The following is a 57671-nucleotide window of genomic DNA, read 5'->3' as shown; positions in this document are numbered from 1 at the left end:
CGGGCAAGGCACCGATCCGTAGCATGAGTGAGTAACAGGCCACCGACACTGCCAGTCCGCCCAGAAGCACTCCGGCTCCGGTGCCGGAGTTGTACGCCGCCATTGCTTCCGGCCTCCCGGCCATCACCACCAGCACGATCCAAGGAGCCGCCACGGCGAGCCTTGCTCCGTTCACGGTCCACGACTGCCTGGCTTCAAGCTCACCCCGGGTCCGGCTGCTTTCGCGCAAGAAAGCAGCAAGGGTGCCCAGCATATGGCCCAGATCCGAGCCACCGACTTCCCGTGTCATCCGCAGTGCTTCGACAATCCTGTCCGCAACCGGATCCGCAAGCCGCTCCTTGAGCTTGTCCAACGCAGGTTCAAAGTGTCCGCCCGACCTGTAATCTGCGGCGAAATCAACAAACAGGTGCCGTAGTTCTTCGGGCCCCTTGTAGCCGAGTTGAACCAAGGCGTCGGGCAAGGACAGACCTGCCCGGATGCCGGAACGCAGGTGGTCTACGACGTCGGGCCAAACCTGCCGCAGGCTGGATCGCCGCCTCTTGGCCCGTCTCCGAACCACCGCAACGGGTAGCCATGCGCCAAAACATCCGAAGCATGCAGCAACAGCGGGCGAGCCGGTCCCTGCGAAGAACAGGAGCATGACCACCAAGCCCAACCCTGCGCAGCTGATGATGAGGCCTGCTCCCGAAACCTTCTCAATCCCCGCAGACAGCAGCAGGAGTTCCAATCGACCCGGCCCCTTGGGGGCGGCTACTCCGGTTCCGGGGACGGACCACGCCGACCACCACATCAGGAAGACTCCCACCCCGCATGACAGCCCCAGCAACGCCGCCATCAGTTCAGTTCCAGCAGTTCGGCAACATCGAAGCCTGCTCTCGCGAACTTTTCCGGCGCGGGCATGGAGGTCCCCCTGGGGCGCAACCGTCCCTCGCTCATCTGGAAAACCGGCGAAGATTCAATCACGCCGTTCTCAACCCGCCGGCCCAGAGACAAAATCTCGGTCACTTGCCTGCGTCCCGTAGTGTGGCGGCTGCAATGAACCACAAGGTCAATGCAGGAAGCGACCGTAGGAACAACGAACGCGCTGGAGATGTTCGATCCCGCAAGGAGTGGCAAGGTACAGATTTTCGTCACGGCATCGTGCGCCGAATTGGCATGGACGGTGCACATTCCGGGAAGGCCGGAATTCAGGGCTATCAACATGTCCAGGCTTTCGGCCTCCCTGACTTCGCCCACCACCAGGCGTTCGGGACGCATCCGCAGGGCCTCCTTGACCAACTTCCGCATGGGAATTTCCCCCTCCCCTTCCAAGTTCGCTTGCCGGCACTGGAGGGCGACGACATCCCGAAGGGGGAGTTGCAGTTCAAAGATCTCCTCCACCGTGATCACCCGCTCACGGGGACCGATGCCGGAGGCCAGGCAATTGAGCATCGTCGTCTTTCCCGCCTGGGTGGCCCCTGAGACGAGGATGTTGAGTCCGCTCGCTACAGCTGCTCCGAGGAACTTGGCCGCTTGGGAATTAAGGCTGCCCAGTTCCACGAGGTGTTCGAGCCTGCGCGCCTTCGCAATGAATTTCCGGATATTCACTGCCCAGTGCTTCCTGGTGACGTCGGGGATGACCACGTGCAGCCGCGAGCCGTCGGGAAGGGCGGCATCAACAAAAGGCGAGGACACGTCCAGCCTGCGCCCGGAGGTTTTGAGCATCCGCTCCACAAGATCGCGGACCTGCTGCCCGGTCAGGCTTACATCAGTGAGTTCGGATTCCCCGTTGCGTGCAACGAAGACCTCGTGTGGAGCGTTGATCCAGATCTCCTCGACGCCGGGGTCGTCCAGCAGTGGTTGGAGCGGCCCGAATCCTGCCACGGCATCGAAAATGTGGCGGCGTGCCACGTCCACAGGACCCATATGGGGCAACGGGGCCAGAAGCGATCTTTGGCCATAGTCATTGATGGCCGCATCAACGAGCAGCCGCACTTCTCCGGCTTCCTCGAAGGGATCCAGCCCCTGCCGCCGGACGAGCTCGCGGACCTCACCTTCAATAATGCGCAGCGCATCCATGGAACCCCCATCAACCAGGAACGTATAAACGAGAGGCGTATCTCGAGATATTTACGCTAGGGCAGCGGTGGACCGGCTCAAAAGGGGCGTGGTGGAGCTTGTGGATAAGTGGGTGCGGCCGTCCCATGTGCAGCATCAGTCCCACTAGTCACTCCAGTTTCCCGAGTGTTAGGGTAATGCCCGATAGGAGCTGGCCTTTGGTCCCTTATGCAGGCGCCCGCCCCGGAGCCTGTTGGCAAAGCCACTACTTGCCGCGGAACCGCGGTACAGGCCGGAAAAATGGATATGACGAGTAACTCAGTACGCTCTTTTCCACGCAGGTCTCTGGCCAGGACCGGGATAGGCCTCGCTCTGGCCATCGTGGCCGGGACCTTCCTCGTGGGCCCCGTGGAGGCAGTTGAGCCAGGCCCCCGGCCTGCTCCCCCCTCGCAGACCACGGAGTCGGCCGCAGTCAATCGGGAGTATCCGCCCATCGGACCAGGCAGCCCTGAGCAAGCCGCGCCTCGACCGGGAGCAAGCATCGGCGGAGAACCGGCGGCTGCCACCGCCGTCGAACCTTCTGCCGCTGAAGCCCCGGACTCTGCCGCCAGCGGCAAGCGGGACGCGAGGACGCAGGCAGTAAACCCGGGCCAGCCCGGCGGCCCGGTGGACCCTGAAGCCATGAAAGCGGCCATGCGGGCAGCCATTCCCGCCGGAGGCGCGGAGATGGGCCAGCGATCGCCCCGCGTGGCAGCGGCAAAGGAACAGGGCAGCACGTCAACCCCCTCGGGGTCACGGGGAGTCGGCAGCATCGTCCCCATGGCTCCGGATCCCGGACATTGGCGTCCAACGATCGGAGTGCAAGGCCAGGACGTCAGCGCCCACCAAGGCAACGTCAACTGGCAGAGCCAATGGAACATGGGTTCCCGCTGGGCTTACGTCAAAGCTTCAGAAGGCAACTACTACCTCAACGAGAATTACGCACAGCAATACAACGGCTCCCGCAACGTCGGCATGGTCCGGGGCGCCTACCACTTCGCGATCCCCAACTGGTCCTCCGGCGCTGACCAGGCCAGGTACTTCGTGGCGAACGGTGGCGGGTGGACCGCCGACGGTTACACGCTTCCGCCGGTACTGGACATCGAGTACAACCCCTACGCAGGCCGGACCATCAACGGCTTTTACTTCGGCAACACCTGCTATGACATGTCCAAGGCCCAACTCGGACAGTGGGCAGCGGATTTCGGCAACACGGTGAAGGCACTGACAGGACGTTTTCCGGTCATCTACAGCACCACGGACTGGTGGAATACGTGCGTTGGCAATTCCACCTTCGGCAGCTACCCGCTGTGGATTGCCTCCTACTGGTCCAACCCCACCAACTCGCCCGGTTCCATGCCGCTGAGCTGGGGCAATTACACGATGTGGCAATACAGCAGCACCGGGCCTTTCGAGGGCGACTCCAACATCTTCAACGGCAGCTACGATCAACTGCGGACTTTCGCCCGAGGTGTCTCCTACCCGTCCAACCCCGCCATCAAGTCCGGCGCGGACATCCTGACCACAAACGCCTCAGGAAGGCTTGACGCATTCAGGGCAAGCGGTACGGGCAGGATCACCGGCCCGTACACCATTGGGTCGGGATGGTCGGATGCAACAGCCGTATACGTCGTGGACTGGGACCAGGATGGCGTCCAGGACATCTTGTCCCAATGGTCCGACGGGACGTTGAAGGTCTTCCGCGGAGCCCCGGGCGGCGGCTTCTATGGAGCAGTCCAGGTGGGCTCAGGCTGGGAGGAAATGTCACTCACGGTGGGCTGGTGGAACCTGAAGGACCCCTATCCCGGAGTCATCGGCCAAGACTATCTGGGCAACCTCTACCGCTACCCGAACACCCGGGGCGGCGCGCTTGGCAACGGAACGCTGATCGGCACAGGCTTCAGGGGGCACCAACTCAACCAGCTTGATTTCGACGGCGACGGCAGCCAGGACATGGTCACCCGTACTGCCGATGGCGCCCTCCGGCTATACCGATCCAACGGAGTCGGCGGCTTCCTCAATGAAACGGCAAGGGTCGTCGGAAGCGGCTGGTCCGGGATGAGTGCCGTCAGCTCCGCCACCAACTTCAGCGGTGCGGGTTCCCAGGGCCTGCATGCACGTGCCGGCAATGGAGACCTCTATTACTACCCCGTGTCGTCCGGAACGTGGGGCACCCGCAGTCTCATCGGCCTGGGCTGGAACGATGCGAGCCTCATCAGCGGGGCTGCATTGGACGTTGAGACAACTCAGGGCCTCGACGAAGAAGACGTGCTGGCCGTAAGGCCGGACGCCAACCTCTACCGGTTCCAAGGAACCGGCTCCACGGCGCTGTCGCCCCAAGACCTCATAGGGACGGGATGGAGCGGCCTCAAAGCCGGCTTCGTCACCGACTGGAACAAGGACGGGGCATTGGACATCGTGGCGCAGTGGTCCGACGGTCGTTTGACCGTCTATCCGGGACGAAACGGCAGCGGTTTCGGTGACCCGATCTCCCTCGGCAGCAACTGGAAGAACTGGACGTTGACCGTCGGTAGTTGGAAGAAGGCCGATCCCTACCCGGGCATCGTCGGCTACGACGCGACCGGTCGCCTCCACTACTTCAGGAACCCGGGCGGGAAGACTGTGTCCACGGGCGTTTCCATCGGCATCGGCTGGTCAGGCCTGGATATCGCACAGCTGGATTTCGACAAGGACTCCAACGCGGATCTCCTGGCCAAGACCCCCAGCGGGGACCTTAAGCTGTACCGGAGCAACGGCGCCGGTGCCTTCGTTACCGAAGCTCCGCGAGTCGTGGGGACGGGCTGGGACATCATCTCCAGCTACAGCGGGGTCCGCAGCTTTGCCGGCGCCGGTTCAACCGGAATCATCGCCCGCACCACCGACGGCGAACTGCGGTACTACCCCGTCGGAGCCAAAGGTTCCTGGGGAACACCCAGCAGAATCGGCACCGGCTGGAATGGCCTGACGATCTTCTCCGCTGCGGCCAGGTAACACCGCCGCTGCGTGCAGGCCCGTCCCGGGATTAGCTCCAGGGACGGGCCTTTCGCCTTTTAAAGCGGGTCCATCCAAGGGCCCGGTATTAATCTCCTTTCAACCGCCAAATTTCCGGTATTGCGTGGTCTAATAAAGGTGGTCTCACGTTTTGGCTGTTCAGTGCATTCGGGAAACGGGCTTTGTTTGGGGGCAAACGAAGATCATCCCGCAGCGCGCAATCAAGGAGTGATTTTTATGGCGTTTAGGATAGGAACTGCCAGCGCTGACATAACGCCGTCCCTGAGCACCAATCCGTACATGGCGGGATACGGGACAACGGACGGCGGACGGGAAGCCACCAGCAGCTCCCCTTTCGAACCCCTGTACGCACGGGCCATCCTCATCTGGGAAGACACGCACCCGCACATCATCATCAGCCTGGATGTCCTGGCGCTGCCGCGGGCCATGCACCAGCGGATCAGGACCAGGATCCTTGCATTGGCCGACTGGTCCAGCAGCGACATCCTGATCCAGGCCACGCATACCCACAACGGTCCCGCACTGATTGATACCCTGCACCCCTACATGGCTTACGGGTTGTCGGACCTTGGCTTGGTGCGTTCTTACAGCGACGACCTTGAGGACACTATCGTGGACCTCGCGCAGGAAGCCCTGGACGCCGACGAAACGCCAGTGACCTTCGACTACAAGGTCTCCACGCAGAATTTCTCCGCCAACCGCGTGGGCCTCCCCTACACTGAAACGGCAGTGCCGGTCCTCGTCGCCCGGCGTGGGAACGGCACCCCGGCCGCAGTCATTTTCAGCTATGGCTGCCACCCGATCAGCGCCGGCCTGCGTACCCTTTTCGACGGAGATTTTGCAGCGGGAGCCTGCAACTACATCGAGAACCGCAACCCCAACTGCTTCGCCATGTTTATCCAGGGGCCGGCCGGGGACCAGGATCCCGGCGGTGTCCGCAGCTGGGAACTGCGGGACCAGCACGGCGACGCTTTGGGCGCTACCGTCAACTCCGCGATGCAATCGGCAGGCCGGGCCCTCAGCGGTCCCATGGTGACCAGATATCAGGAGGTCCAGCTGCCGCTGGACATCACCGCGACGGCGGGAAACCTGGCAGCAGTCCGGGCCGCCTACGTGGCACGCTTGGGAAATCCGAACGGACAGCCCCAGTGGTATCAGCGCCACGCGCAGGTGATGATCGGCCGCATCGACAGCAACAGCTACAAGACGGCGGTCCCGTCCCCGTTCCAAGTGTGGAAGTTCAACGGTAGCCCGCAGCTGAAGATCGCCATGATCGGCGGCGAACTGGTCAGCGGCTACGCGGCCTATTTCCGAAGCCGGAACGGCGGTACCAACGGAATCATCGTGGGCGGCTATGCCAACGAGTCCTGCTGCTACATCCCCAGCAATGAATTCTTTCCGCCCTTTATGCCCTTGGGCAGCTACGAGGGAGGGTGGGAACCGGACTTTCCTGGAATTGCCGGCGGCTCCATGACCGTTTACGGTCATCTGGCCCATTTCAAGGCAGGAGCCAACGGGGTGGAAACCACCCTCATCAATGCAATGAATTCATTACTGGCCTGAATTCCGGGCAGCCTAAAAGGGCGCGAACCTCGAAAGGGGTCCGCGCCCTTTTTGCGCTGACTGGAATTACCTCTATTTAGCTCCGGCAGCTTTTAGCCACTTGGTAAAGACGGCAGCCTGCGGCGCCAAAGGAGCCAAGGCCAGGGCACCTTTCACTACCGGGACGCCGTAGGCGGACAGTGCCGCATTGAGGGTGCGTGGGTCAGTTCGGGTGCACGCCCGGATGATCCGGAGGCACAACTCTGACTGTTGTCCGGCGGGAGCCCCAGCCGCCACGGCGACGTTGACTGCCGCGGTTTCCTCCGCCGTCAGGACATGGGCCCCAGCACCGACGTAAGCCACCACGCAATCAGTGATGCGCAGGTAACGGGTAGACGCCCACACCTCTTCCAAACTGGAGAACTTGCCGATCAGGCTTCCGTCAGCGGCCGTGCACGTGAACTGGTACCTCACCAGCGGTTCCGGTCTCTCCTTGGCAACTTTGTCATCACCTGCCACGACAGGTGCCATGTCAAGGGCGGAGGTTTGGGACGAATCAATTTTGGTTCCTGAGCAACCGGCCAAAGCAATCGTTGCAACGCCGAGCTGAAGAACACTGCGCCTGCGCATGTCCACCGAGGGATCCCCACTTCATTCGGATGCTCCCCAGCTCCGCATGCATTGGTTATTCGCCCCACGCCGTTTCCGGCTGCGTCTCCCTACATCTTCCCCCAAATTCCGCATTTGTCACTAGTAAAGTTTTGGCCGTCCTCCACCCGCACCCCTTGCGCCGCGTCTGTGGAGCCTCCACTGGCTGCCAATGCGCCGGCGTCTGTCCTCACCGACCACTCGCATTCCCCCGAAGAAGGACCGGGCTTGACCACTTGGTAGGTGCCGGATTGCAGGCCCTCCCCAACACGATGGCTGCCGTCCCCCACACGAGTGCCCTCTGCCCACGCGGCGATGATTTTGCCCTGCGGCGCGTCGGGGCAAAAGTCGGCAGCAGCCTTCAGCGATTCCCTGGAAGCTCCGGCAAAACCGTCGGGTCCGGCTTCGTCGCTGACCCTGGTGCAGAGACCCAGGACCCGCAGCATCACGTTCACTTCGTCCTCTGCGGCGACGTCCCGGGAGGCCATCTGGATTGCTTCGGCTTCACGCTCCGTAGGTTGGAACGGCTTCGGCCCCTGATAAGTGACTTCGCAGGAATCCATACGGGTGTAGTTCGTTGCTGCCCAGACTTCGGCAAGGCTCGACAGTTGAACCTCCGGCGAGGAATCGAGGCTGGTGCAGCGGTACGCGTACCGACCCGGATCATCCTCCCCCGGCCCGGCGTCGCTTCCGTCGCCGTCGGTGGGCGGTACGGACGACGGCGACGATGCGGGCGGCGTCGTCGTCTCCCCTTGGGTGAATCCCGACGGCGTGGGGCTCTCCGATGGCTGCGGCGACGGGACCACACAGCCTGTCAGCAGCAAAAGGGATAGAGCAGTTAGTGGCATGAGCCGGCGCATTGTGACCTCCACCTCCATCGTGCGTGGCGGTACATCGAGGGGTCAAGACGCGGCCGTGACGGGGCTTACCGAAGTCCACAGAAAATGCGGTAGTGACAAATGTGAAAATTGAGTCGAAGATGTACTAAGACGCAGCCGGAAACGGCGTGGGGCGAATAACCAATGCATGCGGAGCTGGGGAGCATCCGAATGAAGTGGGGATCCCTCGGTGGACACGCGCAATCGCAGTGTTCTTCAGCTTGGTTTGGCATGTCTTGCACTCGCCGGTCGCTCAAGAACCTCTCATAAGACCCTCCCGCGCCCTGATCGGGCCAACGCCGGCGACGGACGCCGCCGTCGCAAGCTCACAGCCCTGGTGGCCGCGGCCAGCCTAGCCACGGCGAGCCTCGCCGGCTTGGCGGGGGCGGGACCCGCGGCAGCCGACCAGGCGCGCCAGACCCTGGCAGTAGGCCTCACCAAGGCAGCCGGATCCATCGTCGATCCGGATGGCCGGATCTGGGTCTCCGATGCCAGGGCCGGTTTTTGCCGTGTCACGGAGACTGCCGGCGCTGTTACGGGCGGATTGGAAACCAACACCTGCCTTGGGGGCACCCTGGCCGGAAGTGATGACGGAGCGAAGCTTCCGGGAGCCCCTGCGATGGTGGACCCGACGCCGGGGAATCCGGGCAGCGGTGACGAGATCGCTTTCATTCCTGATGCCGCCGTCGGAAGTTCCGAAGTGGTGCGTGCTTCGTGGAACTCCGGAAGCAGTGTCTTCGAGTACGACAGCCGCCTGACCATTTTCGATGGCGACCTTCGCCCGAATGCTGCCAGCGACGGCCCTGACGGGAATATCTACCTGTCGTTCGCCAACGCCAGGATGATCCTCAAAATCGTGGATCCCACGGCGCTGCATCCGAGTATCGAAAACATAGCCTCCGTTAACTCAAGTGCCTTGGGACTGGCCGCAACGCACCGCAACAGCGCCGGTAACGTCGTGGTCTATGTCGCTGAAACCTCGGGGCTGACGGTCTTCACCGCACCCGATGACGGGGATCTCACCAACTATGTCCCCTCGCCGCTGTACAACGTCGGCAAGCCGACGGCCATCTACTACGACTGGGAGTCACCCCTCGTCCTTTACACCGGTACGGGCGGCGGCACCACAACAGCTGATGCGGGCAAAGACACGATCTCCCGGATCGACCTGAGCACAGACACGGTGGACAACCAGTGGGCTTTGGGCTTCAGCAAGATCGGCGGGCTTCACATTCGTGACGGGAAGCTGCTGGTGATGGAAGACCCCGGCCAGCTGGAGACGGCCAAGCCGACGCAGAAAGGCAGGCTCTTGAGCCTTGGCGGTGTTGTTCCGTCCATCGTCAGCGGTCCGACCGCCGCAAACGGCGGCCAGGCACCGAACCCGGCCTTCACCAACGACTCCACGCCTACCTTCACTGTGGCCTCGACGCCGCCGGGAGGAGCACTGGAATGCAGCCTCCAGTTGAGCACTGCCACCCCGGTCTGGCAGGTTTGCACCAACGGAACGTTTACGCCCTCCACCGCCTTGGCGGCAGGTGCCTACACGTTCTCCGTCCGGGCCGCTCCGTCGGGAACGCCGGTCTCCAGGTCATTCACCATCGACCTGACGGCACCTGCAGCCCCGGTCATTACGTCCCCCGCTGCAGGAGCAACGGTCAATGGATCGCCGGTCCTCGGGGTCACCTCGGAGGCGGACTCAGTCATGGCCTGTTCCATCGATTCCACAACCACGTTCACGCCCTGCGCCAACGCGCAGACGTTGACCCTCTCCACCGCCGGCCAGCACATCATCAGGGTCCGGGCGACGGACAGGGCCGGCAACGTCAGCGCTGATGCCGCTGTGACGGTCACAGCGGACCTGACGGCACCCCAGGTCAGCATCACCTCACCGGCAGAGGGAGCAACGGTGGGCCTCTCGCCGTCGTTCGTCTTTGCCTCCACATCAAGCGACGTGGCAGGCTTCAGGTGCAAGCTGGGATCGAACGCCTTCACGGAGTGCACCTCGCCCAAGACGTACACGGATGTTCCGAGTGGTCCGGCGACGTTCACGGTCGAAGCCCGTGACCAGGCAGGGAACACCTCCACGGCAACCCGAACGGTGACGGTCTTCGCGCCGGATACTGCGGCGCCGGTTGTCACGGTGGACCCCCCGGCAGGAACGTACGGTCCCAACAGGACCATCACCCTGTCGGTCAACGAAGCCGCGAGCATCTACGTCACCACGGACGGAAGCACGCCAACAGCCTCCAGTCCCGTGTACTCAGGACCAATCCCCCTGACCACCATGACCCTGAAGTACTTTGCGCGGGACACGGCAGGCAACTCGTCAGCAGTGGCTACGCAGGCCTACGTCCTGGACAACACTGCTCCGTCGTTGACCATCACCCCGGCTGACGGAGCTTACGCCTCGGGCCAGCTGGTCACCATGACGGCCAGCGAGTCCGGCAGCACCATCTACTACACAACGGATGGGTCCAACCCAGGCACGGCGGCGGGTGGAAGCACCAAGGCCTACGCTGCTCCGTTCGCGATCACCGGGAACACAACGGTCAAAGCCTTGGCAGTGGACGCCTTCGGCAACTCGTCAGCGGTGGCCACCCGGACCTACACGGTCCTCGATACGACGCCTCCCGTGGTGACCGTCAACCCACCTGCCGGAAGCTACCCGGCGAACCAGCAGATCACGTTGACGGCCAACGAAGCAGGATCGAGCATCTACTTCACCACGAACGGCACCAACCCCACGGCAACGGCCGCCAACAAGTACTCCAGCCCCATTACGCTAACGTCGTCGATGACACTGAAGTACTTTGCAGTTGATCCAGCGAACAACAGTTCCGCGATCGTCACCCAGGCCTACACAGTGACCGTGCCTCCCTCCAATACATGGAAGGACTACAACGGCGACGCCAAGAACGACGTCGTGGCACGCGACAATGGCGGCACGCTGTGGCTCTACCCCGGAAACGGCTCCGGCGGTTGGCTCACACAGCGTTCGATCGGGACCGGTTGGAACTCGCTCACATCGATTGTGCCCACCAAGGACTTCAACGGCGACGGCCGAAGCGACATCCTGGCGCGGGATTCCAACGGCGTTCTGTGGCTCTACCCCGGCAACGGCAGCGGCGGTCTGCAGCCACGCGTCCAAGCCGGGACGGCGTGGAACGGAATGACCATGATCATCGCACCCGGTGATTTCAGCGGCGATGGGAAGGCCGACCTGCTGGCGAGGGACTCGTCGGGCATTCTGAGGCTCTACAGGGGGAACGGCACCGGTGGTTTCGGTACCGTCTCGCAGGTGGGCACGGGATGGAACGTCATGTCAGCCATCCTGAGCACGGGTGACTTCAACGGGGACGGCAAAACCGACGTCCTCGCAAGGGATACGTCCGGACTGCTGTGGCTCTACCCGGGCAACGGCACCGGAGGCTGGCTTAGCCGTGTACAAGTGGGAAGCGGTTGGAATTCCATGACGGCGATCCTCGGCCCTGGCGACTTCAACGGGGACGGCAAGAACGACGTCCTGGCCCGTGATTCCGGCGGCAGCCTCTTCCTCTACCCCGGAAACGGAACCTCCGGCTGGCTCTCAAGGAGCCAGGTCGGTTGGGGCTGGGGAGGATTTACTTCCCTTCCATGACGCCCTGGCAGGCAGTCCCCGCCGAACCGTAACCCGGCGGGGACTACCCGGCGGATAGGAAAGGCCCGGACACACACTGTGTCCGGGTCTTTCGCTGTCATGGAGCCTGTTACGGCGTCAGGCACGTTCCTTCATGGGATGCATCGTTGGCCTGTCGGGACTTGCCTGAATGTCCAGTTGCAAGGAAACGAGCAACATCTGGACACCCAGCACAAAAGGCACCACAGCAAGCATCACCGACCCCGCCGTCGGAGAACCGACGCTGGCCGCGAGCACCCAGGCACCGACACCAAGGCCCATGACGATCAGCGCCAGGCCCGCGATGAGAAGCAAGGCAACGGCTGAGAAGGACCACACCATGTACTTCCACCAGACACGGCGCCAGAAGCCGCCGAACAACATGGCAAGAAGTTCGGGAATGACCTTCCGCAGCTTGATGCTGGAAACTTCATTTCCATACACAGCCGGGATGGGAACGTCGACGATCGGGACATCAAGGATGTTGAGGTGGATCAGGAGGTCGTTCTCAAAGCTGTAGCGGGCCGCCACTTTATTCATCGGAAGCCGGCGGAGGACCTCGGTCCGGATAGCCGTGTAACCGTTCTGGGGGTCGAAGATGTGCCAGTACCCCGAAGCCAACTTGGTCATGAAGGACAACACGATGTTGCCGAAGATCCGGTAACCGGGCATTCCGGCAAAGGACTCGCCGGAGAAGAAGCGGTTGGCCTTGGCGAACCCGTAGCCGTCAACCACCGGGTCCAGCAGCTGGGGCAGGTACTCCGGATCCATCTGCGCGTCGCCGGCCATGACCACATTGATGTCCGAGCCCAATTCCATTGCGGCTTTGTGGGCCGTCAGGACAGCCCCGCCGACACCCTGGTTCACTTCATGGCGGATGAGCGTCACGCGTCCGTCATCGGCGCGCCGGGCAGCTCCCGAAGTGTCGTCGGGGCTGCAGTCATCGACAATGACGATGTGATCGACGAAATCCGGCATGGTCTTGATGACCTGCCCGATGTGGTTCTCTTCTTTGTAGGCCGGTACGACCGCGGCTATTCGAACGCCTCGATACATCGCTTATCCTTCGCTGCTCTTTGGTGTGAGGTTCTGTGGTGGTGCGTCGGTTTCGGACACTCCACCGGACTTGTGGCCGGCATCCGGCACAGGCTTCTTGTGCGGAAAGATCCAGTGCTTGTAGATGAAGTAGTTCCAGCCCATGGTCACGGCGGTCGCCACTACTTTACCGATGACGTAGCCGGCTCCCAGGAACTGGAAAAGCTCAACGATTCCCATGACGGCCAGGGTGTTGAAAACCAAGAGGACCGAGTACCGGAGCACCCCGCCCAAGGCCGTCCCGCCCCCGCCGAAGGCGAAATGGCGCTGCAAGAAGTAATTGAAGAAGAAACTTCCCCAGAAACCTGCGCCCGTGGCGAGCCACAGCGGCCAACCGAAGACCTGGAAGCACAGAGCCAGCAGCCCTAGGTCAACCAGGAAGCTGAGCCCGCCGATCAGCAGGAACCGGAACAGGCTGGAGGTGAAGAACTTGGTGATGAAAGCCTTCATTGTCAGCAGATCCTTCCAAGCGGGGCGATGCCGTCAGGGTTCCGGTTCTCAAGGATTCCCGGAACGCCATCGACTTGGACGCGATCCTTGGCGGCCGCATCGAAGGCTTCTTTGCCACCGGGCAGTTGGGCCCAGTCGATCTTGTACAGGGCTGCATTGCCCTCGCGGGCAACAAGCTGCAGGTAGGGAATGGAGTCCGGCTGGGTCAAACCCTCTTTCGGCTCATCCCACGCGCGGATCCGGCCATCGGCAATGTAGACCCATTCGATGCCGAGTTCAGCCGCAGCCTCACGCGCTGCTGCATCCGTGGCCAGCTCCGGGAGCTTCTGCAGCACCAGCAATTGCCGGTTGGTCGGCAAGATCTCGAAGTGCCGGATCATGGGCATCCGGTTTCCGAGGGCGTACATCCACACGGAGCCGTCGCAGGAGTCGTTGAGGACAGTGGCCTCTTCGGGCACGTACTGGTCCATCCTGCTCAACAGATCCACTTCGTCGACGCTCAACGTGGGACCGTCCACCTTGGTGTTGATATTGATGCGTTCGGCATTCTGCTTGAAGTAGGGAATGGCAGCAATACCTGCTGCCAGCAGGACCACCGACGCCGCTGCCACAGCCACAAGGCGACTGGGCCGCCGTCGAACATCATGTCCGGCCTCAGGGGACTGCCGACGGGCGCGGACCCTGCGGACCACCCACTCAGTTGCCTCCGCGGCCTGGGCAACACCCAACCCTGCCAAAGGAACCAGCAGCATGACCAGAATCCCGAAGATCCGCCATTGGTCGTCATAGAACGGCGCCGTCAGGTTCAGGAAGCGGGGGCTCTCGCTACCCATCGTGTAAACCGAAAGGAAAGCGAAAGCAAGAACGGGTCCGAAATACCACCACATGCGGATCCTGAAAACGACCGCAAGGCACCCCAACGCCACCAGTGCAGTCAGGGCGGGCATGGCGATGGAGCCGTGGTGAAGGAAGATGATGTTTTGGATGGCGCCATTACGGTCGGTATCCGGGGCCCACATCATCTTGGAGACGCGTTCGGACTCCTTGAGCATCTGCTGGATGATGGGCAAGCCCAACACAGCAGCCAACACCCCGGCGACGGCCAGGTAGACCGTGATCCCCAGAACCCGGCCCTTTCTCCTGACCAAGGCTGACAAGAACCAGAAAATCAGGAGCGGCAGGACCACGAACGCCAAGGAGGGGTGGACCGCAATGAGGCCTACGGCCCCGAAGGAGATGCCCGGGATCCAGAAGTATCGTCGCTCAAGGGCTCCCTTGATGGCCAGGAACGCGAACGGACCCACCAGGACCATCCCGGCAAAGAAAGGAATCAACGGCCCACGCCACAGGAGGTCATACGGGTAGACGGTGAACCAACCTGACACCGCGCCTGCTGCAGCAACCGCGATCGGCCGCCGGGTCAGCACCATGGTCAGCGCCATGGTGCTCAAAGGCAACTGCACGGCCATCATGACCAGGACGAACACATTGAGGAAGACGGGGAGGCTGACCCCGGTAAACGGCCAAACCAGGGAAAGCAATGCATGGAAAGCTATGGGATAGCTTCGAATCGGAGCCTCCGGTATGGAGGTGTCGTAGTAGGCGAAGTTGCCGGCAATCCCCGGATCCCATTCATGGTTTACCGAAATCAAACGAATCATGTTCGCGTGCCACGGGATGTCCCAGTCCTGGTTGATGCCCAGGAGGCCTTCCGTGCCCACGGTCCAGGAGACCGCCGCAACGGTACCGCCGGCCACGAGTCCGGCCAGCAGGATCCACCAGGCCCCGGCGATGTGGTGCTTCCCGAAGAGCCCGGCGCGACCCGGATCGTGCGTGCCGAACCTTTCCGGGAATCTTCGCTCAAGGAAGATCCGAAGGGCGAAAAGCACGACTGCCAAGAGCAGCAGGACTCCGGCGACGGGCAGGAGCTGCCAGCTCATTCCCAGGGAATGGCCGGTGACGCCAATGACTGTCAGGGCCCCCATTCCAAGCAACGGCGCCACGACAGGCAGGACGGTGCGACGAATTCCCAGTGCTTCACCAAGCAGCCAGCCCGGTCCCCACCACAACACGACAATCAGGAGTACACACAACAGCAGCGGGCCGATACCCATTCCTACGGTCGCCTTTCTTAGATGCTTCCACTAGCCATCCGTTGACAGACGACTTTTGGCGTTGGAGGCCGGTTAGTTACGATCCCTCAGCCAGGCCACGGCCTGGTCCGCTGGACCTTCGAACTGGACGGTACCGGAAGAAAGGACCACTCCCCTGTCACAAATGCGGGAGATCATATCCAGGTCATGGCTCACCACTACCAGTGTGCGGCCCTCATCAGACAACTGCTTGATCTTGGCCAGGCACTTGCGCTGGAAGGGCTCATCACCGACGGCCAGGATTTCGTCCACGAGGAAGATATCCGGCTGGGTGTGCACCGCCACCGCAAACGCGAGGCGGAGGAACATACCCGAGGAGTAGAACTTCACCTCAGTGTCGATGAACTGTTCAATTTCCGAGAACGCCACGATCTCATCGAACTTGGCGTTGATTTCGTCTTCGGTCATCCCAAGGATGGCTGCATTCAGGAACACGTTCTCGCGCCCGGACAAATCAGGGTGGAATCCAGCGCCGACCTCAATGAGGCCCGCGACCCTTCCCTTCGTGCGGACTGTGCCCTTGTCCGGAAGGATGACGCCGGAGATCAGCTTCAGCAGCGTGGACTTGCCTGAACCATTGAACCCCAGCAGGGCCACTGTCTCGCCGGACTGGATCTCGAAGCTGACGTCGTGAAGGGCGTCGAACTTCTTGGAGAGGTCCCCTTTGCGCCCCTTCGCGAGCCACACCAGCGTCTCTTTCATGGAATGCGAGTGCCGCAGGTTGAAGGTTTTCTTCAGGTTCTTGACGATAATTGCGGCGCCCACTCAGACCTCCTGCGCGAAGTGGCCCTCAAGCCGGCGGAACACCAGCTGGCCGATGATAAGGAACAGGGCCGCCATGCCGAGACCGGCGAAGCCGGTCAGCAACAAGTGCGGAGGCAGCTCTACAGGCTTGGTCACCGTCGGGTACCAGAAGGCCCAGTGGAACAGCTCCACGGCCACCGTCACCGGGTTCAGCTGGTAGATCGTCAGCGCCCAGTCAGGAGCCAGACGACGGATCATGGTCCAGTCGTAAAGGACCGGTGAAGTCCACGTAACCACCATCATGAGCATGTCGACGATGTTTTCGGCATCACGGAAGAAGACGTTGATGGCACCCGCCAGCAAGCCAAGGCCGGTAGCCGTGACGGCAACAATCACAAAGCCCAGAGCGGCCCCGAACAGCTGGACCGCGTCGGGTCGCCACCCGTTGAGCAGGGCCGCGGCAAGCAGGACGACCAGCTGAGGCAGGAAGTGCACCGCTGCAACCCACACTGATGCCACCGGGAAAAGCTCCCGGGGAAGGTAGATCTTCTTCACCAACGGCGCGTTCCACACGATTGAACGCGTTGCGTTGGAGAAGGCCTCCGTGAAGAAGTTGACCACAATCACGCCGGAGAACATATACAGGGCATAGTTCGGGATCTGGTCGCCCACCCGGAGAACGATGCCCAATGCCAGGAAGAGCACCACGTACTGCACGAGTGGCTTGACGTAGGACCAGGCCAACCCGAGTACAGAGCCCCGGTATCGGACCCGGAGTTCCTTGCGGACAATCAGTTTGAGGAGGTACCGGCGCCGGAAAACGTCCAGCAGCCCGGCACCAACCCCGGGAACAGCATATGTATCAGTCGAGTCGGCCATTGCTACTGTTTGGGCTCCGAAGCTTCAAATGTTTCACGCCAGGAATCCATGGAGGTGATCTCCGGCAAGGCGTCGCGGTACTGGGCACGAAGCGTTTCCCAATTGGAGAAGAGCTGCGCGTGCAACTGTGCCGTTTCGGCAAGCATCTTGCGAACGAGCTTCGGATCGCGCCGGTACCAGGATGCGCCTGTTCCATCGGCGTTTGAGACCACTGCGCTGTCCAGGTGCGCCAGGCTCCACCATTTGCCGTCCTGGTGTGCGACATGTGCCTCAGGATTGCTGTGTGCCGATTCACGCACCGGTGCAATGGTCTGCTTCAGGACAGTCTTTACAGCCCATGGAAGGAGGCCAAGGGCACCGGGCTGCTTGTACGTCTGGGGTTTCTTGGGCGGGCGCTTCCTGAAGACCTCCGGGAATGCACCGGGATCGGTCTTGACCTGCGAGTCGACGAAGTCTTCACGCATCGTCCTGAGCTTGGGCATGGTGGTGGGCAACTGCTCATGCAGTTTGGACGGGCCCTCAAGAACATCGCGCAGGGCCATGAGGCGGGCCTGCTCGGGGTAGTACTGCATGGACACAAGATGCTTGATGTCTGTGTTCAGGCTTTCCCGGAAGATCCTTCCACCCTTGGGGAAAGGAGAGTGCAGCAGTGCGGCGATCAATCGGTTCCGCTCGTGGTAGTAGGCCTGCCAGTCAACGGAGTCGTCCTTGTCTGCCCAGGAGACGTGCCACACGGCAGCACCGGGAAGCGTGACGGTGGGGTATCCAGCGGCACGGGCACGCAGCGAATATTCGGCGTCGTCCCACTTGATGAATACCGGCAGCGAGAGGCCGATCTTCTCCACGACCGCCTTGGGGATGAGGCACATCCACCAGCCGTTGTAGTCCGCGTCCCACCTGCGGTGCAGGAGCGGCGTCGAGCGGAGCCCTTCAGCCGAGAAATCATGGTTGCCCAGGCCTTCCACAGGTCCCCAGAGGAACCTGTAGAAGTTCACTACCTCGGCGTACGCGTGCAGGACGGACTTGTTGTACATGTCGAACATGTGGCCGCCCACAATCGTGGGCTTGCGGCAAAGGTCCGCGAAGGCGACCGCGCGCATGACGCCTTCGGTTTCCAGTTCAATGTCATCGTCGAGGAGCATGACGTAATCGCTCTTGTCCGAGACGAGCATCTCGTACATGTTGCGGGCAAAGCCGCCGGAACCGCCCAAGTTGCCTTGGTTGATGATGCGCAACTGGTCACCCATCGAGGCTGCCACGGAGTCGAAGCCATCCTCGTCGGCAACCTTCTTGTTGCCCTGGTCCACGATGATCAGCTCAGCGAGGATCCCGCGCAAGCCCGAATCGGCGTCAATCGCCTTGATGGTTTCCAAGCAGTAATCGGCACGGTTGAAGGTAGTCACGCCGAGCGTGACCTTACCCTGCGGCCGGCCTTCGGAAGCAACGGCCCAGTGGGCTTTCTTGAGTGTCATCCCGTCGCCGCCGGCAATCAGGTCGAACCAGTACCAGCCACCGTCACCGAACGGTGCGAGGGTCAACTCAAAGTCGTTCGACGCGTTGCCCTCCACCAGGATCGAATCAACGCGCTGGGCAGCACCCCTGGCGTTGGAACGGTAGACGATGACTGTGCCTTCGCCTTCGGTCTCAATGTGGAGCACGGTTTTGGTGGCTATGGTCCACTTGCGCCAGTAGCTGGCCGGGAAGGCATTGAAGTAGGAGCCGAAGGAGAGTCGCTCGCCCCTGCGGACCTGAACTGAGCCGCGGTCCAGGATGTCTTCCGGGTGCAGTTTGCGGGCCATGCCCACGGCCTGCACGACGGCTGCACCGTTTTCCTCCTGCTTCCGGATCTTATTGGTATCCGGGTCCACGTACAGCGGCAAGGTATCGAGGTCGCGGTTAGCAGGAAAAACCACCCGCTGGACGATGCGAAGATCGCTCTCCCGGGGTGCTGCTTCAGCCTCGGCTTGCGTCGCCGTCATGTTCGTCTCCTGGCTTTCGTTCGTCGTGGCGGTCATGCGTCCACTCCACCGCTTTCCAACTTTGCGCCGCCGCTGAAGTGCGGCTTGATCTTGTTGTCGAACATGGACAGGGCCGAGCCGATGGCCATGTGCATGTCCAGATACTTGTACGTGCCCAGGCGGCCGCCGAACAGCACTGACTTCTCGCCGCGCGCCAAGTCGCGGTAGGCCAGCAGTTTGCTGCGGTCATCGGAAGTGTTTACCGGGTAGTACGGCTCGTCGCCCTTCTCCGCAAACCGGGAGAACTCGCGCATGATGACGGTGGCGTCCTTGGTGTAGTCACGCTCCGGGTGGAAGTGACGGAACTCGTGGATGCGGGTGTAGGGAACATCGGCGTCGGGGTAGTTCATGACGGCACAACCCTGGAAGTCCTCAATCGGGAGGACTTCTTCTTCGAGGTCGATAGTGCGCCAGGAAAGATCACCTTCGGCATAGTCGAAGTAACGGTCCACGGGGCCGGTGTAGATGACCGGTACCTGTCCCAGCACGGACGAGCGGCCGAACTCTCCGTCATCGAAGAAGTCCGTATTCAGGATGACCTCGATATTCGGGTGGTCCGCCATTCGTTCGATCCACGCCGTGTAGCCATCCACGGGAAGGCCCTCGTAGGCGTCGTTGAAGTACCGGTTGTCGTAGTTGTAGCGCACGGGCAGCCGGGAAATGATTTCAGCCGGCAGGTCCTTCGGATCCGTCTGCCACTGCTTGCCCGTGTAGTGCTTGATGAACGCCTCATAGAGCGGGCGTCCAATCAACTGGATTCCCTTGTCGTTCAAGTTCTGCGGATCGGTGCCTGCGAGTTCGCCGGCCTGTTCCGTGATCAGGTCCCTGGCCTCGGCCGGGCTCATCGCCGAGCGGAAGAACTGGTTGATCGTGCCGAGGTTGATCGGCATGGGGTACACCTCGCCCTTGTGGCTGGTGTAGACCTTGTGCTGGTATTTCGTGAACTTGGTGAACTGGTTCACGTAGTTCCAAACGCGCTCATTCGACGTGTGGAAGAGGTGCGCCCCGTAGCGGTGGACCTCAATTCCTGTCTTGGCTTCGTTCTCGCTGTAGGCGTTTCCTCCAATATGGTGGCGGCGATCAAGAACCGCGACCTTCAGCCCCAACTCGGTAGCGGCGCGTTCTGCAATGGTCAGGCCAAAGAAACCCGAGCCGACGACGACGAGATCAGCGTTCACAAACTCTCCTGTGTATTGGCGTGCGGGCACAGAAGTGCCCACGTCTACTGGTCAAGGCTACCCGACGAGCCGCGGGTTCCCCGTATCCGCGGCCCTGCCGGCCGCTCACGGGCGCAGTGCCGGAACGGGAAAGGGAGACCGGCAACAGCCAGCCTCCCCCACAACCCGCACCCGGGATAATCGCTAAAGCGCGACGACGGTACCCGACTTTGCGGAGTCCAAAACGGCCTCCGCGACGCGAAGGGTTTCAAGACCCTCGGCCATGGTCACGATGTTCAGGGACTTGCCCAGAACAGCGTCCCGGAATGCTTCATGCTCCATCTTCAGCGGCTCGCGCTTGGCCAGCGCAAAGCGCGTGGACGAACCTTCCGATACGCCGCGGAAGGCGGCGATGGAATCCCAGTCGGTCTGGAACGTGCCGTTCTCCACGAACGTCAGGTCTGCCGAGATCGTATCGGCAATGAAAGCACCCCGCTCACCGAGGACAACGGTGGTGCGCTCCTTCATGGGCGAGAGCCAGTTCACGATGTGGTTGGTGACCACTCCGCTCTTGAGGTGGCCGATCGCAGTCACCATGTCTTCATGGTCACGGCCGCTTCGGGAAGTTGTGTGCGCCACGACGTTGACGAAGTTGCTCTGTGCCAGCCAAGCCGTGAGGTCGATGTCGTGGGTGGCAAGGTCCTTCACGACGCCAACATCCGCAATACGAGCCGGGAACGGTCCCTGCCGGCGCGTGCTGATCTGGTAAACCTCGCCCAGGTCGCCGTTCTCAAGCCGCTCGCGGAGGCTCTGCAAAGACGGGTTGAAGCGTTCGATGTGACCAACGGCACCGATGAGGCCCTTGGACTCGAACGCTTCAGCAATTCTGCGTCCGGACGCCGAGTCATTGGCAATCGGCTTCTCGACGAGGCAGTGGACTCCGGCCTCAGCCAGCTGCAGGGCAACTTCCTCATGCAAAATCGTGGGGACGGCGGCAACTGCCATGTCGATCCCCTGCGCAATGAGTTCCTCGACCGAGCCATGGACTGTCAAGCCGTCGGCTACGTTGTGCGGATCGCCATATGAATCTGCCACCGCGACGAGGTCGACGCCTTCGAGCTCGCGGATAACCCGGGCATGATGGCGGCCCATCATGCCCAAGCCAATGAGGCCTGCGCGAAGATTAGCCACTAGCTGCCTGCCTTCGCCACAGCGTTGACGGCAGCAACGATGCGTTCCAGGTCATCCTGGCTCAGGGAGGGATGCACGGGGATCGAGAGCACGTGGGACGCGGCCTCTTCCGTGACCGGGAGGTCGTCCGAAGTCTGGAACGGCGCAAGGCGGTGGTTGGGAATGGGGTAGTACACACCGCAACCAACCTGGTACTCCTCGCGAAGGGCCTTGGCGAAACCGTCGCGGTCATCGGCAATCCGGATGGTGTACTGGTGGTAGACGTGCTCGTATCCCTCGGCGACCTTCGGCGTGGTGACGCCTTCAATATTGGCGTCGAAGAAGGCTGCGTTGTCCTGCCGGGTCTTGGTCCAGCCGTCAACCTTGGTCAGCTGGACACGGCCGATCGCTGCGTGGATGTTGGTCATACGGCAGTTGAAGCCCACCAGCTCGTTTTCATACTGGCGTTCCATGCCCTGGTTCCGCAGAAGGCGAAGGCGACGTTCGACGTCGGCCAGGCCTGTGCTGACCATGCCGCCTTCCCCGGAGGTCATGTTCTTGGTGGGGTAAAGGCTGAACATGGCGAAGTCACCGAAGGTGCCTACCTTACGGCCGTTCACCGATGCCCCGTGAGCTTGGGCGGCGTCCTCGAATACCTTTACTCCATGCTTTTCGGCGACTGCCCCAATGGCATCAACGTTGAACGGGTGGCCGTAGAGGTGCACGGGCATGATTGCCGCCGTGCGATCGGTGATCTTGGACTCAACGGAGGCTGCGTCCAGGGTGTAGTAGTCAGGGTCAACGTCCGCGAAAACCGGAGTAGCTCCGGTCAGGGCGACGGAGTTGGCGGTGGCCGCAAACGTGAACGAGGGAACAATTACCTCGTCACCGGGACCAATTCCCGCAGCCAGGAGTCCCAAGTGCAGGCCGGAAGTTCCGGAGTTGACCGCTACGGCCGCCCGCCCGTCCAAGAGAACCTGGGAAAACTCCTGCTCGAAGGATGCAACTTCGGAGCCCTGGGCCAGCTGCCCGGAGGCCAGCACCGCCTGCACGGCTTTGGCCTCATCGTCACCGATGATCGGTTTGGCCGGGGGAATGAATTCGGGGCTCATGCCTCTACCTCTCGAAGGGTTTCGTTCTGTTCAACATACGTGGCGCCGGTCTCGGGGCAGACCCAGTTTTCACCGCGGCGTTCCAACGGGAAGCCGGCCTTGCCAACCCATCCGCGCCGCCTGGCAGGAACACCTACCATCAGGGCGAAGTCGGGGACATCCTTGGCCACCACTGCCCCGGCCGCGACGGTAGCCCAGCGCCCAATGGTTACCGGAGCCACGCATACGGCGCGCGCACCGATGGAGGCACCCTCACGGATGGTGACTCCAACGGGTTCCCAGTCATGGGCACTTTTCAGGCTTCCGTCCGGGCTGACTGCGCGCGGAAAGGTGTCATTGGTGAGCACCACTGCCGGGCCTATGAAGACACCCGCTTCCAGCTCAGCCGGCTCGTAAACCAGCGCATAGTTCTGGACCTTGCAGTTATCCCCCATCTTTACTCCGGTACCAATGTAGGCGCCGCGCCCAACGATGCAGTTGGCACCGAGTTCGGCCTTCTCGCGGACTTGGGCCAGATGCCAGATCTTGGATCCATCACCAATTACCGCCTCGTCTGAAACATCGGCGGTCTCTGCAACCACTATCACCGGTGAAGGTCCTTCCTCATTGAGCACACGGGACAACGAGTTTCATCTTAGCGGAGACGTACACAGCGTTCGTATCAAGGTAGCTCCGCCGGTGCCGCCGTTCGTTTTCCACATAGCAGATGTCGTCCGTAGTGGCCTGCCGGCTGTCCGCGTAGCGTCGGGACGAGCAGGCGAACCTGCTCCGGACTACGAAAGGATCGGCCAATGCCCTTGCAGTGCACTTTGGCCCGGGGTCCCCTGGCTGCCACGCACGGGCCGCCCAAGGAACTCACGATCCACCTTCCGGAGGGGACGCCGGGAAGGAAGCTGGCGGCGCTGCTCGCCGATACCCACGGAACCGGCAGGATCCATGTTGCCGGGGAAGACTTGAGGACCTTGGTAGTTGGTGTCCCTCCATTGGTGAACGGTTCGGTCCTTGTGGACGGAGGTCAGGGCGGTCATGCACAGGCCAGCCCGCCGGCCATGCTTCTCGTGGCGCATTCCGGCCCGGCGGCAGGGGCAATGTATCCCGTTCTCCGCGGACGGAACCTCATAGGCCGCGGCACGGCCCACATTTCAGTCCCCGACCCTGACATTTCCCGCGAACATGCAGCACTGGACGTCTCTTTTGCGGACTTGACGCTGACCCGCCTGCCGGCGAATCGTTCCCCGGAGCCGAATCGCCGCCCGGCCACCCCGGAACCATCGCTCATGATCGACGGGAAACCCACGAACCTCGGCCCCGTCAACACGTCATCAACCATCCAATGCGGAAATTCGATATTCTCCCTGCTCGCCTCAAAAGCACCGGTGCCACTGCCCGGTACGGAGGCCGGCTGTTCAGTGCACCAGCCATTGGAGGTTCACCGGCCCACGGGCGGCGGCAACCGATGGGCGGGCCTTGTCACTGGCCTTCTGCCTTTGCTCCTCGGCGTCGGACTTGCCTTGGCTACAGGATCATGGATGTTCCTGGGTTTCACCGCGATCTCGGCCGTCAGCCTGTCAGTGGCGGCATTCTCCGGAAGACAAGCCCGCCGCGAGTTTCGCCGCGCCCTCGGCCAAGCCGTAAGTGAGGACATAAAACGTCGGAATCGTTCGTCGCCATCCGCTGCCGGGATTGCGACGGCGATACTCCTGGAGACGCCCCGGCCCCCGGCCTCTGCTGCTGGTCCCGGCGATTCCGCTTGTGGCGCCGCGGCCCCTGCTGACAGTGAAGGCCGTGCCCTGGCCCGCGTTGCGAAACCAGGTTCCGGCGGTCCAAGAACATCCGGTATCTGGCTGCGCCTTGGTTTGGCCTCGGTTCCGGCCAACATCCGGCTGCTTCCAGAGGACCCTCAGTTCCGCCCTCCCACTTTGGCAGGCGTTCCCCTGACTCTGCCTCCTTCCGCGGGGCAGATTCCGGTTACCGGCGACCCCCTCCACTTCGCTGGTCTGGTCCGCTTGATGCTTATGCAGCTTGCCGCGTATCCCGCAGCCGTTGGTGTCCCCGTGATCATCCTGGGCAGCGGCGCGAACGTGCCTCTTGCTGCCCGGTTCCTGAAGGACTGCCTTGTGGCGGCCACTTCTGAAGCTGCACTGGCGGGCTTGCATGCCTGCAGTGGCAGGCTGCCGGGAAGGCTCTTCGTGTTCAACGCCCCTCCCGCCGGTTCCTCCGGGGTGGAAGCATTGGTGGAGGCGGCCGTTCGAGCGGACTGGCAGGTGGTCAGACACGAAAGAGCCCACCCCGCCGGTTCCAGTGCGTGGACAATCGACATGGATCCGTCCGGAATATCGGCCACACTGGGTTCTCCCGGCGCGCGGCAAAGATTCATTCCCGACCTGGTACCCGAGCCGGTCTTTGACCGCTTCTGCCGGGCGTTATCCGCGCGACAAGCCACATCAGCCGAGGGCGGCCCGCACCTGCTGCCGGATGAGTGTTCCTTGGAGGAGATCGTCCCAAGGGGTCCACGCAGCCTTGCCTCGAGATGGCACAAAAACAGCGGGTCCGGCACATTGAAAGCCGTTCTGGGTAAGGACGGCCACGGTCCGGTGGCCTTCGACTTCCTTATGGACGGTCCCCATTTGCTGGTAGCCGGGACCACTGGCGCCGGCAAGTCCGAACTCTTGCGGACCCTGTCGCTTTCACTGGCAATGAATTACCCACCCCAGGAATTGGTGTTCCTCTTCATTGACTTCAAAGGAGGATCCGGCCTGGGGCCGCTGGAACGCCTGCCGCATTGCGCCGGGTTGGTCACCGACCTTGGCGGTCAGGGCATGAAGCGCGTCCTGGAATCGCTGCGCAGTGAAATCCGGTACCGCGAAGAAGCATTCCACGCCGGGGGCGTTGCCGATATTAAAGACTACCGCCCTCCCGCTTCGGGATCCGGTGGACCGATCCCCCGTTTGGTACTGGTCATAGACGAGTTCCGGATGCTGGTGGATGAAGAGCCCGCAGCCCTCCGGGAGCTGATGCGGATAGCAGCCGTCGGCCGTTCCTTGGGCCTCCACCTGGTCATGGCCACGCAGCGCCCCCAAGGGGCACTGACGGCCGACATCCGCGCCAACGTAACCACAAGCATTGCCCTGCGGGTGCAATCAGAGGCCGAGTCAACAGACATCATCAAGACAGGGGTCGCTGCCGGGATCCCTGTGCGCCTCCCGGGTCGGGCGTTCCTGGCCAGGGCCTTTGGTGCGCCGGAAGAATTCCAATCCGCATCCGTTCTGGTTGCACATCGCGGTCACTTGGATGGGACATGCGTGCAGCCCGCTCTCGATGGCCCTGACACCCGGGACGGCGATGATTCGGATGCCTGGGAGGAAGCTGCCTCGGGGTCGGACAATCCGGGAGTCGGCCGAAACACCCCGCAACGGGCACCCCGCGGCAGATTGGCGGAGCAGGGTCTGCCGGCGTTTGTGGCAATGATTCAAGCGGCGGCAACCACCATGGGCGCTGGCAGCGCTCCCCGCCGAATCATTGCCCCGCCCCTGCCGGCGGAGATTCCGTGGGACCCGGGGCCCGCTACCTGTGACGGCGTGACCACTGCCCCCAAGGATGTTCACGGTGGGCACGGCACCGGCCATGGCATCGGTCTTGGCCTGGTCGACCGTCCCGAGTCCCAGGCAGTTGAGCTGTTGTCGTGGACGCCGTCAGTGCATGGGCACTTCGCGATGATCGGCAGTACGGGCAGCGGCATGCCTGAAGCATTCAGGGCCGTCTCGGCACGGATCGTCACTACGGACCCCTCAGTCCACAGCTACATCCTCGACGCCACTGGCACGTTCCAGGGACTGCCGGAATCCGACCGGTACGGCGCGGTGGCACACCTGCACCAATTGGCGTTCGCTGTACGGGTCCTTGAGCGGATAAAGAGCTTCATGGCGGACCGGCGCAGCTCAAGCGACGGGCCCGTTGCGAGCCAGGGAATCCTGCTCATCATCTCTGGATGGTGCACGTGGGTCTCTGCCATCAGAAACAGCCCTTACGCCTGGGCAGAAGACGTCTTACGCGACATCGTCCGGGACGGAACGCCTCTGGGCGTGACGGTATTGATTTGCGGTGAACGCGAACTCGTCAGTTCGCGGTTTTTTGCGACCATCCCGAACCGTGCTTTCTTTCCGGCCGGCGCCACCGAAGAATCCACTTTCCACTGGCCGAAGCTTCCACCCGTCGATCCCCTCCCGGGACGCGCGGTGGCTCTGGGCAGCTTCGTTCAGGGGAAGAGTGCCGTCGCCCAGTTCCGAAACACACCTGGCGGAAAGGTCTGGCCATACGGCCCCTTGGCTGCAGACTCCCCTGCCCCTCTGCGCCTCCAGCCTCTTCCTGCCTTCCTTGGGACTAAGGAATTACCGGAGCAGGCGCCTACCTGCGGTGACGCGGTGTCGGCAGCATGGTTTGGCGTGGGCGGTGACGACGCCGCGCCACTGGCTATTCCCCTCCGCCGCGGGGGCATTACCTTGGTCCTTGGCGGGCCGGGCTCCGGTAAGACCTCATTATTACGAACACTCATGTCGGTCAACTCCGCTGTGCCGTGGATCTCCCCGGAAGAGAACGTCGGAGACGGCGCATTCTGGACCGACCTGGCGGAAGCGGCGTCGCTTGGAGCATTGGATAAGGACACCGTGTTGCTGGTGGACAACGCCGACACCTTGAACCCCCAAGCGCGCCAGTCTTTGGCCGGCTTGGCGGGTTCAGTAGGCGCGATTGTCATGACAGCTACCACTTCCCCAACGCTCCTGCACCGTCTTCCGTTCGCCGAGGTTGTGCAAGCCACCAGGTCGGGCCTTGTCCTCAGTCCCCGCACACCCTTGGATGGCGATGTTTTCGGAGTACGGCTGAACGTTGAGTCATCTGCTCCCCCTGCCGGCCGCGGCATCCTCATCCAGGGGGCCAGCCAAATACCCTTTCAAGCGGCCTACGCCGGCGGGCGCTTCGAGGGGCGGGCTTGACCCTAGGGGCCGGAACACTGGCTAGAGGGCGCCTTCGGTGCCACCTGTCCGGGACGCGAACGAAATAACGTTTGGCTGAAACAGGAAGAGGATGGCAGCAAGGGCAGGCAGAATCATGGCAAGTCCCGGCAGGATCAAGCCGCTGGTCGCCGTGGGAAACCCAATGGTCAGGACGAACAACTGCGCCACCAAGGCAGCGGCCCTCGTCCAACGGTAGCCGCGGAACAAGAAATGACCCACCGCAAAGAGCCATGCTGAGAAGGCCAGCAGCAGACCCAAAGTGAACACTGCTCCCCAGAAGGTGAGCACCGGCGCTCCCGTCAGCAACTCGAACGCGTACCACGCAGCTGCAGTCAGCAACGCAACAGCTTCCAGCAGTACAACAACGGAAATCACCTTGATTCCCGGAGGACGCTTGGTCTTCGGCAGGGAACCATCAGCGGGACGGCCTACGGGAGCCGCAGCTGACCGGTCCTCGTTTCCATTGCTGTCAGGGGACGGCTGGGCGGGGTTAGCGGGAGGTCTTGACACACTGGCACACTACCCGAGATAGTCGTTTAGCAGTGAGGGCACTGGCGGCTGGTGTGATGCATCGCTCACGGATTCCGGGCATTTCAACGACGAATACCCCTTGTTTACAAGGCGTTAACATGAAACGCTTGACTCAGACGACCAAGGGGGCCCATGCGGGCCCCTTTCCTTTGAAGCCTCTCGTGAATGTTTTCACAAGGGGCCCCCTAGTTCTCACGAATGGAGTGACTGATCAGCATGGATTGGCGTAATCGCGCAGCCTGCCTCGACAAGGACCCGGAGCTCTTCTTCCCAGTCGGCAACACGGGACCTGCACTTCTCCAAATTGAGGAAGCAAAGAGCGTTTGCCGCAGGTGCCCCGTGGTGGACACGTGTCTGCAGTGGGCCTTGGAGTCCGGCCAGGACGCCGGCGTCTGGGGAGGCATGAGCGAAGACGAGCGCCGCGCGCTCAAGCGACGCGCCGCCCGCGCCCGCCGCGCCTCATAAGCACAGGAAATACGTAAGGCTCAGGCCGCGGACCGAATGGTCCGCGGCCTGAGCCTTTTTGATCCGCTCTTGCCCACCACCGCGGGGAATCAGTGCTTTCGGGAAAACGGTGTCAGTTATCCCCTGGCCAGATTCAACACGATCTCGACGGCGGTACCGCCGCCGTCCCGCGGGCTCCACTGGATAGTGCCGCCAAGCTCGCTCGTGACGAGTGTCCGAACAATCTGCAAACCCAGCCCTTCCGTGTATTGCCCTTCGGGAAGTCCAACACCGTCGTCGGCGACGGTCACCGTCAAGAACTCATCGTTGCCTTCGCCGGGAGTGCGGTCGGCCAAGAGCCACACGGTACCGGTTCGGCCCTCCAGCCCGTGCTCCACGGCGTTGGTGACCAATTCGTTGATCACCAGCGCCAGCGGCGTCGCAAAATCGCTCGGAAGCTCCCCGAACATGCCTGAACGCTCCGTGCGGACATGTTGCGATGGCGAAGCGACCTCGGCTGAAAGCCGGAACTGCCTGCCAATCAGTTCGTCGAAGTCGACACTCTGGGTCAGTCCCTGCGACAAGGTCTCGTGGACAAGCGCAATCGTGGCTACGCGCCTCATGGCTTGCTCAAGTCCCTGCTTCGCCTCATCACTGACCATCCGCCGGGACTGCATCCGCAGGAGGGCAGCAACAGTCTGGAGGTTGTTCTTGACGCGGTGATGGATCTCCCGAATGGTGGCATCCTTGGTGACGAGTTCCATCTCGCGCCGCCTCAATTCCGAGACGTCCCGGCACAGGACCAGGGCACCAAAGCGATGCTGTTCATCCCGCAAAGGGATAGCCCGGAGGGACAGGCTGACGCCCCGGGATTCGATCTCACTCCGCCAAGGCATCCGGCCGGTTACTACCAGCGGGAGCGTCTCGTCCACCATCCGGCGGTCCTTGAGCAGCCCTGCCGTGACCTCGGCCAGCGACCTTCCCTCCAGGGACTCCACTTCTCCGAGACGACGGAAGGCGGAGACTCCGTTCGGGCTTGCGTACTGGACCACTCCGTCCGCGTCGAGTCGGATGAGTCCGTCGCCCACACGCGGCGCGCCACGCCGTGACCCGGTGGGCGATGCGAAATCCGGCCAAAGACCCAGGGTTCCCATCCTCAGGAGGTCGTAGGCGCACTGACGATACGTCAGCTCAAGCCTGGAAGGCATCCTGGAACTGGACAGGTCCATGTGCGACGTAACCACAGCAAGTGTCCTGCCGTTCCTGACCATGGGAACCGCTTCGACTCGCAATGCCATCTCGCTGCTCCAGCTGGTTTCGCTTGAGCGTTCGATCGAGCGGCTGTTCCAGGCCTTCTCAACGAGGGGCCTCAGATCCGAGCGGATGCCCTCACCCACGAAGTCCGCATGGAACACCGTATGCGATGTCGAAGGACGGACGTGGGCGAGGGCAATGTAGCCCAGCTCCGGATGCGGAAACCACAGTGCGAGGTCCGCGAATGCCAAGTCGGCGACCATTTGCCAGTCACCGACCAGGAGGTGCAGCCATTCGGCATCTCCAGGCCCGAAATCAGCGTGTTCCCTGATGGGGTCCGTAAAGATTGCCACTGCACCTCCATTTTCGACGCCGGCTGACAGCTAGCGTCGGACGATTGACCTCAAGAGCCTTAATGCTACCGACAGTGAGGCCATGTCATCGGCCTCGAGTGCGTTCACTTCGTCGAACATGGTCTTCGCCCGCCCGAGTTGTTCAGCATTCTGCCCTTCCCAGGCCTTCAGGCGGTCCTCCGCTGAGGCGCCCTTTTCCGTCGACTCAAGCACCGACGTCGTCATGTCCGCAACTGTGGAATAGAGATCATCCCGCAACGCAGCCCGCGCCAGTGCCTGCCAGCGGTCATCCCGGGGCAAGGCGCTGATGCGCTCCAGCAGGGCGTCTACATGGAACCGGTTGAACACCGTGTAGTAGACATTGGCCACGTCCTCGACGTCGGCGCTGCGCGAGGTGGCTATACGGGAGATATCCAGGAGGGCGTAGCTCTCGAACAGTTCCGCCCAACGGTGTGCCAGGTGGTCCGGGAGGTCCCAGGACAGGGCCTTCTCCAACCACTCGGCCACGCGGACCTTGTCGTCTCCACGAAGGTAGTCCAGGAGCCGGGCACGCAGCGGCACCATCATCGGCTTGAAGGAATCCACGACGTCGGCGATCGGTTGGGATGCGATACCTTGCCCCAGCACCCAGCGAACGGCCCGGTCAAGGAGCCTGCGGATGTCCAGGTGGATCTCGCTCCAATGCTCCGTGGGGAAGGATGCCGGCAACGCGTTCAGCTCGTCCACCATCGAATCGAGCTCATAGATTTCCCGAAGGGCAACGAACGCTTTGGCGACGGCGGCCTCGTTGGCGGACGTCTCCTCAATGGCACGGAAGGCAAACGTGATGCCCCCGAGGTTGATGATGTCGTTTGCCACCACAGTCGCGATGATTTCCCGACGCAAAGGATGGGTATCCAGTTCCGCATCGAAACGCTCGCGCAGTTGCTTGGGGAAGTACTGGCGGATGGTGTCCTTGAACCAAGGATCTTCTGAAAGGTCGCTCTCACGCAGCGCGGATGCCAGCTCGATCTTTGCGTAAGCAGCAAGGACCGAAAGCTCGGGAGAAGTCAGTCCCTGTCCCTGGTCGAGACGCTGCCTCAGCGTGTCCGTTGAGGGAAGCGCCTCAAGATCCCGCTTGAGGTCGGCCGACTTCTCCAGCCAGTCCATAAGCCGTTCGTAACTGGGGCTCCACTCCGCCACCCGCGTGCGGTCGTTCAGCAACAGGATGTTTTGGTCGATGTTGTCCTGCAGGACGAGCCGCCCTACTTCTTCGGTCATGTCCGCAAGGAACCGGGAGCGTTCGGACTCCTCCAACTTCCCGGCGGACACCATCCGGTCGACGAAGATCTTGATGTTTACTTCGTGGTCGGAGCAGTCAACGCCGGCGGAATTGTCGATTGCGTCCGTATTGAGAATGACGCCTTGCAAGGCGGCCTCGATGCGGCCACGCTGCGTCAGGCCAAGGTTTCCGCCTTCACCGACGACCTTGACCCGCAGGTCCCGTCCGTCGACGCGGATGGCATCGTTTGCCTTGTCCCCTACGGACGCGTTGGTCTCCGTGCTCGCCTTGATGTAGGTGCCGATGCCGCCGTTGTACAGCAGATCCGCCGGTGCCAACAGGATGGCGCGGAGCAGCTCGGGCGGGCTCAGCTGGGTTGTTCCGTCGGGCAGTCCGAGTGACTGGCGGACCTGCTCGGAGACAGGAATCGTTTTCGCCTGCCTCGGGAAGACACCGCCGCCTTCGCTGATGAGCGCGCGGTCGTAATCGTCCCACGATGACCTGGGCAATTCGAACAGGCGCTGCCGCTCGGCGAAGGAGGCCGCCGCATCCGGCGTCGGGTCAAGGAAGATGTGCCGGTGGTCGAAGGCAGCCACCAAGCGGATGTGCCGGGAAAGGAGCATGCCGTTGCCGAAAACATCGCCCGACATATCCCCGACACCCACCACCGTGAACTCTTCGGTCTGCGTGTCCAGGTCCAGTTCGCTGAAGTGCCGCTTGACGGACTCCCAGGCGCCGCGGGCGGTGATGCCCATGGCTTTGTGGTCATATCCAACCGAGCCTCCGGAAGCGAAGGCGTCACCCAGCCAGAAACCATACTCTGCCGCCAGCCCGTTGGCGGTGTCGGAAAACGTCGCGGTTCCCTTGTCCGCAGCGACCACCAGGTAGGAGTCGTCGCCGTCGTGCCGGACAACGTCCGACGGCGGAACAAGCTTTTCGCCTTCAGGCGAGGTGACGAGGTTGTCGGTGATGTCCAACAGCCCACGGATGAAGGTCTTGTAGCTTTCGATGCCTTCTGCCATCCACGCGGCGCGGTCCACGGTGGGATTCGGAAGCTTCTTGGCGAAGAATCCTCCCTTCGCACCCGTGGGCACGATGACGGCGTTCTTTACGGTCTGGGCTTTGACGAGACCGAGGATCTCCGTTCGGAAATCTTCCCGGCGGTCGGACCAGCGGAGGCCGCCACGCGCCACCTTGCCAAAGCGGAGGTGGACACCTTCGACCCGTGGCGAGTAAACCCAGATTTCGTACATCGGCCGCGGGAAGGGCAATCCCTCGATGCTCGTCGGATCAAGTTTGAAGCTGAGGTAGCCCTTGTTCTGGAAGTAATTGGTGCGAAGCGTCGACTCGATCAGGTTGACGAAGGTCCGCAGGACACGGTCAGCATCCAGCGTCGCAACGTCTTCGATTGCTTCGGCGAGGGCGGCGCGGGCGGCAGCCTGGCGTTCCTCGCGTTCGTCTTCTGAAACTTCGGGATCGAACCGTGCAGCAAAGAGTACAGTCAGTCCGCGGGCGACTTCAGGGTTGGACAACAAGGTGTCGGCAATGAACCCGAACGAGTTCGTGTTGCCCATTTGGCGCATGTATTTGGCATACGCGCGAAGCACCGTGACCTGGCGCCAGTGCATCCCTTCCCGGAGCACCAAGCGGTCAAAGTCGTCGGACTCGACTGCACCTGTCACCGCGGCGCCGAAGGAATCAGCCAAGAGGTTGCCCGTGGCGAGAGGATCAATACCTGTGGGGTACTTCAGGCCAAGGTCATAGAGGAAGAAGTCGCGGTGGTCGGCGGTTTCGATTTCGAAGGGCCGTTCATCGAGCACTTCCAAGCCCAGGTTGTGGAAGTAAGGAAGGATCTGGCTGAGGCTCTTAGGCTCCATGAGGTACAGCTTGACGCGTGCGTCTTCTTCAAGGGACTCTCCTGCCCCCTCCGGAAGGTAGACATGGACACCCGGACGCAGGTTCGCGTTGGTTTCCCCGTTGCGTTCCGCCTGGGCGCCGTACTTCTCGAAGCGTTCGATGTCCTCGAGGGCGTCCTCCACCTCGTAGTCCACGCGGTAGCCGGCAGGGAAAGCTTCGGCCCACAACCCTGACAGTACGTCCGCTTCTTCTGCGGGCCGGTTCTCGCGGAGGACTTCGGCTATGCCTTCGCTCCATGAGCGGGAGGCGCGCATCAACCGGTGTTCCAGCTCCGCAACGTTCACTTCTGCCAATTCGGCTGTTCGGGGTAGCCGGATCCGGAAGAACACACGGGCTAGGGCCGACTCGGTGATCCTTGCCTCGTAGTCAATGCTTTCGGCCTGGAAGGTTTCCCGCAGCTCCTGCTCGATCCTGAGGCGGACGCTGGTGGTGTAGCGGTCGCGCGGCAGGTACACCACGGCAGACATGAATCTGCCGTAGATGTCGGGGCGCAGGAAGAGCTTGGTCCTGCGGCGTTCCTGCAGCCGCTGGATTCCCGTCGCTGTGGCAGCAAGGTCGGGAACCTCGATCTGGAAGAGTTCGTCGCGCGGGTAGGTCTCCAGGATGCCCAGGAGGTCCTTGCCCGAATGGGAGTCAATGGGGAACCCCGCGTTGCGGAGCACTGCATCCACCTTGTCCCGGACGATAGGAATGTTCCGAACGGATCCTGTGTACGCACTCGTGGCAAAAAGGCCAATGAAGCGGCGCTCGCCGTTGACGTTGCCGGCGGCGTCGAAGCTCTTCACGCCAATGTAGTCAAGGTATGCCGGACGGTGAACGGTCGATCGGGAGTTGGCTTTGGTGATGACCAGCGCCCGCTTCTCCCGCGCACGCTTACGACCGGCGTCGGTAAGGTGTTGGATTTGCCGGGTATTGTCGCCTGCACGCAGCAAGCCCAGGCCGCTGTCCTCGCGAAGCTCCAGGACATCCTCGCCGTCCTCATTGATGAGGTCGTACTCCCGGTATCCGAGGAACGTGAAGTTGCCCTTGTCCAACCATCGCAGGAGGTCTTGGGCCTGGCGGAGTTCGGCAATTTGCTCCGGGTGCGAAACGGTGCCCAAAGCCTCGGCAAGTTCCAAGGCTTTGCTCCGCATCTTCGGCCAGTCCTCGACGGCGGCGCGGACGTCCCCCAAGACGCGCTGCAGGCCCTCGACCAGCTCTTTCCGCGCGTCGTCATTCACGCGGTCAATTTCGACGGCGATCCAGGATTCCATGTGCGAGGCGTTGTCGCCGTTCCCCAGCAGGTGCGCCACGCTGGGCAATGCTGCGGTGTCGCCGCTTGAGATTCCGACGTTGGAGGGGACGCGCGAAACGCTGGCCAGATCCCCGGTTACACGGTTGCGGGTAGCCACGAACAGGGGGTGCATGACCAGGCGGATGGCGCAGTTCTGCCGCACCAGTTCAGCGTTGACCGAGTCGACGAGGAAAGGCATATCGTCCGTGACAATGTAGACGACGCTTCGATCCGCCTCCCCAACGACTTCTACTACTGCATTTCCTGGCAGGCGGGAGGACGCCAGCTCCTTGTGCTTGTTGGCCCGGGCAATCAGGACCTCAGGAGAGTAGCCTCGGGAATCCTCCTCTGCGAGGTGCTCGTAGTAGTCACCGAAGAAACCTTCGCGGACAACTGCTGCATCGGACCGATCCTCCACACTGGACCCTGACGACATCTACAAACGCCTCCATCACCTGTTGATTGCTGCGACTCTGCAGCCCACAAAATGAGCCTAGCGCTTAAGGAACCCAAGGGCTCTGGTATTTCGTCCAGCGGATTCTCGGTTTTGCTGGATATCTGCACAGGACAGCTCCGCAATGGCTTTACGGAGTGCGGAGTCGGGGGCGGACTCCAGGAGCACCGTTCCCGACAAGAGCGCCGCATCGCAGGCAGCAGGGTCTGAGGGCAGGTAAGCGGAAATGGCCATGCCCGGCCCGAACCGTTCCCAGGCTTGCAGCAGTTGTTGCCTTGGTCCCCGCCCTACCGAAGTTTGCCTGACCTTGTTGAGGACCACCCGAATGGTGGCCTGTTCAGCGGCGTCCTTCAGCTCCCCAAGTCCTCGGACGAGCCTCGGGATGCCCACGGCATCCGCCGCTCCGACTGCAATGACCTCGTCTGCGAGTTCCATGATTTTCAATGCGGCTCCGTTCCTGCGCGGGGTCATGGAGTCAAAGCTCAATTCCTCGTCAGCCTCCAGGCAAAACCCGACATCCACCACCACAACGTCCGCAAGCTGCTTGGCCCGCTCCACTACGGCTGACAGGGCAGAAGGCCGGAGTTCGGTCCATCGATCAGCGCGGGTAATGCCCCCAAGGAGACGGAAGCTGTTAGCCCGCACATTCACCTCCTCCGCTATGCGGGTGAGTCCAGCGACGTCAAGGACACCCTGGTCTGCCAAGCGGCATGCTTGGGCAAGCCCAGCAGATTCATCAAGCAGACCCAGCATGGCTGATGCACTGGCACCATAGCTGTCCGCATCCGCAAGAATGACTGAGCTCCCCCGGGCAGCCAGTTCGGCAGCGACATTGACCGCAACCGTGGTCCTCCCTGGCGCTCCCACCGGTCCCCACACTGCGATGACCCGCCCTGCGCCCTCCCGGACCACCTCAGCTGCAGGCAGCTGCACCTCCGCATCCGGGAAGAGCCCGGCGAAAGCCGTTCCTGCAGCAGCACGGGGGCTCTCCCTCTGCCGGTCAACCGCACGGGAAATGCGGTCGGCAAGGTCGGCGGCGGCTATGTCCGCCCGCTCCGGCAGCACGCCGATCGCTTCCAGTCGGAGCATTTCCTCAGCGTCATCTGTCAGCACGACAACGGAGACACCCACGGCGTCCAATCTCTCCACGAGGCTGGACGAGAGGTCCGAGGTGTCGGCCGAAATGACGGCGGCCATGGCCAAGCCACTTTCGCATGCTGCGAGCAGCTCCGTCAGTTCCGTGCAGCGCCGAACGACGGTGACCGGACCGTGCAATCGCTCAAGCCCACCCACCACGAACTGTTGGTCGGGGCCGAAGGTGACTACCGGAATGCTCATTGCCGAACGCCTGAAGGGTTCCAGACCGCGGATACCTTTGCGCCGTTAGCCTGCGCGCCCAGCAGCTCGGGCATCTGTTGATCCGTCACAAGGACCAGGAGAACTGTTGACTTGGACGCCCCCAAAGCACTGGAACCGGGCGTAACCGCGGTCACTTCCGCCCCGGGGAGCAACAGGACCGGCCTATCGAAGCTGCGTGCAGAGTCCGGTTTCGAAACCCAGACGTCCACCCTGGCCCCGGGAACTACTTGGTCCGGCAAGGCTGTGTCCACAGGGATGGCCACGGGTTTGCGGTCCAAGGCATCGGCCCGCCCGAGGCTCTGACGAGGCACCAACTGATGCTTTTCGATCCGCTGAAGCGCCACGTCGCCTTCTGCAAGGCCGGCCGAAACCGTTAGGTAGAACGCCTCCACATCTCCCAAACGCACATCAACCGCTTCGAGGTCATCGGCACTTATGGACTGGCCCACAGCGATTGGCTCCTTAGCCGCGTACAGCTTGTTGGTTTTGTCAGCGGAGCCGATAACGGCCACGACTCCTGACACGGACAGCAAGACCAACAGAATCCCGATGAGGAGCCTGGGGTCCTTCCATGAAGGGGCTTTCAATCGCGCCGTTCCGGTAGGTGACCCCTGCTCCATCATTCATGCTCCCCCGTCAGTTGTGACATGCGGCTGTTCCGCCACCTCATTGTCCGGGGATTTCAGCACCAAGCCCAACCGAAGAGCCATGAAAAGCATGAAACTGTGGATAACCGCACCAAAGCCTGCATTTCGATGGCAAAATGGTCCCATGCCCCGTTTCTTGACCTTGGCCGACGTTGCCGAACAACTCCAGATCAACTCCCCCCAGGCCTACGCGCTCGTTAGGAGCGGAGAACTCAAGGCCATACAGGTAGGCGGCCGCGGCCAGTGGCGGATCGAAGAAAAGATGTTGGAGCAGTACATCGAAGAGCGCTATGCCGAGGCGAGCCGGACGATCGAGAAATCCAGGTCCAAATCTGCCTGAAAGCGGCAGTGGTCCACCTTCCTCTAATACTCGCGTCGCGAAGCAGAGCGCACCCCGAGCAGAGACCTAAAGGCCACGGTAGCTACAGCAGTCACGGCGGTGGCACGGCGCGCCTCTCCTCCCGTGACAGCGATCTCCAGGAAGTCCTTGCCCACCCTGTCGATGACTCCGCTGAGCACACGCCCCGCAGCGCCTGCCGCCACATGGACCTCAACACTCAGTCTTTCGCGGGCGAGGCCCCGAAGGGCACTGGCCAAGGGAAATACCAAAGCAGGCCCATTCACAGGCTTCCGGGCCAGCCTGCCAAGATTCTCGAAATAGCTCACGGACTGCAACGGAATGAGCCACTGACGGGTGGCAGTGTTGAGCACCAACCAGTCCGCCCCGACCCGCCCCAACGAACCGGCTTCCTTGCTGCCATTGTTTAGCGTGATCGAGACTTCGCGCCCGAGGGCGCCGCGGAGCCTGTCGGCGAGTTCGAACTGCGCGACCTCCACGCGGGCACGTTCGGCAACCTCCGCTTCCCGCGCCAACGTGCGGTCAGCAAAAAATTGCGCCTCCATGTCACCGAAAAGAGAGTCCCATCTCATCTGCTCAGGCTAGGCTCTGAAGAAACAAGCAGCAACACCACGGCGCGTAACAATTGGACACATTGCATCAAGGAAGTTCAAACTGAACTAATTGCATCAAATGACATCAAACTGCTGTGGGGAGCACGAGTCCGATGAGCCAGGAACTAAGACCACTTCGGAACGACGCCGCGTTGGCCATTGCCATCTTGTTCATCGGTTGCCTTTTGGTGGTTGTCGGCGGCCCTTGGCCACGTATAAAAGCGGTGCCGATTGACGCACTGACGTTTGACCAGCTCTTCGGCCTCGGCGCGAACCTCGCGGGTCTGGCCGTCGTGTCCTGGTGGTTACTTTCCTTTGTTCTCGGCCTCATGGCGAATGTCTTGAAACGAACCGGACAAAGTACTGCCGCGCGAGTCGCCTCCATAGCCACCCCTGCTTTCATGATTCGCATCGGAGCAGCCGTTCTGAGCGTGAATCTTCTAGGAGGCACCGCGGCCTTCGCCGCTTCTGTTCCCGATCCGGGGTGGAGAAGCACGTGCACAGCACAGTCACCCGATGCCGCTTGGACGAAGACAGGCCTGAACGTGACACCCGGGTGGAAGCCCAAGGCTCCAATTATCGACCCGGGTTTACTCAGTCGGTCTTCTGCACGCGTGGCAACGCCACGAGCTTCGGACGATGAAGGCGTTGTTGTCATGCCGGGCGACACCCTATGGTCCATCGCGGCCAGCAGGTCAGGACCATTCGCCAGTGATCTCGATATCGCCCTCGAGTGGCCCAAGTGGTACGCGGCCAACAAAACAACGATCGGCGAGGACCCTGCGGTTCTCCATCCCGGACAGGTCCTGAAACCTCCGCCGCGAACCTGACCATTCGTCCCACTCCAGCAAATCAGCCCACTCAGGGGCATTTAGATCCAATTTCACCCCTTTCAGGGTCATCCCAGATAGCACTGGAGCCAGGCAAACCCCATGCCCGGCTCCCTCAAGCAACTCTCTGAGGATGGACCATGAGCGTAAGCACTACCCAACGACTGGGCGCCAGGCCAAAACCGAAACGCAGGCTTCCGGTCCGCGGCTCCGGCGGCAACAGTATCGATGTCCGGTTAGTTGCCCGCAGCATAGCCCAGGCAGTCGTGGAGGTGCTTGCCGGAACGCGTCCTATACAACAGTTGGCAGTTTCCTTGTCTGATGACTGCTATTTTTCGCTTCAACACAGAGCTGCCCTGACCCGTGAACACGCCGCGAAATCGCGCGCATCACAACGCATCCACCTCAGCCCCATGGTGCGCTCGGTACGTGTGTGCAGCATTTCCGACACCATCTGTGAGGCCTCAGTCGTGGTGGCGGAAGAGCACCGCTGCCGGGCTTTGGCAATCCGGCTGGAACTGATGGACGATGTGTGGCAGGTGACCGCGCTCGAGATTGGATGAAACGCTCGCCATCAGGCAAGAAGAAGTCCGGGATCGCTCGCATTGAACGATCCCGGACTCTCACGATTCGAACGAACCGAACTAACGCCGCTTCTTCTTAGCGGGCTTCCGCGGTTCCTGGGTGGCTGCCTTCGCAGGGTTTCCCGAACGGCCTGAAGACCTTCCCTCAATGCGCGTCTGGGTTCCTCCGTCTTCGCCGGGCGCCGTGTACTGCAGCTGAGCCGGCTTCTCAGGCGCTTCGAGGCCTGCCGCCCGGATTTGAGGCTCGTGGTGCTCGGTATGCGTGCCACCAACAGAGTCGTCGGCCACCACAACGTCTTCCGCCGGGGTTACCTCTACCTCGAGGTTATAGAGGAACCCAATGCTCTCTTCGCGGATGGCCTCCATCATGCTCTGGAACATGACATAGCCCTCGCGCTGGTACTCCACCAACGGGTCCCTCTGCGCCATCGCCCTCAGGCCGATGCCTTCCTTGAGGTAATCCATCTCGTAAAGGTGCTCTTGCCACTTCCGTCCCAAGACCGAAAGGACGACGCGACGTTCAAGCTCACGCATGCTTTCAGAGCCGATAGCTTCTTCGCGTGCCTGGTAGACCAACTTCGCGTCGGAGAGGATCTCATTCCTCAGGAACTCGACCGTAACCTTGGACTTGCCTCCAGCCTCATCAATGATGTCCTGGGCGGTGACCGTTGCCGGGTAAAGGGTCTTAAGGTTCGACCAGAGCTGGTTGAAGTCCCAATCGTCGCCGGTACCTTCGGCAGTCGCGGCGTCAATCAGGGCGTTAATGGTGTCTTCCAGGAAGAACTGAACCTTTTCGTGGAGATCGTCCCCCTCAAGGATCCGACGGCGGTCACCGTAGATAGCCTCGCGCTGGCGGTTCAGGACATCATCGTATTTGAGGACGTTCTTGCGCTGTTCCGCGTTCCGGGCTTCCACCTGGCTTTGGGCCGAGGCGATGGCTCGGGACACGAGCTTCGATTCCAGGGCAACGTCGTCCGGGACCGAACTGTTCATGAGCCTTTCGGCTGCACCGGAGTTGAACAGCCTCATGAGGTCATCGGTCAGGGAGAGGTAGAAGCGGGACTCACCGGGATCACCTTGACGGCCGGACCGTCCGCGAAGCTGGTTGTCGATGCGGCGGGATTCGTGGCGCTCAGTGCCCAGGACGTAGAGACCGCCCAGATCCAACACTTCCTCATGCTCATCCTTGACGGCCTGCTTGGCCGCGGCGAGCGCCTCCGGCCAAGCGGCCTCGTACTCGTCCGAGTTTTCCTCGGGGTCGAGTCCGCGCTTGGCCAACTCGGCAATCGCAGTGAACTCGGCGTTTCCGCCCAACATGATGTCCGTGCCGCGGCCTGCCATGTTGGTAGCAACAGTCACTGCGCCTTTACGACCCGCTTGTGCCACGATCGAGGCTTCCCGGGCGTGGTTCTTTGCATTGAGTACCTCGTGGCGGATGCCTTCTTTACCCAGCAACTTGGAGAGATATTCGCTCTTCTCCACGCTGGTTGTGCCCACCAGGACGGGCTGGCCCTTCTCATGCCGCTCGGCGATGTCCTTGACCACCGCGTCGAACTTCACGATTTCGTTCTTGTAGACGAGGTCGGGCTGGTCAATGCGCTGCATGTCCCGGTTGGTCGGGATGGCTACTACGCCCAGCTTGTAGGTGCTCATGAACTCTGCGGCTTCCGTCTCAGCCGTGCCGGTCATGCCGGACAGCTTGGAATACATGCGGAAGTAGTTCTGCAGGGTGACGGTGGCGAGAGTCTGGTTCTCTGCCTTGATCTCGACATTTTCCTTGGCCTCGATCGCTTGGTGCATGCCCTCGTTGTAGCGGCGCCCGGCGAGGATACGTCCGGTATGTTCATCGACGATCAGCACTTCGCCGTCCAGGATGACGTAGTCCTTATCCCGCTTGAAAAGCTCCTTGGCCTTGATGGCGTTGTTGAGGAAACCGATCAAAGGAGTGTTGGCTGATTCGTACAGGTTCTGGATGCCGAGGTAGTCCTCGACTTTTTCGATGCCGGATTCCAGCACGCCTACCGTGCGCTTCTTTTCGTCGACCTCGTAGTCAACGTCCGGCTGGAGGCGAAGAACAACCTTGGCAAACTCGCTGTACCAGCGGTTGGTGTCCCCCTGGGCGGGGCCGGAGATGATCAGCGGTGTACGTGCCTCGTCGATCAGGATGGAGTCGACTTCATCCACAATCGCGAAATGGTGTCCTCGTTGCACGAGCTCGCTGGCATCCCAGGCCATGTTGTCGCGCAGGTAATCGAATCCGAACTCGTTATTGGTGCCGTACGTGATGTCCGCAGCGTACTGTTCCCTGCGCAAGGCCGGATCCTGGTTGGACAGGATGCATCCGCTGGTGAGGCCCAGGAAGCGGTAGACGCGGCCCATCAGCTCGGATTGGTACTCGGCTAGGTAATCGTTGACCGTCACAACATGGACGCCCTTGCCGGTCAAAGCATTCAGGTAGGCGGGCGCCGTTGCGACGAGGGTTTTACCTTCACCGGTCTTCATTTCGGCAATATTGCCCAGGTGGAGTGCGGCGCCACCCATGAGCTGTACGTCGAAGTGGCGCATACCCAGCGTCCTGGACGAAGCCTCCCGAACTGCAGCGAAGGCCTCGGGGAGAAGATCGTTGAGGGTTTCTCCGTCTTGGTGACGGGCGCGGAGCCGGTCGGTCTCTTCACGGAGTTCGGCATCTGAGAACGTCTTGAATGAGTCTTCAAGGGCATTGATGGAATCGGCATAGTTCCGCAGTTGCTTCAGGGTTTTTTTGTCACCCGTGCGGAGAAGTTTTTCGATTAGTGATGCCACGTGAAATTGCTCCCAGTCTCATGCTGCCGAATTCTGGCTGTTTCAGTCTACGGGAGAGACCAAGGCCACGTAGCCTGTTTCCCCTGTCAGCGGATTGACGCGCCCGCCGAGCGGATCTTGGGAGTGGCGACGGGCCGCTATGGCCTCGTTGAGCGTCCGGGCCAAGTCTCCGACAGGCGACACCACCACTTCCTGAAGCCCAAGCCAATCCCTCATGAGGCACAGCTCTGCCGCCAGTTCCTCAGCAGTATCCGAGGGCGCCGAGGGTTCGGCATGGGCAGAGCGAACCAACAGCCTGCCCCCTGGCCGGTCAGCCTTCAGGTCTACCCGCGCAACGATCGCTTCGCGAAGAAGGAATGGCAACACGTAGTAGCCGAAACGCCGCTTGGCCGCAGGCGTGTAGATCTCGATCCGGTAGTGGAAGCCGAAGAGTTCTTCAAGGCGGCGCCGTTCGAAAACCAGCGAATCGAAGGGACTGAGGAGCGCGCGCCCTTCTGCCCGGCGCGGTATTTTTGCGTCAACATGCCGGAAAACGTCGCGGTCCCAGCCCTTCACGGTGACGCGCTCGAGTCGGCCGGCCCTCAGGAGCCGTTCCACGGAGGCCTGTCCGGCTTTGGCCGGCGTGCGAAAGTAGTCCGCGAAGCACCGGACCGTACCAATCCCATGAGCCTTCGCCGCTGCTTCGATCAAACGGTCCATTGATGCCTCGGGATCCATCCACTCCGGTGTTCCTCCGGGGTACACACGGGACGTCAGCGCGTACCGGCGTTCAAACTGGGCGGTTCGGGCAGCGGCTGAAACGCGCCCTTCCTCGAAGAGATGTTCAAGAACGCGTTTGACGACGTTCCAGTTCCAACCCCAATTCGCCCGGTCCTGGACTTCATCATGTCCCAACTTGGCTGTCAGTTCCGAGGCGGTCATCGGCCTACTCGTCGCCAGGACTGCGAGGATGCGGTTTTCCATGTCAATTCGCACCTCCTCGTCCAACGAGTGGGCGCCCACCCAGTACCGCTTCTGCCAGGCAAGCAGATCGGGGAAATGTTCCGGCCTGATGAAACTGGCTTCATGGGCCCAGTACTCCATCATTCTTCGAGGCGCCCTCCCTGCCATCGACTGCAGGATCGCGGTGTCATAGTTACCCAGCCGGGAAAAGAAGGGCAGGTAGTGACTGCGGGCAAGGACATTGACCGAATCGATCTGCACCAACTGCAATTGGGCAAAAGTCCGGCCCACCGCCCTCGCTGTTATGGGGGTGGTGGGCCGGACCCTTGCTAATCCTTGGGCCTCCAAAGCCATCCGCCGCGCCTGTGACAGGCTCAGCGAAACGGTCATGGGAGTCCTTTCACTACAAGCAGCGTGCCGATTACCGTGCGCTTGCTGCTTGGTCGTCCGAGCGGTACGCGTGGATCTTCTCTTCGACGGCCTCCTGGCCGGGCTCACAGGTGGAATCGAGGGAGATCACACCATAGGTCCAGCCGCTTCGACGGTACACAACGGAGGGTGCGTTGGTTTCCTTGTCGAGGAACAGATAGAAGTTGTGACCCACGAGTTCCATGTTGTCGACGGCGTCGTCGAGGGTGAGCGAGGCTGCCGGGAAGACCTTCCGGCGGATCAGCACGGGAGAATCACCGGCGGGAATATCGTTTTCGATCTCGTACGGCGACCGCTCGTCGGGTTCGGCTGCAGCGGTTTCGCTGTTGCCGGCCACCTCGTAAATGGGAGCCGTTGTACTGGCAGGCTCCAGGGATGCCGTTGCTTCGCGAACGGCCTTGGGCGTGTGGCGCCCGTGGTGCACCTTCTTCCTGTCCTTCGCCCGCCGCAGACGCTCAAGAAGCTTGTTGTAGGCGAGATCGAAGGCAGCAAATTTGTCAGCGGCTGTGGCTTCGGCACGAATAACAGGGCCTCGGCCCAAGACTGTCACTTCAACGGTAAGCTGGCCGGGCGTCTGCCGGGGATTGGTCTCCTTGGAAACCTTGGCGTCAACCCGCTGGACCTTGTCCCCCAGGGATTCAATCTTTGAGATCTTCTCGCCGGCATATTCGCGGAAGCGGTCGGAAACTGTCAGATTTCGTCCGCTGATCATGAACTCCATGGTGCCCTCCAATAACTCAGGTGACACGACAACGACGCTTCTTGGGGCCGGTCTGACAGACAGTCGAGCCCCTTTCCGAGCCGCTATCGACAGGTACATCTGTTCTTGGTACCCACAACCGACGTTAGTTCATCGGCACGAGTTATTCATCCTTTGGCAACTTATTTTTTGATTTGGTCACAAGGACTCCCGGGGACTCGTCGCCGACCGGCCCGGAGGCGTAGGCTGGTGGCCTCGTGGCCGCCAACACGATGGCTCCGCACACGATGCCGCCGGCTGCGGACAGCGCTCTGGCTGATTCGGCGAGCGTCGCCCCGGTGGTCAGAACATCGTCAATGATCAAGAGCTTTTGCCCGTTGATCTTCTTCGTGGACCGGGACGGCACCTGCATGGAGCCGGCGACCCTCCTGGCCCGTTCTCCGCGCCCCAAGCCCTTCTGTCCTCCGGCTTTCCCGATACCGCCGCTTCTTCCGAGAACGCCGGCGAGGTACTGGTGGATACTCCGCGGCGAAGCTCCCCTACGGATCAACGGCACAAGCCCGGGGCGTTTCCGCAGGACGTCCACTACCGGAAAGTCCGGGAGCAATCGGCGGCGCCGCGTACTGGCCAGGAGGAGTTGCACGGGGCTGAAACCACGCTTCCTGAGAGCTGCTCCGCTGCTGGGCACCGGAACAAGGCAGTAGCTTGCTTTTCCACCGGCGGCAGCTCCCACCGCCCGTGCCAGGCACGCGCCCAGGACATTCGCCAAGCGCCATTGGCCAAGCCGTTTGAACGACAACAACGCCTGGCTGAGTTCCTCACGGTACGGGCCCGCTGCCACGACTTCCAACGTCGCGGTCCCATCGATGTCCACTAATGCAGGCGCCTGTTGCTCCGCACGGAAAGGCCTGGCGCACAACAGCCTGATTTTCTTTGCACACACGCCGCAAATGACGGCGTCCTCCACTCCACAGCAAACGCACTCAACAGGAACGAGCAGCACGAGCAATTCGACACAAGCGCGCTGAAAGGCCGCGGCGCACCTGGCCGGCACGGCACGGTATTCGCCGCGCCTGCGGGGAACTCCGGAATCCCGGGAGTCCAGGTCAGGGTCGCGGCGGGCAAGCAAAGACGTGGCCGTATTGCGGGGACTGCCGGGACTGCGGACCGTGGACGTCACAGCAGCCACCGCCCACGGATGGCGTATGTGTTGAGCATGTCCCAAGCCTGACGCGCGGGTGGCTTAATCGGCAGCCACCCGCGCGGCTATGTGAATAACCTTGAAGCGGCGGACCTCATCCCGGGAAGGAAGGCTCCGTAGGTCCTTTGAGTTGGAGCTCCCAACCGTTTCCTACGCGTTGGAAGACCCCGGCCTCGGATTGGCCGAATATTTGCTCCGGGCCATTGCCGGCGCTCAGGCTCGTGAGACCGTCCCAGGGCGCAAGCTGCTGGGGATCCCCTGATGCCAAGGACAGCAGTTCCGGAACCACGGTTGCCGTGGCGGACCCCGCCATCACTGCCACCGAAGAACCATTGACCCACACGCCTTGGTCCGGTTCGGAAGAGGTGACCAGGTTTACGGGCACCGTAAGGTCCTTCGGGGTCCCGTCGGAATTGCGCACTATGCCGGCCACCTGCACGGCCGTCTTTCCGTTGGCCTCGGAAATAACCAGAGCGCGCGTCCCTTCCCTGGAAACACGGAAGTCCTTGACCGTCCTGCCCGACAACCAGGCCGGGGTCATGGTCACTGACGGCACAGCCATGCCTGCTGCAATGCCCGTGGGTTTGAAGGCCACCACTTCCGTGGCACCGCTGGCACCGGGACCGGCAGTCCAAACCCAATCACCGGGACTGAAAGAAGGCCCGGTGAGGGTGCTCCTGGTGGTCAGTTGCCTGGCCGTTTCCTGTCCGGGTTCTATGACGTACAGGGTGGTCTTGTCTCCGTTGAGGAACGCGATGGTTTGGGACACGGGCGACTCGGCCGGTGCATGCGGCCCCAGGCCCGCCACCGACCTAATGTCAGGCAAGGGTGAGATCCTGTTGTTCTCGTAGCGGACCAGTTCCCCGTTGTTGATGGCTATTTGGCGGGCGGGAACGCTTCGGTCAACCACCGGCGGGAGGACGGAACCGTCATCGTCCACCCGGACCAGGTCCTGGTCTGCACGCAGTTGGACGTTTATCACGTCCGGTTGGCTCCTGAATGTCAAAGCCAACTGGTTCTGCATGCGTTGGCGGTCTTCGGCCGAGGCGTCAAAAAGCTCCTTCGCCGAGAGGTCCACTTGCGCGGACCCGGACACGACGGGGACCGACTCACGGGCCAGCTTCATCCCGGACGGAAAAGCGCTGACGACGGCGCCGCGCAAGTAGGGTGCGGGACCGGCGAGCAAGGCGCTGGTCATGGACTTGACGGTCTTCTTCTTGATGAACCAGCGGTAGTCCGGCACCGCGTAAGTGAAGGTGGGGTCGTAGAAGTAGATGGGATAGGCACCGTAGATGACTTTGAAGGTTTCCTCGGGTATGGCTGTCCCGTCCGGCACCTTGGAAATCCGCCACTCCCCTTCCACTTGGTCCAGGGTGACGGGAATGGATTCCTTGGTTCCAGCCGGGTACTGGGTAGCTATGCCGTCGGCATCCACGGAATAGGCAACATCCAGCTGGTAGACGTACTCGTTTTCAATGGCCGTCTTAACAACCTGCGCCTCACGGAACACCAAGGCACGTTTGTCAGGCTTCCAGGTGACGGACTGCGCCTGGGTGAGGTACTGGCGTGCTACAGGGTAGTCGTCCTCGTAGCCGCTGCCCGCCATGTAGAAGTCCTCGATCACGGCTTCGGGACTTGCTCCGGCGCGAGGTGCCGCCGGAAAGAAGACGGGGGCGTTGGCGTTCCCGGCGCCCTCATCCTTGCTCTTGCCAACCGGTCCTGACCGGGGAATCTGCGCACAGGAAGCCAGCAGGACCATCAGGATCGCCAGCATGGCCACGAAGGCGCGTTTGCGGGCTTGTTGGCGATTCACGACGTCGGTCCTTTCCCTTGCTCCGGCCGGTCTTCAGCGCTAGGAACGTCATGGTTCCCTGCCTCGACGTCGTCGTCGCGGGTGCCCTGCCCGGTGCCGTCAACCGCACCCGGGTTTTGGAGTTCGGCAGGTGCGATGCCGGCGTCCCCAATGGGCGCACCCAACCCATCCGAAGCCGGCCCGGCCGTGGGGTCGTCCGCTGCTGCGCTGAGCAACAGCACTTGCCGTTCGAGCACTGCCCCCGGCTCTATGCCGCTCACGGCGAATTCCGCGGGTTCAAGTTGGAGGGGTGATTTGAGGATTGTCCCTCCCTGCCGCAGCGGCAAGGTCAACCTGAAGTTCGAACCAACGCCCTTGCGGCCCCACGCCTGCAACCAACCATTGTGCAGCTTGGTGTCCTCGGCGGCGATGGACAGGCCCAGGCCGCTTCCCCCGGTTGTCCTGGCGCGGGCGGGGTCGGCCCGCCAGAAGCGGTCGAACACACGGGCCGCCTCTGTGGGGGTCATCCCGATTCCGTGGTCACGGACTGCGATGGCCACAGCATCCTGGTTGGCTGCAACGGAAATGTGGACCGGCCGGCCTTCCCCATGTTCGAGGGCGTTCAGTACCAGGTTCCGAAGGATACGGTCGATGCGCCTCGAGTCCATTTCCACGATGATGCTCTTCTCGCGGGCGTGCAGGAGGACCTCGGAACCATACTCCTCAGCCACCGGAGCTGCGCCTTCAATGACTTGGCCCAGGACTTGGAATATATCCTGCGGCTCGGCGTCCAGGACGGCCGCTCCCGCGTCGAAGCGCGAGATCTCCAGCAGGTCCGAAAGCAGTGACTGGAATCGTTCCACCTGGTTGTAGAGGAGCTCGGCCGATCTCTTGTTCATGGGATCGAAGTCTTCGCGGGCGTCGTACAGGACTTCCGCGGCCATCCGCACCGTGGTCAGCGGGGTCCTCAATTCGTGCGAAACGTCTGAGACGAAGCGCTGCTGCATCTGGGAGAGAGTGGCAAGCTGGGTGATCTGCTCCTGCAGGCTCGCAGCCATGTGGTTGAAGGATGCTCCGAGGCGGGCCACCTCGTCTTCCCCCTTGACCACCATCCGCTCCTGCAGTTGGCCTGCAGCGAGCTTTTCGGAAACGACGGCGGCATGGCTGACTGGGCTGACGACGTTCCGGGTGACGTACCAGGCGACGGCACCGATCATGAGCACCAGTGCTGCGCCGCCGGCCAGCAGGACGTTCTGGATCTCGTCCAGCGTCTTCTGCGCCGTGTTGAGGTCATAGATGAGATAGAGCTCGTACATGGTCCCGTTGAACGTGACCTTGTTGCCCACGGCGATGCCGGGACGGTCCTCGTTGCCCACCGGGAACTCCATCGAAGCCCAGAATTGCTGCTTCCCTCCTTCCTGCACCGCTTTGCGGAGTTCAGGAGGGATGACGCGGACAGTCAATTGGTCCGAAGCGCGTGACTCGACCCATCGGTTGCGGGGCTTGGTCTGTTCCGGGACGGCTTCGAAGACGTAGCGGCGCTGGATGACCGAACCCCGGCCTTCCACCGCAGTGAGGGTGTCGTACACCAGCGTGATGACGCTGGACTGATCCGTGACCTGAGCGCCGTCGAAAGTGTCCTGGACCTGCTTGACGTTGTAACGGGACTCCGATTCCGCTTGGGCGAGGCGTTCCTGGAAGAGGTTGTTGGCGATCTGGTTCGAGAGGTATGCCCCGACGATGGCAAAGGACGTCACCGCCAGCAGCAACGTGGTGAGGACAGTCCTGAACTCAAGGGACCGCCGCCACCTCTTAAGCAGTGAGCGCCAGAGGAAGCGCAGTCCCGGCCGGATCTGCCGAATGCCGATGGAAACCAGCCGCGACACCCTGAGCACCAGTATGAGGCCACGGCGTGTCCAGATACGCGCGCGCGACAACAGCCACCGCACGTTCCGCTCTTGGCGGTGGCTGGAGGAAGAGGCCCCTTCCGACGTCGGACGTTCCGCAGGCGGGACGTCCGGCAGTGTACCGCTGCCGGCGGGAGGCTGTTCGGTTTCCTCTTGGCCGGCCTTACCGGGGGACGACTCAGGAACCTGCTTTATATCCGACACCACGAACCGTCAATACAACCTCAGGCGCTTCGGGATCTCGCTCGATCTTGGAGCGCAAACGCTGGACATGAACATTCACCAACCGGGTGTCCGCGGCGTGCCTGTAACCCCAGACCTGTTCCAGGAGCAGCTCACGCGTGAAAACCTGCCAAGGCTTGCGGGCCAAAGCCACCAGGAGATCGAATTCGAGGGGCGTGAGCGAAATCCTCTCACCACCGCGGGTGACCATGTGTCCGGCCACGTCAATGGTGACATCGGCGATCCGCAGCGTTTCAGGTGCCTTTTGCTCACCGGGACGGAGGCGGGCCCGCACCCGCGCGACGAGCTCGGCAGGTTTGAACGGCTTCGGCACGTAGTCATCCGCGCCGGATTCCAGGCCGCGAACCACATCCGAGGTGTCCGACTTGGCGGTGAGCATGACGATCGGAACATCCGATTCCCCACGGATCTGCCGGCACACCTCAATGCCGTCGGATCCCGGAAGCATCAGGTCCAGGAGCACGAGGTCCGGCTTTGACGAACGGAAGACATCGAGGGCCTGGCCGCCGTCTGCGCAGAACACCGGTTCGAAGCCGTCGTTGCGCAGCACAATGCCAATCATTTCCGCGAGTGCCTCGTCGTCGTCAACTACCAGAATGCGTGCCTTCATAGTTATATGTTCCCTTATCCACATGCCTTTGTCCTGCTGGGCGGGCGCACGGCATGGCGCCCCACAGGCCTCTTCCACCGTACTGCAAAGCCTTCAGCCGGGCCGCCACGAAAGGCCGGAAGGTCATGCTAGGAGGTATGGCGCCGTGACTATAGGCTGGGGTCCGAAGGTCCGTTTGGGGGACGTCGATAAGCGGCGGGCCGGGTCTGATGGGGAGGAATTCGTGTCACAACCAGAACACGGCCAGCAGCCACCTGCCGGTGCCCAGCCGGGTTGGGGTGGCCAGCCGGGTTGGGGTGCCCAGCCGCAGTGGGGAGGCACCCCGGTGTGGCCCACTCCCCCGGTATCCCCGCCGGCACACCAGCCGGCGGCCGGACAACAGCCCTGGCCGGCCCAGCCGCCAACGGGTTGGCCGCAGCCGGGCATGCCCGCCGGACAGCCACCCTATGGACAACCCTTATATGTAGCACCTCCCAAACCAGGCATCATCCCGTTGCGTCCGCTGCAGTTCGGGGAAATACTCGACGGCGCGTTCCAGACCATCCGCCGCAATGCCGCGGCCATGGTCGGTTCAGCGTTGATCGTCCAAGCCATCAGCCAGACCCTGCTGGGGGCCGTTTCCTTGGGCTTGCTCCAAGCGGTCGATTCGCTGGATACCGTGGAATCACGTGCCGAACTGGACGGCCTCCTTGGCCCTTTCATCGGGATGATGGCCGGGGCGCTTGGCATCACCATGCTCATGGCATTCCTGGGGTCAGTACTCCAAGGCGTGCTGGTGGTCCCGGTGTCCCGGTCGGTGCTGAACCGGAGGACGGGCTTCAAGGCCATGTGGAAGCTGGCCGCCCCACGGATTTGGCCGTTGCTGGGCGTGGCTGCCCTGCTGACCTTCGTAGCACTCCTGGCCGTGGCAGCCGTCGCCGGCATTGCCGTGGTGCTGCTGATGAATTTGGGCCCTGCCGCTTTTGCTTTGGTCATTCCTTTGTGGCTTGGGGCGTTTGTCCTGTACCTCTGGATCGCCATCAAGCTCATGTTCGCACCGGCGGCGATCGTGGTTGAGCAGGTGGGAATCTACCAGGGCCTGCTGCGCTCCTGGCAGTTGACCAAGAACAGCTGGTGGCGGATTTTCGGCATCACGATCGTCGTGAACCTCATGGTTGGGGTTATCGGCTACGTCGTCCAGATCCCGGTGCAGTTGGCTTCGGGCGCGGTCGGCTCGGTGGTCTCGCCGCATCCGGATTTCGCTTCCATGAGTTCGGCCCTGCTGGTAACCACCATTATCTCCACGGTCGTTTCAACGCTGGTAGGTTCCATAACCTTCGCCTTCCAGACTTCCGTCTCCGCCCTGATCTATATGGACCTGCGGATGCGCCGGGAAGGACTGGACGTCGAGTTGATGAGGCTCATGGAGTCCGGCGCCGACCCAGACGGGATTCCCGGTGCCCCGCGAGGGAGAAGTGCCGGGTGGCCGTCGGCATGACGGGAGCTTTCCTGCGGATTCCCAGTGCAATCGCTGTCTTGGAACCACCGGTGAGTCCGGACCGGAACGAAGCACGGCGATGGGCAGAGGAAGAACTGTCCAAGCCCAAATACCCGGACGCGCAGCCAAGCTGGCTGGAGCAGGTATGGCAGGATTTCCTGGACTGGCTGGCTTCCCTCGGCAGCGACTCCGGGTCGCCGGGCAACGGAATCGCCGTTCCCGTCATCATCGCCCTGGCCATTGCGCTCATTGTGGTGGCCGTCATCGTGGTCCGTCCCAGGCTGAACGCGCGTCGCAGGAAACCTGTTCCCGACGTGTTCGGCGATGAGCCGGTGGTGGACGCTGCGGTATACCGGCAACGGGCGGCGGCTGCCGCGGACGACGGCGACTGGCGGGCCGCCGTCGTCGAACAGTTCCGCGCTGTGGTCCGGTCCTCGGAGGAACGCGACATCATTGAGGCGAGGCCCGGCCGCACGGCCGATGAAGCAGCCGCGCAACTGGGCGGGGTCTTCCCTGCCGCGAGGCTGCGCCTGGCGGATGCGGCAAGAAGCTTCGACGCCGTCCTCTATGGCGGAATGCCTGCGCACAGAGCCGCTTATGAGGCCGTATGCGCCGTTGATTCCGATCTTCTTGGCATGGCACCGGAGTTTGGCGCACCTGCGGCCACGGGATTCGCGGTGCCTCGATGAGCCGCACCGAAACCCTGGCCGAAGCCCGGACGGGAGAACCCGCGACCGAACCCAATAAGCCACCACACCGCGACCGGCATCCCCGGGCCGGACAGTGGTTCCGGAGAAACGCCCTGTGGATCATCCTGGCTTTGCTCTTCGCCGGGCTCGTCACCTACCTTGTGGTGGATCGGCAAGCAGCCGCCCAGGACTCCAGGCGGTTGTCCGCCAACAACCCCGGTCCGGGAGGTGCCATGGCCGTGGCTGAAATCCTCAGCCAGCACGGGGTGGACGTCACCAGCACCGACACCTTGGAGGAGACCACAGCCGCGCTGGAACGCGATCCGGACGCAAGCTTGCTGCTTTATGATCCCCGGGGTTTCCTCGACGGCGAACAACTGTCCGGGCTGCGGGACTCCGTCAACCGGATGACGGTGGTTTCTCCCCGCCTGACCGTTCTGCGCGCCCTCGATGCCGACATCCGTCCGGGCGGCGTGGTCCCGGAGGACATAACGACGTTGAATCCCGCCTGCGGAGTGGAAGATGCGCAGGCTGCCGGTCCCGTCGCAGCCCGGGGAGCAGTGTATTCCGGTCCCGCCGTCTGCTATCCGATCCGTGACGGCGGACCGGGACTGTATGCGGCGGTCGAAGGGGGCAGGCTCGTGGTCTTGGGCAGCACCGACCTGCTGGACAACCAACACCTCGCCGATCAAGGGAACGCTGCCCTGGCGATTCGTACGCTGGGTACCACGGAGAAGCTGGTCTGGTACTTGCCCTCCGTGGCCGATATCCAAGCAGATCGCTCGGCCCCAACCCTCAGCGAGCTTGCTCCCCCGTGGGTGGCCGTTGCCGGACCGTGGCTTGGGTTTGTGGCGTTGCTTGCCATTGCGTGGCGGGCACGCCGGTTGGGGCCCTTGGTTTTTGAGCCCCTGCCGGTCGTCGTGAAAGCGGCTGAGACAGCCGAGGGCAGGGCGCGCCTTTACCAGGACTCACGGGCTTTGCGGCTCGCTGCGGACACCCTGCGTGCCGGCACCCTCACCAGGCTGGCCAGGCATTTCAAGCTGGGAGCCGACGCCACCCCCGATGCGGTTGTTGATGCCTTGGCGTATCGCCTCGGCAGGCCGGTACCGGAGATGCAATCTTTGCTGCTCAACACCCATCCGGAGACTGAAGGACACCTGGTCCAATGGGCCCAGCGCATGGAACAAATCGAACAGGAGGCCATGGGCCGATGAACAACCAGCCGAGCAGCTACGCGGAAACTACCGGCGCGTACCCGGACAACGCGGTTACAGCGGGTGGTTCCCCGGCCGTCGCCCCGGAGCACCCTCACCAAGGCCATCGGGAAGATCCTGCACGGGAAGCCTTGTTGAATGTCCGTCGTGAAGTGGGCAAGGCCGTCGTAGGCCAGGACCCGACTGTCACAGGCATGCTCATCGCCCTGCTGTGTGACGGACACGTCTTGCTGGAGGGCGTCCCCGGGGTGGCCAAGACCCTGCTGGTGAGGGCGCTCTCCACCGCTTTGAGCCTGGAGACCAAGCGTGTCCAGTTCACGCCGGACCTGATGCCGGGCGATGTCACCGGATCCCTGGTCTACGATTCCCACTCTTCGGAGTTCTCCTTCAGGGAGGGTCCGGTGTTCACCAACATCCTCCTCGCCGACGAGATCAACAGGACTCCGCCCAAGACCCAGGCCTCCCTCCTGGAAGCCATGGAAGAACGGCAGGTTTCCGTGGACGGGGTCTCCAGGCGGTTGCCCGAACCCTTCATCGTGGCTGCCACCCAGAACCCGGTGGAGTACGAAGGAACGTATCCCCTCCCCGAGGCCCAGTTGGACCGTTTCCTTTTGAAACTCACCATGCCGTTACCGGACCGGATGGAGGAAATTGAGGTGATTCGCCGGCACGCGGCGGGCTTTGATCCTCGCGACCTCGGCGCGGCCGGAGTGCGTCCGGTGGCGGGAGCAGCCGAGCTTGCCCGTGCGCGCGAAGCGGTGGCGGCGGTTTCCGTTGCTCCCGAGATCCTCGCCTACATCGTGGACGTTGTCCGCGCCACCCGATCGGCTCCATCCTTCCAGCTGGGCGTCTCGCCCCGTGGCGCCACCGCTTTGCTCAACTCCGCAAAGGCGTGGGCTTGGCTGTCGAACCGGACGTTCGTCACGCCGGATGACGTCAAGGCGTTGTCCCTGCCGTGCCTCCGGCACCGTGTGGGGTTGCGGCCTGAGGCCCAGATGGACGGTATCAAGGTCGATGATGTGTTGGGCAGCATCCTGGCCTCCGTGCCGGTGCCCCGATGACCAGGACGTCCTGAATGGCAATCACGGGCCGTTTTGTCCTGTTGGCGTTCGCCGCGCTGGCTCCCTTGGTGCTCTTTCCTGCATGGACCACAGTGCTGCTCGTTGCCGGAGTGCTCCTGCTCTTCCTGGTCATCGATCTGGTCCTGGCTGCGTCACCGGCCAAAGTGACGTTGGAGCGGCGCCAGCCACCCAATGTGACTCTTGAAAGCAGCGTCACTGCCACGCTGACGGTGACTAACGGAAGCCGGCGCAGGCTCCGCGCCGTGGTCAGGGATGCCTGGCAACCCTCGGCAGGTGCGGCCAATGCCGTCCAGTCGCTGGCAGTTCCGCCGGCTGAACGCCGTCGAATGACCGTGACGTTGTGCCCGAGCCGGCGGGGAGACTTGGAACCGCCGCACGTGACCATCCGTTCCCTTGGCCCCTTGGGGCTCGCCGCCCGGCAACGGACCCGTCCCCTGCCCGGCAAGCTGAGGGTCCTTCCGCCGTTCCATTCCAAACGCCATCTGCCCTCCAAACTCCGCAAACTTCGGGAGCTGGACGGTCGGGCAGCCGTCCAGATCCGCGGCGCTGGAACCGAATTCGACTCCCTCCGGGACTATGTGCGCGGCGACGACGTCCGATCCATCGATTGGCGGGCCACAGCCCGGCGTACCTCCGTGGTGGTTCGCACGTGGCGTCCGGAGCGGGACCGGCGGGTGGTGATCGTGCTGGACACCTCACGCACAGCTGCAGCACGGATCGCTGATGAGCCCAGGCTTGATACGGGCATCGAAGCAGCGCTGCTGCTGGCCGTCCTGGCTGAACGGGGCGGCGACAGAGTGGACTTCCTCGCGTATGACCGGCGGCTGCGCGCCCGGGTCGAATCGGCGTCGAAGGGGAACCTGTTGGGGCAGCTCGTCCAGGCCATGGCACCGCTGGACGCCGAACTCATCGAGCTGGATTGGCAACAGATACCCGGCCAGGTGCGGGCCGTCTCGGCGCACCGCTCCCTGGTGGTGCTCTTGACCGCGCTCGACGGCGGTGCCCCCGAGGAGGGCCTCTTGCCCTTGGTGGCCCGGCTGGCCACGCAGCATGTGGTGGTGGTGGCATCCGTACGTGATCCGCTTTTGGACGCGATGAAGGAAGAACGCACGACGGCGAGCCAGGTTTTCCGCGCCGCCGCAGCTGAACGGGCCCTCTTGGAACGGGCTGCCGTTTCAAACCAGCTGCGCCAACTTGGGGCTGAAGTAGTTGATGCGCACCCGCTCGAGCTGCCGCCCATGCTCGCCGACGCCTACATCCGGCTCAAAGCCGCCGGCCGACTCTAGGAAGGACTGACTGCACAATGAATCAACCCATCTACAAACTGGCCTTGGGCGATGCCTTCGAACAGCTGGCCCCGGAGCTTCAGGACTATTTCTCCCTTTCCGCGGGATCGGGCCACTACGGAGTAGGACAGGGTGTTTTCGATGTTGTGGGCTGCCGCCAAAAATGGTTGCGCCCCTTCCTGTCGCTGACTACCGGCGAGGAAGCGTTCTTCCCGGAGTACGGCGAGGGCATTCCCTTCCGGATCGAAAACCACGCCCATGTGGACCCCTTCAACCGTGCCGCGCTGACAGCACGGAGAGAGATCTTCTTTCCCTCGGGAACGCGGTTGTTTCATGACACCACCAGCGCGATCCCTGAAGCCGGGGCCCACCGGCTGGTGGACCACGTGGGCCGGTACCGGCGGCTTGTCACCGACCTCAAGGTCTCTGTCACCCCGGACGGAAAGCTCCGCGGAGTTTCGAAAAACAGCCGGCTGTTTCTGGGACCACTTCGGATCCCCCTGCCCAGCGCGTTGGATGCCCGCGCGTATGCCGAACAGTGGTGGGACGCCGAAGAGGGCAAACACCGCATCCAAGTGAAGGTGATCCAACCCCAGGTAGGCCTCGTCCTGGTTTACGCCGGCCGGTTCGACTACCGGCTGGTTCCCTATTTGCCCGGCAGCGCCGCCGGACAGTCGCTGCCCCGGTACGCTGAACCGGATCGCTGGGAACAGCGCATCTGAGCGAATCTGATCCCGTGCCCGGTGACAACCTGGCCGCGGACCAGTCGGTCCAGCCCAAACCGTGGGCCGGTTGTTCCCGTCCTAGCCGTGGGCCAGTTGGTCCAGTCCGTCGGCAACGTGTGTCAGTTTGGTGAGGACCGCCTGCGCTTCGGCAGGTTTAAGGTGCGCCAGGCCCGTGGCGGGCGTGACGCGCAGCCCGGACAATCCGGCGGCCGGGAGACCCAGCTGATGCCAAGGCCGCCAAATGCTGTCCACCACTTCGGCCGTCCTCGGCAGCGGCTTCTCCGTGCCAAGAGCCCCGGCCCACAGGCGTTTCCCGGCTTCGACGGCAGCGGCCAGCTGTTCCCATTGGCGTGTGGTCAAAGCCTTGAGCGGCACGGCGATCCCGTCAGCCCCGGCAGTGATGATCCGTTCAAACGGCGCTTCGATCTCCGGCACCGAAATGACGGTCTCTACTGCCCCGGCTGCCTTGATCGCCTCGATGACCAGCCGCCATGCAGCGGTGACCTCTTCGCCGTCCATGGACCTGAGGGTTCGGTACCCGCTGGCGGTGGGAATGGTCCCGCCCATGACGGCTGCGATGTCCGGCTCATCCAGTTGGACCACGATTTCTGCGCCAGGAACGGCCGCACGAATACGTCCAAGGTGATCGGCCACCCCTGCTGCGAGCGACTCCGCGATATCCCTACGCGCACCGAAATCCAACAGGGCCCGCTCGCCATTGTGGAGGTAAAGTCCGGCTGCCAGGCTCAGCGGCCCCACGAACTGGATCTTGATTGCGGACGCAGGATTCTCTTCGGCCCCTGCCACGTCGGCCAGCACATTGACGTCGGAGGCCAGCGCCGACCGCGCCCGCTGGAGGTCCTTCCCCGGGCGGTCCACCAGCCGCCAGCCGTGTGGCTGGATGTCGATCGCGAGCTCAACCAGCAAGCTCCCCGTCCGGCCGATAGGGTCCGAGCCGACGCCCCGGTCCGGCAATTCGGGGAGGAACGGCACGTGCGGGTCCCCGAGTTCTCCGCGGATGGTGCGGAGCGCTTCAGCGGGGTCGTTCGCCGGCCACGGTCCCAGTGCGGTTGCGCTGGTCCGGTGTTGCTGTACTTCTGCCACGCCTAGACC

At 62.4% G+C, this 57671-nt stretch carries 43 protein-coding genes (2 of these 43 running past the window's edge); 14 read left to right on the top strand and 29 right to left on the bottom strand.

Annotated elements, in window-relative coordinates; translation table 11 throughout:
• Positions 1-835, bottom strand: partial view of a type II secretion system F family protein gene (locus HMI59_RS07475; RefSeq protein WP_021471897.1) — the 5' portion only. Its footprint begins 23 nt before the window's first position; only the first 835 of its 858 coding nucleotides appear in the window; its start codon is at positions 833-835; the stop codon falls past the left edge of the window.
• The gene (locus HMI59_RS07470) at positions 835-2058 is read right to left on the bottom strand and encodes a CpaF family protein (protein ID WP_021471896.1); all 1224 of its coding nucleotides are present in this window, start codon (positions 2056-2058) and stop codon (positions 835-837) included. Before HMI59_RS07470 ends, HMI59_RS07475 begins: the two co-directional genes overlap by 1 nt.
• Before the next feature lie 285 nt (positions 2059-2343).
• Between HMI59_RS07470 and HMI59_RS07465 the strand changes: the two genes are divergently transcribed.
• Together HMI59_RS07465 and HMI59_RS07460 are read left to right on the top strand one after the other, a co-directional pair.
• Entirely contained in the window at positions 2344-5067 is a 2724-nt protein-coding gene (locus tag HMI59_RS07465) for a GH25 family lysozyme (RefSeq protein WP_308292707.1), read from the top strand.
• A 237-nt stretch (positions 5068-5304) separates the two neighbouring features.
• A complete protein-coding gene (locus tag HMI59_RS07460) occupies positions 5305-6651 on the top strand; it encodes a neutral/alkaline non-lysosomal ceramidase N-terminal domain-containing protein (RefSeq protein WP_021471894.1) in 1347 nt (448 codons plus the stop codon).
• 72 nt (positions 6652-6723) lie between these two features.
• Here the strand turns inward: HMI59_RS07460 and HMI59_RS07455 are convergent, their stop codons facing one another.
• Both HMI59_RS07455 and HMI59_RS07450 read right to left on the bottom strand, forming a co-directional pair.
• Positions 6724-7149 carry a hypothetical protein gene (locus tag HMI59_RS07455; protein WP_227471568.1) on the bottom strand — a complete coding sequence of 142 codons (426 nt, stop codon included), beginning with the start codon at positions 7147-7149 and terminating at the stop codon, positions 6724-6726.
• Positions 7150-7349: 200 nt separating this feature from the next.
• Positions 7350-8126 (bottom strand): hypothetical protein, encoded by a 777-nt coding sequence (locus tag HMI59_RS07450; RefSeq protein WP_156783978.1) that lies wholly within the window; start codon positions 8124-8126, stop codon positions 7350-7352.
• A 220-nt stretch (positions 8127-8346) separates the two neighbouring features.
• Between HMI59_RS07450 and HMI59_RS07445 the strand changes: the two genes are divergently transcribed.
• Positions 8347-11793: a chitobiase/beta-hexosaminidase C-terminal domain-containing protein gene (locus HMI59_RS07445; protein ID WP_227471567.1), complete on the top strand. Its 3447-nt coding sequence runs from the start codon at positions 8347-8349 to the stop codon at positions 11791-11793.
• Positions 11794-11910: 117 nt separating this feature from the next.
• Here HMI59_RS07445 and HMI59_RS07440 read toward each other — a convergent pair whose 3' ends face one another.
• The 10 genes from HMI59_RS07440 to HMI59_RS07395 form a co-directional block, all read right to left on the bottom strand.
• Positions 11911-12867 carry a glycosyltransferase family 2 protein gene (locus tag HMI59_RS07440; protein ID WP_021471890.1) on the bottom strand — a complete coding sequence of 319 codons (957 nt, stop codon included), beginning with the start codon at positions 12865-12867 and terminating at the stop codon, positions 11911-11913.
• Positions 12868-12870: 3 nt separating this feature from the next.
• Complete coding sequence (locus HMI59_RS07435) at positions 12871-13356, bottom strand: GtrA family protein (RefSeq protein ID WP_062097249.1); 486 nt, start codon at positions 13354-13356, stop codon at positions 12871-12873.
• Positions 13357-13358: 2 nt separating this feature from the next.
• The gene (locus HMI59_RS07430; RefSeq protein WP_193593246.1) at positions 13359-15470 is read right to left on the bottom strand and encodes a DUF6541 family protein; all 2112 of its coding nucleotides are present in this window, start codon (positions 15468-15470) and stop codon (positions 13359-13361) included.
• Between the two features lie 72 nt (positions 15471-15542).
• Positions 15543-16274 carry an ABC transporter ATP-binding protein gene (locus HMI59_RS07425; protein ID WP_021471887.1) on the bottom strand — a complete coding sequence of 244 codons (732 nt, stop codon included), beginning with the start codon at positions 16272-16274 and terminating at the stop codon, positions 15543-15545.
• The gene (locus HMI59_RS07420; protein WP_021471886.1) at positions 16275-17132 is read right to left on the bottom strand and encodes an ABC transporter permease; all 858 of its coding nucleotides are present in this window, start codon (positions 17130-17132) and stop codon (positions 16275-16277) included.
• Positions 17133-17134: 2 nt separating this feature from the next.
• Positions 17135-19147 (bottom strand): glycosyltransferase, encoded by a 2013-nt coding sequence (locus HMI59_RS07415; protein WP_021471885.1) that lies wholly within the window; start codon positions 19145-19147, stop codon positions 17135-17137.
• Positions 19144-20328, bottom strand: coding sequence for a UDP-galactopyranose mutase (gene glf / locus HMI59_RS07410; protein WP_021471884.1), 1185 nt, complete (start codon positions 20326-20328; stop codon positions 19144-19146). The genes HMI59_RS07415 and glf overlap by 4 nt, the downstream gene beginning before the upstream one ends.
• A 183-nt stretch (positions 20329-20511) precedes the next feature.
• The gene (locus HMI59_RS07405) at positions 20512-21498 is read right to left on the bottom strand and encodes a Gfo/Idh/MocA family protein (protein WP_021471883.1); all 987 of its coding nucleotides are present in this window, start codon (positions 21496-21498) and stop codon (positions 20512-20514) included.
• On the bottom strand, positions 21498-22589 hold the full coding sequence (locus tag HMI59_RS07400) for a DegT/DnrJ/EryC1/StrS aminotransferase family protein (protein WP_166183320.1): 1092 nt from the start codon (positions 22587-22589) through the stop codon (positions 21498-21500). Before HMI59_RS07400 ends, HMI59_RS07405 begins: the two co-directional genes overlap by 1 nt.
• The gene (locus tag HMI59_RS07395; RefSeq protein ID WP_062099255.1) at positions 22586-23203 is read right to left on the bottom strand and encodes an acyltransferase; all 618 of its coding nucleotides are present in this window, start codon (positions 23201-23203) and stop codon (positions 22586-22588) included. The genes HMI59_RS07400 and HMI59_RS07395 overlap by 4 nt, the downstream gene beginning before the upstream one ends.
• Before the next feature lie 177 nt (positions 23204-23380).
• Between HMI59_RS07395 and HMI59_RS07390 the strand changes: the two genes are divergently transcribed.
• Positions 23381-27580: an FtsK/SpoIIIE domain-containing protein gene (locus HMI59_RS07390; RefSeq protein ID WP_193593245.1), complete on the top strand. Its 4200-nt coding sequence runs from the start codon at positions 23381-23383 to the stop codon at positions 27578-27580.
• 21 nt (positions 27581-27601) lie between these two features.
• Here the strand turns inward: HMI59_RS07390 and HMI59_RS07385 are convergent, their stop codons facing one another.
• Positions 27602-28111, bottom strand: a complete 510-nt coding sequence (locus HMI59_RS07385; RefSeq protein ID WP_193593244.1) for a hypothetical protein — start codon at positions 28109-28111, stop codon at positions 27602-27604.
• A 237-nt stretch (positions 28112-28348) separates the two neighbouring features.
• Between HMI59_RS07385 and HMI59_RS07380 the strand changes: the two genes are divergently transcribed.
• Positions 28349-28597 (top strand): WhiB family transcriptional regulator, encoded by a 249-nt coding sequence (locus HMI59_RS07380; RefSeq protein WP_003804966.1) that lies wholly within the window; start codon positions 28349-28351, stop codon positions 28595-28597.
• Between the two features lie 116 nt (positions 28598-28713).
• Here HMI59_RS07380 and HMI59_RS07375 read toward each other — a convergent pair whose 3' ends face one another.
• The 4 genes from HMI59_RS07375 to HMI59_RS07360 are packed head-to-tail and all read right to left on the bottom strand — an operon-like array spanning position 28714 to position 37067.
• Entirely contained in the window at positions 28714-30183 is a 1470-nt protein-coding gene (locus tag HMI59_RS07375; protein WP_193593243.1) for a sensor histidine kinase, read from the bottom strand.
• A 30-nt stretch (positions 30184-30213) separates the two neighbouring features.
• Positions 30214-35070 carry an NAD-glutamate dehydrogenase gene (locus tag HMI59_RS07370; RefSeq protein WP_193593242.1) on the bottom strand — a complete coding sequence of 1619 codons (4857 nt, stop codon included), beginning with the start codon at positions 35068-35070 and terminating at the stop codon, positions 30214-30216.
• Positions 35071-35127: 57 nt separating this feature from the next.
• On the bottom strand, positions 35128-36426 hold the full coding sequence (locus tag HMI59_RS07365; protein WP_193593241.1) for a P-loop NTPase: 1299 nt from the start codon (positions 36424-36426) through the stop codon (positions 35128-35130).
• The gene (locus HMI59_RS07360; protein ID WP_166183806.1) at positions 36423-37067 is read right to left on the bottom strand and encodes a hypothetical protein; all 645 of its coding nucleotides are present in this window, start codon (positions 37065-37067) and stop codon (positions 36423-36425) included. The genes HMI59_RS07365 and HMI59_RS07360 overlap by 4 nt, the downstream gene beginning before the upstream one ends.
• 151 nt (positions 37068-37218) lie before the next feature.
• Between HMI59_RS07360 and HMI59_RS07355 the strand changes: the two genes are divergently transcribed.
• Positions 37219-37434: a helix-turn-helix domain-containing protein gene (locus HMI59_RS07355; protein ID WP_193593240.1), complete on the top strand. Its 216-nt coding sequence runs from the start codon at positions 37219-37221 to the stop codon at positions 37432-37434.
• A gap of 23 nt (positions 37435-37457) precedes the next feature.
• Here the strand turns inward: HMI59_RS07355 and HMI59_RS07350 are convergent, their stop codons facing one another.
• Complete coding sequence (locus HMI59_RS07350) at positions 37458-38024, bottom strand: hypothetical protein (RefSeq protein ID WP_193593239.1); 567 nt, start codon at positions 38022-38024, stop codon at positions 37458-37460.
• A 134-nt stretch (positions 38025-38158) separates the two neighbouring features.
• On the opposite strand from HMI59_RS07350, the gene HMI59_RS07345 reads away from it, so the two are divergent.
• Together HMI59_RS07345 and HMI59_RS07340 are read left to right on the top strand one after the other, a co-directional pair.
• Positions 38159-38875: a LysM peptidoglycan-binding domain-containing protein gene (locus HMI59_RS07345; RefSeq protein ID WP_193593238.1), complete on the top strand. Its 717-nt coding sequence runs from the start codon at positions 38159-38161 to the stop codon at positions 38873-38875.
• Between the two features lie 140 nt (positions 38876-39015).
• A complete protein-coding gene (locus HMI59_RS07340; protein WP_193593237.1) occupies positions 39016-39438 on the top strand; it encodes an Rv3235 family protein in 423 nt (140 codons plus the stop codon).
• A gap of 81 nt (positions 39439-39519) precedes the next feature.
• Here HMI59_RS07340 and secA read toward each other — a convergent pair whose 3' ends face one another.
• The 7 genes from secA to mtrA form a co-directional block, all read right to left on the bottom strand.
• Positions 39520-42261 carry a preprotein translocase subunit SecA gene (secA, locus tag HMI59_RS07335; RefSeq protein ID WP_021471870.1) on the bottom strand — a complete coding sequence of 914 codons (2742 nt, stop codon included), beginning with the start codon at positions 42259-42261 and terminating at the stop codon, positions 39520-39522.
• Between the two features lie 42 nt (positions 42262-42303).
• On the bottom strand, positions 42304-43593 hold the full coding sequence (locus HMI59_RS07330) for a winged helix-turn-helix domain-containing protein (protein WP_166183336.1): 1290 nt from the start codon (positions 43591-43593) through the stop codon (positions 42304-42306).
• Positions 43594-43624: 31 nt separating this feature from the next.
• A complete protein-coding gene (hpf, locus tag HMI59_RS07325; protein WP_021471868.1) occupies positions 43625-44353 on the bottom strand; it encodes a ribosome hibernation-promoting factor, HPF/YfiA family in 729 nt (242 codons plus the stop codon).
• Between the two features lie 142 nt (positions 44354-44495).
• Complete coding sequence (locus HMI59_RS07320) at positions 44496-45206, bottom strand: ComF family protein (protein ID WP_227471565.1); 711 nt, start codon at positions 45204-45206, stop codon at positions 44496-44498.
• 421 nt (positions 45207-45627) lie between these two features.
• Entirely contained in the window at positions 45628-47346 is a 1719-nt protein-coding gene (locus HMI59_RS07315; RefSeq protein ID WP_227471564.1) for an LpqB family beta-propeller domain-containing protein, read from the bottom strand.
• Complete coding sequence (mtrB, locus tag HMI59_RS07310) at positions 47343-49211, bottom strand: MtrAB system histidine kinase MtrB (protein ID WP_370583576.1); 1869 nt, start codon at positions 49209-49211, stop codon at positions 47343-47345. Before mtrB ends, HMI59_RS07315 begins: the two co-directional genes overlap by 4 nt.
• A gap of 199 nt (positions 49212-49410) precedes the next feature.
• On the bottom strand, positions 49411-50085 hold the full coding sequence (gene mtrA, locus HMI59_RS07305) for an MtrAB system response regulator MtrA (RefSeq protein WP_021471864.1): 675 nt from the start codon (positions 50083-50085) through the stop codon (positions 49411-49413).
• A gap of 223 nt (positions 50086-50308) precedes the next feature.
• Here mtrA and HMI59_RS07300 point away from each other — a divergent pair, with 223 nt between their 5' ends.
• From HMI59_RS07300 to HMI59_RS07275, 6 genes are read left to right on the top strand one after another with little or no spacing between them, the layout of a single operon-like run.
• The gene (locus HMI59_RS07300; protein WP_227471562.1) at positions 50309-51562 is read left to right on the top strand and encodes a glycerophosphoryl diester phosphodiesterase membrane domain-containing protein; all 1254 of its coding nucleotides are present in this window, start codon (positions 50309-50311) and stop codon (positions 51560-51562) included.
• Entirely contained in the window at positions 51559-52251 is a 693-nt protein-coding gene (locus HMI59_RS07295; RefSeq protein ID WP_166183341.1) for a DUF4129 domain-containing protein, read from the top strand. The genes HMI59_RS07300 and HMI59_RS07295 overlap by 4 nt, the downstream gene beginning before the upstream one ends.
• Positions 52248-53465 carry a DUF4350 domain-containing protein gene (locus HMI59_RS07290; RefSeq protein ID WP_193593234.1) on the top strand — a complete coding sequence of 406 codons (1218 nt, stop codon included), beginning with the start codon at positions 52248-52250 and terminating at the stop codon, positions 53463-53465. The genes HMI59_RS07295 and HMI59_RS07290 overlap by 4 nt, the downstream gene beginning before the upstream one ends.
• Positions 53462-54526, top strand: coding sequence for a MoxR family ATPase (locus HMI59_RS07285; protein WP_021471860.1), 1065 nt, complete (start codon positions 53462-53464; stop codon positions 54524-54526). The genes HMI59_RS07290 and HMI59_RS07285 overlap by 4 nt, the downstream gene beginning before the upstream one ends.
• Positions 54527-54540: 14 nt before the next feature.
• Positions 54541-55833: a DUF58 domain-containing protein gene (locus HMI59_RS07280; protein WP_193593233.1), complete on the top strand. Its 1293-nt coding sequence runs from the start codon at positions 54541-54543 to the stop codon at positions 55831-55833.
• A 17-nt stretch (positions 55834-55850) separates the two neighbouring features.
• Positions 55851-56555 (top strand): DUF4166 domain-containing protein, encoded by a 705-nt coding sequence (locus HMI59_RS07275; RefSeq protein WP_193593232.1) that lies wholly within the window; start codon positions 55851-55853, stop codon positions 56553-56555.
• A gap of 81 nt (positions 56556-56636) precedes the next feature.
• Here the strand turns inward: HMI59_RS07275 and HMI59_RS07270 are convergent, their stop codons facing one another.
• Complete coding sequence (locus tag HMI59_RS07270) at positions 56637-57662, bottom strand: hypothetical protein (protein WP_193593231.1); 1026 nt, start codon at positions 57660-57662, stop codon at positions 56637-56639.
• A gap of 2 nt (positions 57663-57664) precedes the next feature.
• Positions 57665-57671 carry the 3' portion of a chorismate mutase gene (locus HMI59_RS07265; protein ID WP_166183354.1) on the bottom strand. The gene runs 383 nt beyond the window's last position, so 7 of the gene's 390 nt are visible here — the last part of the coding sequence; its start codon lies off the right edge, out of view; it ends in the stop codon at positions 57665-57667.

Origin of the sequence: Paenarthrobacter sp. YJN-5 (genome assembly GCF_015040095.1) — a bacterium.
GTDB lineage: Bacteria > Actinomycetota > Actinomycetes > Actinomycetales > Micrococcaceae > Arthrobacter > Arthrobacter ureafaciens.
Note: the sequence above shows the minus strand (reverse complement) of the source record. Positions and strands in the feature narration are given on the sequence as shown.

Bases quoted from the DNA above. Each gene is read 5' to 3' on its own strand.
- HMI59_RS07470 (WP_021471896.1), bottom strand. From the start codon at position 2,058: ATGGATGCGCTGCGCATTATTGAAGGTGAGGTCCGCGAGCTCGTCCGG.
- HMI59_RS07465 (WP_308292707.1), top strand. From the start codon at position 2,344: ATGACGAGTAACTCAGTACGCTCTTTTCCACGCAGGTCTCTGGCCAGG.
- HMI59_RS07460 (WP_021471894.1), top strand. From the start codon at position 5,305: ATGGCGTTTAGGATAGGAACTGCCAGCGCTGACATAACGCCGTCCCTG.
- HMI59_RS07450 (WP_156783978.1), bottom strand. From the start codon at position 8,126: ATGCCACTAACTGCTCTATCCCTTTTGCTGCTGACAGGCTGTGTGGTC.
- HMI59_RS07440 (WP_021471890.1), bottom strand. From the start codon at position 12,867: ATGTATCGAGGCGTTCGAATAGCCGCGGTCGTACCGGCCTACAAAGAA.
- HMI59_RS07435 (WP_062097249.1), bottom strand. From the start codon at position 13,356: ATGAAGGCTTTCATCACCAAGTTCTTCACCTCCAGCCTGTTCCGGTTC.
- HMI59_RS07430 (WP_193593246.1), bottom strand. From the start codon at position 15,470: ATGGGTATCGGCCCGCTGCTGTTGTGTGTACTCCTGATTGTCGTGTTG.
- HMI59_RS07420 (WP_021471886.1), bottom strand. From the start codon at position 17,132: ATGGCCGACTCGACTGATACATATGCTGTTCCCGGGGTTGGTGCCGGG.
- HMI59_RS07415 (WP_021471885.1), bottom strand. From the start codon at position 19,147: ATGACCGCCACGACGAACGAAAGCCAGGAGACGAACATGACGGCGACG.
- HMI59_RS07400 (WP_166183320.1), bottom strand. From the start codon at position 22,589: ATGAGCCCCGAATTCATTCCCCCGGCCAAACCGATCATCGGTGACGAT.
- HMI59_RS07390 (WP_193593245.1), top strand. From the start codon at position 23,381: ATGCCCTTGCAGTGCACTTTGGCCCGGGGTCCCCTGGCTGCCACGCAC.
- HMI59_RS07380 (WP_003804966.1), top strand. From the start codon at position 28,349: ATGGATTGGCGTAATCGCGCAGCCTGCCTCGACAAGGACCCGGAGCTC.
- HMI59_RS07370 (WP_193593242.1), bottom strand. From the start codon at position 35,070: ATGTCGTCAGGGTCCAGTGTGGAGGATCGGTCCGATGCAGCAGTTGTC.
- HMI59_RS07365 (WP_193593241.1), bottom strand. From the start codon at position 36,426: ATGAGCATTCCGGTAGTCACCTTCGGCCCCGACCAACAGTTCGTGGTG.
- HMI59_RS07360 (WP_166183806.1), bottom strand. From the start codon at position 37,067: ATGGAGCAGGGGTCACCTACCGGAACGGCGCGATTGAAAGCCCCTTCA.
- HMI59_RS07355 (WP_193593240.1), top strand. From the start codon at position 37,219: ATGCCCCGTTTCTTGACCTTGGCCGACGTTGCCGAACAACTCCAGATC.
- HMI59_RS07350 (WP_193593239.1), bottom strand. From the start codon at position 38,024: ATGAGATGGGACTCTCTTTTCGGTGACATGGAGGCGCAATTTTTTGCT.
- HMI59_RS07345 (WP_193593238.1), top strand. From the start codon at position 38,159: ATGAGCCAGGAACTAAGACCACTTCGGAACGACGCCGCGTTGGCCATT.
- HMI59_RS07340 (WP_193593237.1), top strand. From the start codon at position 39,016: ATGAGCGTAAGCACTACCCAACGACTGGGCGCCAGGCCAAAACCGAAA.
- HMI59_RS07330 (WP_166183336.1), bottom strand. From the start codon at position 43,593: ATGACCGTTTCGCTGAGCCTGTCACAGGCGCGGCGGATGGCTTTGGAG.
- hpf (WP_021471868.1), bottom strand. From the start codon at position 44,353: ATGGAGTTCATGATCAGCGGACGAAATCTGACAGTTTCCGACCGCTTC.
- mtrA (WP_021471864.1), bottom strand. From the start codon at position 50,085: ATGAAGGCACGCATTCTGGTAGTTGACGACGACGAGGCACTCGCGGAA.
- HMI59_RS07295 (WP_166183341.1), top strand. From the start codon at position 51,559: ATGACGGGAGCTTTCCTGCGGATTCCCAGTGCAATCGCTGTCTTGGAA.
- HMI59_RS07290 (WP_193593234.1), top strand. From the start codon at position 52,248: ATGAGCCGCACCGAAACCCTGGCCGAAGCCCGGACGGGAGAACCCGCG.
- HMI59_RS07285 (WP_021471860.1), top strand. From the start codon at position 53,462: ATGAACAACCAGCCGAGCAGCTACGCGGAAACTACCGGCGCGTACCCG.
- HMI59_RS07280 (WP_193593233.1), top strand. From the start codon at position 54,541: ATGGCAATCACGGGCCGTTTTGTCCTGTTGGCGTTCGCCGCGCTGGCT.
- HMI59_RS07275 (WP_193593232.1), top strand. From the start codon at position 55,851: ATGAATCAACCCATCTACAAACTGGCCTTGGGCGATGCCTTCGAACAG.